At 64.9% G+C, this 57671-nt stretch carries 52 protein-coding genes (2 of these 52 running past the window's edge); 23 read left to right on the forward strand and 29 right to left on the reverse strand.

Annotation, left to right across the window (positions count from 1 at the left end):
- The 5 genes from DFR67_RS20130 to yhjD all read left to right on the forward strand — a co-directional run.
- Window positions 1–948: the 3' portion of an NADP-dependent isocitrate dehydrogenase gene (locus DFR67_RS20130; RefSeq protein WP_110471279.1), read on the forward strand. The gene continues 276 nt to the left of window position 1, outside the view; only the last 948 of its 1224 coding nucleotides appear in the window; the start codon falls outside the window, past its left edge; it ends in the stop codon at window positions 946–948.
- Window positions 949–1146: 198 nt separating this feature from the next.
- Window positions 1147–2355, forward strand: a complete 1209-nt coding sequence (locus DFR67_RS20135; protein WP_425451312.1) for an MFS transporter — start codon at window positions 1147–1149, stop codon at window positions 2353–2355.
- A 114-nt stretch (window positions 2356–2469) separates the two neighbouring features.
- Window positions 2470–3276 carry an exodeoxyribonuclease III gene (locus DFR67_RS20140; RefSeq protein WP_110471281.1) on the forward strand — a complete coding sequence of 269 codons (807 nt, stop codon included), beginning with the start codon at window positions 2470–2472 and terminating at the stop codon, window positions 3274–3276.
- Between the two features lie 32 nt (window positions 3277–3308).
- Window positions 3309–4349, forward strand: coding sequence for a tryptophan--tRNA ligase (gene trpS, locus DFR67_RS20145; RefSeq protein ID WP_110471282.1), 1041 nt, complete (start codon window positions 3309–3311; stop codon window positions 4347–4349).
- A 30-nt stretch (window positions 4350–4379) separates the two neighbouring features.
- Window positions 4380–5480 carry an inner membrane protein YhjD gene (yhjD, locus tag DFR67_RS20150; protein ID WP_110471283.1) on the forward strand — a complete coding sequence of 367 codons (1101 nt, stop codon included), beginning with the start codon at window positions 4380–4382 and terminating at the stop codon, window positions 5478–5480.
- A gap of 15 nt (window positions 5481–5495) precedes the next feature.
- Here yhjD and DFR67_RS20155 read toward each other — a convergent pair whose 3' ends face one another.
- On the reverse strand, window positions 5496–6821 hold the full coding sequence (locus DFR67_RS20155; RefSeq protein ID WP_110471284.1) for a D-alanyl-D-alanine carboxypeptidase family protein: 1326 nt from the start codon (window positions 6819–6821) through the stop codon (window positions 5496–5498).
- Between the two features lie 128 nt (window positions 6822–6949).
- Between DFR67_RS20155 and DFR67_RS20160 the strand changes: the two genes are divergently transcribed.
- Window positions 6950–8092, forward strand: coding sequence for a glycoside hydrolase 5 family protein (locus DFR67_RS20160; RefSeq protein ID WP_110471285.1), 1143 nt, complete (start codon window positions 6950–6952; stop codon window positions 8090–8092).
- Between the two features lie 22 nt (window positions 8093–8114).
- Here the strand turns inward: DFR67_RS20160 and DFR67_RS20165 are convergent, their stop codons facing one another.
- The 11 genes from DFR67_RS20165 to DFR67_RS20215 all read right to left on the reverse strand — a co-directional run bounded on the left by DFR67_RS20165 (window position 8115) and on the right by DFR67_RS20215 (window position 21744).
- Window positions 8115–9809: an ArnT family glycosyltransferase gene (locus DFR67_RS20165; RefSeq protein ID WP_110471389.1), complete on the reverse strand. Its 1695-nt coding sequence runs from the start codon at window positions 9807–9809 to the stop codon at window positions 8115–8117.
- Window positions 9802–11298, reverse strand: a complete 1497-nt coding sequence (locus tag DFR67_RS20170; RefSeq protein ID WP_110471388.1) for a glycosyltransferase — start codon at window positions 11296–11298, stop codon at window positions 9802–9804. The genes DFR67_RS20165 and DFR67_RS20170 overlap by 8 nt, the downstream gene beginning before the upstream one ends.
- A 47-nt stretch (window positions 11299–11345) precedes the next feature.
- Window positions 11346–12833: a hypothetical protein gene (locus DFR67_RS20175; RefSeq protein ID WP_110471286.1), complete on the reverse strand. Its 1488-nt coding sequence runs from the start codon at window positions 12831–12833 to the stop codon at window positions 11346–11348.
- 6 nt (window positions 12834–12839) lie between these two features.
- Entirely contained in the window at window positions 12840–14810 is a 1971-nt protein-coding gene (locus tag DFR67_RS20180; RefSeq protein ID WP_110471287.1) for a cellulose biosynthesis cyclic di-GMP-binding regulatory protein BcsB, read from the reverse strand.
- 113 nt (window positions 14811–14923) lie between these two features.
- Window positions 14924–15931, reverse strand: a complete 1008-nt coding sequence (locus tag DFR67_RS20185; protein WP_110471288.1) for a TauD/TfdA dioxygenase family protein — start codon at window positions 15929–15931, stop codon at window positions 14924–14926.
- A gap of 78 nt (window positions 15932–16009) precedes the next feature.
- On the reverse strand, window positions 16010–17002 hold the full coding sequence (locus tag DFR67_RS20190) for a glycine betaine ABC transporter substrate-binding protein (RefSeq protein ID WP_110471289.1): 993 nt from the start codon (window positions 17000–17002) through the stop codon (window positions 16010–16012).
- Window positions 16999–17769 (reverse strand): ABC transporter permease, encoded by a 771-nt coding sequence (locus tag DFR67_RS20195; RefSeq protein WP_110471290.1) that lies wholly within the window; start codon window positions 17767–17769, stop codon window positions 16999–17001. The genes DFR67_RS20190 and DFR67_RS20195 overlap by 4 nt, the downstream gene beginning before the upstream one ends.
- Window positions 17766–18977, reverse strand: a complete 1212-nt coding sequence (locus tag DFR67_RS20200; RefSeq protein WP_281268353.1) for an ABC transporter ATP-binding protein — start codon at window positions 18975–18977, stop codon at window positions 17766–17768. Before DFR67_RS20200 ends, DFR67_RS20195 begins: the two co-directional genes overlap by 4 nt.
- The gene (locus tag DFR67_RS20205; RefSeq protein WP_110471391.1) at window positions 18974–19621 is read right to left on the reverse strand and encodes an ABC transporter permease; all 648 of its coding nucleotides are present in this window, start codon (window positions 19619–19621) and stop codon (window positions 18974–18976) included. Before DFR67_RS20205 ends, DFR67_RS20200 begins: the two co-directional genes overlap by 4 nt.
- 288 nt (window positions 19622–19909) lie before the next feature.
- Window positions 19910–21283, reverse strand: a complete 1374-nt coding sequence (locus tag DFR67_RS20210) for an aspartate aminotransferase family protein (RefSeq protein WP_110471291.1) — start codon at window positions 21281–21283, stop codon at window positions 19910–19912.
- Window positions 21280–21744: an Lrp/AsnC family transcriptional regulator gene (locus tag DFR67_RS20215; RefSeq protein ID WP_110471292.1), complete on the reverse strand. Its 465-nt coding sequence runs from the start codon at window positions 21742–21744 to the stop codon at window positions 21280–21282. The genes DFR67_RS20210 and DFR67_RS20215 overlap by 4 nt, the downstream gene beginning before the upstream one ends.
- Before the next feature lie 221 nt (window positions 21745–21965).
- On the opposite strand from DFR67_RS20215, the gene DFR67_RS20220 reads away from it, so the two are divergent.
- Window positions 21966–23456: a gamma-aminobutyraldehyde dehydrogenase gene (locus DFR67_RS20220; protein ID WP_110471293.1), complete on the forward strand. Its 1491-nt coding sequence runs from the start codon at window positions 21966–21968 to the stop codon at window positions 23454–23456.
- Window positions 23423–24880, forward strand: a complete 1458-nt coding sequence (locus tag DFR67_RS20225) for an NAD(P)/FAD-dependent oxidoreductase (RefSeq protein ID WP_110471294.1) — start codon at window positions 23423–23425, stop codon at window positions 24878–24880. Before DFR67_RS20220 ends, DFR67_RS20225 begins: the two co-directional genes overlap by 34 nt.
- A gap of 79 nt (window positions 24881–24959) precedes the next feature.
- Here the strand turns inward: DFR67_RS20225 and DFR67_RS20230 are convergent, their stop codons facing one another.
- The 3 genes from DFR67_RS20230 to DFR67_RS20240 form a co-directional block, all read right to left on the reverse strand.
- Window positions 24960–25826, reverse strand: coding sequence for a universal stress protein (locus tag DFR67_RS20230; RefSeq protein WP_110471295.1), 867 nt, complete (start codon window positions 25824–25826; stop codon window positions 24960–24962).
- Between the two features lie 54 nt (window positions 25827–25880).
- Complete coding sequence (locus DFR67_RS20235; RefSeq protein WP_110471296.1) at window positions 25881–27389, reverse strand: APC family permease; 1509 nt, start codon at window positions 27387–27389, stop codon at window positions 25881–25883.
- Between the two features lie 353 nt (window positions 27390–27742).
- Window positions 27743–28282 (reverse strand): DoxX family protein, encoded by a 540-nt coding sequence (locus tag DFR67_RS20240; protein WP_110471297.1) that lies wholly within the window; start codon window positions 28280–28282, stop codon window positions 27743–27745.
- A 98-nt stretch (window positions 28283–28380) separates the two neighbouring features.
- On the opposite strand from DFR67_RS20240, the gene DFR67_RS20245 reads away from it, so the two are divergent.
- Window positions 28381–29301, forward strand: a complete 921-nt coding sequence (locus DFR67_RS20245; protein ID WP_110471298.1) for an HpcH/HpaI aldolase/citrate lyase family protein — start codon at window positions 28381–28383, stop codon at window positions 29299–29301.
- A gap of 164 nt (window positions 29302–29465) precedes the next feature.
- Here the strand turns inward: DFR67_RS20245 and DFR67_RS20255 are convergent, their stop codons facing one another.
- From DFR67_RS20255 to sdhC, 5 genes are all read right to left on the reverse strand, one after another.
- Window positions 29466–30287 carry a hypothetical protein gene (locus DFR67_RS20255; protein ID WP_110471300.1) on the reverse strand — a complete coding sequence of 274 codons (822 nt, stop codon included), beginning with the start codon at window positions 30285–30287 and terminating at the stop codon, window positions 29466–29468.
- Between the two features lie 113 nt (window positions 30288–30400).
- The gene (locus tag DFR67_RS20260) at window positions 30401–31189 is read right to left on the reverse strand and encodes a succinate dehydrogenase iron-sulfur subunit (RefSeq protein ID WP_110471301.1); all 789 of its coding nucleotides are present in this window, start codon (window positions 31187–31189) and stop codon (window positions 30401–30403) included.
- Complete coding sequence (gene sdhA, locus DFR67_RS20265; RefSeq protein ID WP_110471302.1) at window positions 31189–32943, reverse strand: succinate dehydrogenase flavoprotein subunit; 1755 nt, start codon at window positions 32941–32943, stop codon at window positions 31189–31191. Before sdhA ends, DFR67_RS20260 begins: the two co-directional genes overlap by 1 nt.
- 28 nt (window positions 32944–32971) lie before the next feature.
- Window positions 32972–33424, reverse strand: a complete 453-nt coding sequence (locus tag DFR67_RS20270; protein WP_110471303.1) for a succinate dehydrogenase hydrophobic membrane anchor subunit — start codon at window positions 33422–33424, stop codon at window positions 32972–32974.
- 12 nt (window positions 33425–33436) lie between these two features.
- Complete coding sequence (sdhC, locus tag DFR67_RS20275; protein WP_110471392.1) at window positions 33437–33841, reverse strand: succinate dehydrogenase, cytochrome b556 subunit; 405 nt, start codon at window positions 33839–33841, stop codon at window positions 33437–33439.
- 224 nt (window positions 33842–34065) lie between these two features.
- Here sdhC and DFR67_RS20280 point away from each other — a divergent pair, with 224 nt between their 5' ends.
- From DFR67_RS20280 to DFR67_RS20290, 3 genes are read left to right on the forward strand one after another with little or no spacing between them, the layout of a single operon-like run.
- Window positions 34066–34509, forward strand: a complete 444-nt coding sequence (locus tag DFR67_RS20280) for a cytidine deaminase (RefSeq protein ID WP_110471304.1) — start codon at window positions 34066–34068, stop codon at window positions 34507–34509.
- Complete coding sequence (locus tag DFR67_RS20285) at window positions 34502–35809, forward strand: thymidine phosphorylase (protein WP_245938058.1); 1308 nt, start codon at window positions 34502–34504, stop codon at window positions 35807–35809. Before DFR67_RS20280 ends, DFR67_RS20285 begins: the two co-directional genes overlap by 8 nt.
- A complete protein-coding gene (locus tag DFR67_RS20290; protein ID WP_110471306.1) occupies window positions 35806–36921 on the forward strand; it encodes an adenosine deaminase in 1116 nt (371 codons plus the stop codon). Before DFR67_RS20285 ends, DFR67_RS20290 begins: the two co-directional genes overlap by 4 nt.
- Before the next feature lie 66 nt (window positions 36922–36987).
- Here the strand turns inward: DFR67_RS20290 and DFR67_RS20295 are convergent, their stop codons facing one another.
- The 3 genes from DFR67_RS20295 to DFR67_RS20305 form a co-directional block, all read right to left on the reverse strand.
- The gene (locus DFR67_RS20295; RefSeq protein WP_110471307.1) at window positions 36988–38286 is read right to left on the reverse strand and encodes a primosomal protein; all 1299 of its coding nucleotides are present in this window, start codon (window positions 38284–38286) and stop codon (window positions 36988–36990) included.
- A gap of 142 nt (window positions 38287–38428) precedes the next feature.
- Window positions 38429–39505: a C40 family peptidase gene (locus DFR67_RS20300; RefSeq protein ID WP_110471308.1), complete on the reverse strand. Its 1077-nt coding sequence runs from the start codon at window positions 39503–39505 to the stop codon at window positions 38429–38431.
- Window positions 39502–39810 (reverse strand): type VII secretion target, encoded by a 309-nt coding sequence (locus DFR67_RS20305; protein WP_158540000.1) that lies wholly within the window; start codon window positions 39808–39810, stop codon window positions 39502–39504. Before DFR67_RS20305 ends, DFR67_RS20300 begins: the two co-directional genes overlap by 4 nt.
- 50 nt (window positions 39811–39860) lie before the next feature.
- On the opposite strand from DFR67_RS20305, the gene upp reads away from it, so the two are divergent.
- On the forward strand, window positions 39861–40484 hold the full coding sequence (gene upp, locus DFR67_RS20310; protein WP_084838302.1) for a uracil phosphoribosyltransferase: 624 nt from the start codon (window positions 39861–39863) through the stop codon (window positions 40482–40484).
- Here the strand turns inward: upp and DFR67_RS20315 are convergent.
- From DFR67_RS20315 to DFR67_RS20330, 4 genes are read right to left on the reverse strand one after another with little or no spacing between them, the layout of a single operon-like run.
- The gene (locus tag DFR67_RS20315; protein WP_110471310.1) at window positions 40477–41271 is read right to left on the reverse strand and encodes an ABC transporter ATP-binding protein; all 795 of its coding nucleotides are present in this window, start codon (window positions 41269–41271) and stop codon (window positions 40477–40479) included. The two genes, upp and DFR67_RS20315, sit on opposite strands and share 8 nt — an antisense overlap.
- Window positions 41272–41275: 4 nt before the next feature.
- Window positions 41276–41884: a hypothetical protein gene (locus DFR67_RS20320; protein WP_110471311.1), complete on the reverse strand. Its 609-nt coding sequence runs from the start codon at window positions 41882–41884 to the stop codon at window positions 41276–41278.
- Window positions 41885–41893: 9 nt separating this feature from the next.
- Window positions 41894–43522 (reverse strand): phospho-sugar mutase, encoded by a 1629-nt coding sequence (locus DFR67_RS20325; RefSeq protein WP_110471312.1) that lies wholly within the window; start codon window positions 43520–43522, stop codon window positions 41894–41896.
- A gap of 5 nt (window positions 43523–43527) precedes the next feature.
- The gene (locus DFR67_RS20330) at window positions 43528–44352 is read right to left on the reverse strand and encodes a purine-nucleoside phosphorylase (RefSeq protein ID WP_110471313.1); all 825 of its coding nucleotides are present in this window, start codon (window positions 44350–44352) and stop codon (window positions 43528–43530) included.
- 31 nt (window positions 44353–44383) lie between these two features.
- Between DFR67_RS20330 and DFR67_RS20335 the strand changes: the two genes are divergently transcribed.
- From DFR67_RS20335 to DFR67_RS20345, 3 genes are read left to right on the forward strand one after another with little or no spacing between them, the layout of a single operon-like run.
- Entirely contained in the window at window positions 44384–45085 is a 702-nt protein-coding gene (locus tag DFR67_RS20335) for an enoyl-CoA hydratase/isomerase family protein (RefSeq protein WP_110471314.1), read from the forward strand.
- A 42-nt stretch (window positions 45086–45127) separates the two neighbouring features.
- Complete coding sequence (locus tag DFR67_RS20340) at window positions 45128–46333, forward strand: M20 family metallopeptidase (RefSeq protein WP_110471315.1); 1206 nt, start codon at window positions 45128–45130, stop codon at window positions 46331–46333.
- Between the two features lie 13 nt (window positions 46334–46346).
- Complete coding sequence (locus DFR67_RS20345; RefSeq protein WP_110471316.1) at window positions 46347–47543, forward strand: M20 family metallopeptidase; 1197 nt, start codon at window positions 46347–46349, stop codon at window positions 47541–47543.
- Between the two features lies 1 nt (window position 47544).
- Here DFR67_RS20345 and DFR67_RS20350 read toward each other — a convergent pair whose 3' ends face one another.
- Entirely contained in the window at window positions 47545–48033 is a 489-nt protein-coding gene (locus DFR67_RS20350) for a gamma-glutamylcyclotransferase family protein (protein ID WP_110471317.1), read from the reverse strand.
- Between the two features lie 128 nt (window positions 48034–48161).
- Between DFR67_RS20350 and DFR67_RS20355 the strand changes: the two genes are divergently transcribed.
- From DFR67_RS20355 to DFR67_RS20380, 6 genes are all read left to right on the forward strand, one after another.
- Entirely contained in the window at window positions 48162–49583 is a 1422-nt protein-coding gene (locus DFR67_RS20355; protein ID WP_110471318.1) for an NAD(P)H-quinone dehydrogenase, read from the forward strand.
- Window positions 49584–49833: 250 nt separating this feature from the next.
- Entirely contained in the window at window positions 49834–51009 is a 1176-nt protein-coding gene (locus tag DFR67_RS20360; protein WP_110471319.1) for an aminotransferase-like domain-containing protein, read from the forward strand.
- Between the two features lie 112 nt (window positions 51010–51121).
- Entirely contained in the window at window positions 51122–52690 is a 1569-nt protein-coding gene (locus tag DFR67_RS20365) for an HNH endonuclease signature motif containing protein (RefSeq protein WP_158540001.1), read from the forward strand.
- A gap of 139 nt (window positions 52691–52829) precedes the next feature.
- Window positions 52830–53144 carry a hypothetical protein gene (locus tag DFR67_RS20370; protein WP_110471321.1) on the forward strand — a complete coding sequence of 105 codons (315 nt, stop codon included), beginning with the start codon at window positions 52830–52832 and terminating at the stop codon, window positions 53142–53144.
- Window positions 53141–53752 carry a DUF3558 family protein gene (locus tag DFR67_RS20375; protein WP_110471322.1) on the forward strand — a complete coding sequence of 204 codons (612 nt, stop codon included), beginning with the start codon at window positions 53141–53143 and terminating at the stop codon, window positions 53750–53752. Before DFR67_RS20370 ends, DFR67_RS20375 begins: the two co-directional genes overlap by 4 nt.
- Before the next feature lie 169 nt (window positions 53753–53921).
- Window positions 53922–55166, forward strand: a complete 1245-nt coding sequence (locus tag DFR67_RS20380; RefSeq protein WP_110471323.1) for a hypothetical protein — start codon at window positions 53922–53924, stop codon at window positions 55164–55166.
- Between the two features lie 13 nt (window positions 55167–55179).
- Here the strand turns inward: DFR67_RS20380 and glpK are convergent, their stop codons facing one another.
- On the reverse strand, window positions 55180–56667 hold the full coding sequence (gene glpK, locus DFR67_RS20385; protein WP_110471393.1) for a glycerol kinase GlpK: 1488 nt from the start codon (window positions 56665–56667) through the stop codon (window positions 55180–55182).
- A gap of 158 nt (window positions 56668–56825) precedes the next feature.
- Between glpK and glpD the strand changes: the two genes are divergently transcribed.
- Window positions 56826–57671, forward strand: partial view of a glycerol-3-phosphate dehydrogenase gene (gene glpD, locus DFR67_RS20390; RefSeq protein ID WP_110471324.1) — the beginning only. 900 nt of this gene lie beyond the right edge of the window; only the first 846 of its 1746 coding nucleotides appear in the window; it begins with the start codon at window positions 56826–56828; its stop codon lies off the right edge, out of view.

Here is a 57671-nt window from a genome sequence, read left to right on the forward strand (position 1 = left end):
CGTTCTCCCAACGGCACCATTCGGAACATATTGGGAGGCACAATATTCCGTGCCCCGATCATCATCTCGAACGTGCCGCGCCTGGTCCCGGGATGGACCAAGCCGGTCATCGTCGGGCGCCACGCCTTCGGTGACCAGTACCGCGCAACAGATTTCAAGGTGCCCTCGGCCGGCAAGGTCACCATCACGTACACGCCCGACGACGGCTCGGAACCGATCGAGCACGAGATCGTACAGATGCCCGAGGAGGGCGGCGTCGTGATGGGGATGTACAACTTCAACAAGTCCATCGAGGACTTCGCGCGGGCATCGCTGAACTACGGTCTGCAGCGCAACTATCCGGTGTATCTGTCGACCAAGAACACCATCCTCAAGGCCTACGACGGCGCCTTCAAGGACATTTTCCAGCACGTCTTCGACACGGAGTTCAAGACCGAGTTCGATGCTGCGGGACTTCATTACGAGCACCGCCTCATCGACGACATGGTCGCGTCCAGCCTCAAGTGGGAAGGCGGCTACGTCTGGGCCTGCAAGAACTACGACGGGGACGTCCAGTCGGACACCGTCGCGCAGGGGTACGGGTCGCTCGGTTTGATGACCTCGGTCCTGTTGACCCCGGACGGCAGTATCTGCGAGGCCGAGGCGGCCCACGGAACGGTCACCCGGCACTACCGTCAGCATCAGCAGGGCAAACCGACGTCGACGAATCCCATCGCGTCGATCTTTGCGTGGACTCGTGGTCTCGATCACCGCGGCAAACTCGACAACACCCCCGAGGTGCGGGAGTTCGCACAAAAGCTCGAAGACGTGGTCATCGACACCGTGGAGGGCGGGAAGATGACAAAGGATTTGGCGCAACTGGTCGGCGGCGACCAGGTCTATCTCACCACCGAGGAGTTCCTCGGGGCGCTCGACGAGAACCTCGAAGCAGCGATCAGAGCAAGCTGAGACGCGGGCCGGACGGTCCGCGCCGGTCGGGACGCCGAGGGGTCCTGTGGGGCAGTTCACGTACCGTCAGCGGAATGCCGCGACGTCGGCAACGGTTTCAACCTTGGTTACCTCGGCAACGTCGCCGTCCCCCCGAATGTCCCGAGAGGATGATCCATGTCTGCAGTCAGTGTCACCACCCCCGCTCCGACCGGGGGCATGCGTGGCAGCAGACGGACCGTCATCCTCGCCCTGGCGCTCGGTGCCTTCGGGATCGGGACGACGGAGTTCGTCGCGATGGGCCTGCTGCCCTCGATCGCGGAATCGCTGGGAACCAGCGAGCCGACCGCCGGCCACGTGATCTCTGCCTATGCGCTCGGTGTGGTCGTCGGTGCCCCGCTGATCGCGGCGCTGACCGCGCGGATGTCGCGGCGCACCCTTCTGATCGCACTGATGATCGCGTTCACCGTCGGTAACGCGGCCACCGTCTTCGCGCAGTCCTACGGGATGCTGATGTTCGCCCGGTTCATCGCCGGTCTGCCGCACGGCGCCTACTTCGGTGTGGCATCGCTGGTCGCGGCATATCTCGCCGGACCGTCGTCGCGGGCGAAAGCTGTGGGGCAGGTCATGCTCGGCCTGAGTGTCGCGAACGTGGTCGGAGTTCCCGCCGCCACCTGGCTGGGCAGTGCACTCGGCTGGCGCGCGGCATTCGTGGTCGTCGCGGCGATCGGCTTGCTCACCATCGCAGCACTCTGGTGGTACCTGCCGTCGCTGACCGGCATGAAGATCACCAATCCGATGACCGAACTCGGTGCGCTCGTGCGCCCACAGGTCTGGTTCACCCTGTTCATCGGCATCGTCGGATTCGGCGGCATGTTCGCGTTCTACACCTACATCAACACCACGTTGACCAGTGTTTCGGGCGTGTCCGAGTCGCTCATCCCGATCGCGTTGATGCTGTTCGGGCTCGGCATGGTGGCCGGCAACCTCGCAGGCGGCTGGCTTGCCGACCGCGGAGTTGTCCGCGCCATCGCGATCGGCCTCGTGGCGATCATGGCGATGCTGCTGCTCTTCGCGCTGCTCGCCTCGAACGCCTGGGCGGCGCTGGCGCTCACCTTCCTGATCGGGCTGAGCGGGACCGCTCTGACTCCCGCGCTGCAGATTCGGCTGATGGACGTCGCCGACGACGCGCAGACCCTGGCGGCCGCGCTCAACCATTCGGCGTTGAACATCGCGAACGCAGGCGGCGCGTGGCTCGGCGGTCTCGTGATCGCCGCCGGATACGGGTACCGCGCACCGTCCGTGCTCGGTGCCGGCCTCGCGGTGGCGGGACTGCTCGTACTCGCCCTGGCTCTGCTCTATGCCCGGCGGACCAAGAGGAAAGCCGCTCCCGTCGTGGAACCGCTGGTCACGGCAGACGCGCGTTGACGTCGCCGGTCGGCGTGTCGGCCACGCGGTGATCGCAGCCCGGTGATCGGGCCGTCCGTCGCCGCGGTGTCCCGCTCGATCTCGTGTCGGTGCCCGCCCGTAGGCTCGGCGGACGTGACGACAATCGTGACCACGATCAACGCAAACGGCATCCGCGCGGCCGTGAAAGAACGATCTGAGCGCAATCTCGGATTGCTGCCCTGGCTGCGCGATACCGACACCGATCATGTTCTCCTGCAGGAGACCAGGGCCACCGAGGAGCAGACGTTCGACGCGCTGGCACCGGCCCTGGCCGATGGCTGGCACCTGTGCATGAGCGAGGCGGCCATCAAAGGACATTCAGGGGTGGCGATCTTGTCCCGGACCGAACCGGACAAGGTCCGGCGTGGTTTCGGCAGCGACGAGTTCGACACCACCGGGCGCTACCTCGAGGCCGACTTCGGTGATCTGACCGTCGCCAGCCTGTATCTCCCGAAGGGTGCCGCCGACGGCCCGAAGCGGGATGAGAAATTCCGGTTCCTCGACGAGTTCGCCGCACACCTCGGCACCCTCGCGCGCAAACGTCGCGACGTCGTCGTCGGCGGCGACTGGAACATCGCGCCCACCGAACTGGATCTGAAGAACGCCAAGGGCAACGTGAAGAACCCAGGCTTCCTGCCGGAAGAACGTGCCTGGGTGGCAGACCTCCTCGACAGCGGCTGGAACGATGTCGCTCGCGAACTCGCCGGGGACGTCGCCGGTCCGTATTCCTGGTGGAGCTGGCGCGGCAAGGCATTCGACAACGACGCCGGCTGGCGAATCGACTACCAGCTGGCGAACAAGCGGATGGCGGCGAAGGCCACCAAGTCCTACGTGCACCGCGCCGACGCTTACGACCTGCGGTGGTCCGACCATGCGCCGGTCACGGTGGAGTACTCGTAAAACGGGTCGCGGCCGGATGAGAGAATTCACCGGTGAGTGACGTGACAACCGAGACCAGACCACCGCAGCGGCGCAAACGCGTCCTGTCGGGCATTCAGCCGACCAGCGATTCGTTCCATCTGGGGAACTATCTCGGTGCCGTGCAGCAGTGGGTGAAGTTGCAGGACGAGTTCGACGAGGCCTTTTACTTCATCCCGGACCTGCACGCCATCACCACGGCGCATGATCCGAAGGCGCTGCGCGAGCGCTCCAGGCGCAGTGTCGCCCAGCTCCTCGCGCTCGGTGTCGACCCCGGACGGGCGACCATCTACCTGCAGTCACACGTTCCGCAGATCGCGCAACTCACGTGGGTACTCTCGTGCCTCACCGGCTTCGGCGAGGCGAGCCGGATGACGCAGTTCAAGGACAAGTCGGCCAAGGCCGGTGTCGATCACGCGAGCGTCGGGCTTTTCACCTACCCGATCCTGATGGCCGCCGACATCCTCACCTTCCAGGTGGATTCGGTGCCGGTGGGCGAAGACCAACGCCAGCATCTCGAACTGACCCGAAACCTGGCCCAGCGGTTCAACTCTCGATTCGGTAAGACCTTCAGGGTGCCGGAGGCGTTCATCGTCTCCGAGACAGCCAAGATCTACGACCTGCAGAACCCGTCCGCCAAGATGAGCAAGTCCGCAGAGTCGGACTCGGGACTGATCAACCTGCTCGACGACCCGAAGCGGTCGGCCAAGAAGCTGCGCTCCGCCGTCACCGACAACGGCCGCGAGATCTCGTTCGACCGCGCGGAGAAGCCCGGCGTCAGCAATCTGCTGACCATCCAGTCGGCGCTGACAGGTACGGCGGTGGCCGATCTGGTCGCCGGGTACGAAGGCCAAGGGTATGGCCAGCTCAAAGTCGACACCGCGGACGCGCTGACCGAATTCGTCACCCCACTACGCGAGCGTTTCGACGAGTTGCTCAGCGACACCACCGAAATCGATCGGGTGCTGGCCGCAGGTGCCGAGCGGGCCCGGGAGGTTGCCTCCCGAACATTGCAGATGGTTTATGACAAGGTTGGATTCGTAGCACCCAGCTGAGTCGACGTGACCAACCGAACGGGGAAACCGATGTCACCTGCAAACGGTCGCGACTCCGCCTCCGTCACAGCCACGGCGTCGGCAGAGGCGGACGCATCTGCGAAGGACAACAAGGTCGGCCAGCCGTCGTTCCTCGACAAGCAGCGTGCAGCCCGACCCTGGTTGGACCACCTCGTCGAGGCAGGTCAGCGCTACCAGGGCAGCAAAGGTGACTACTTTGCCGCCGGGACAACCTATTTCAGTATCTTCGCGCTGTTCCCACTGCTGATGATCGGATTCGCCGCCGCGGGTTTCGTGTTCGTCAACAACCCCGATCTCCTCGACCGTGCGAAGGACAAGATCGCGGAGTCGGTGGACGGCAGCATGGGGGAGCAGCTGACCGATCTGATGAACCAGGCCATCGACTCCCGCGCGACGATCGGTGTCGTCGGGCTGGTGGTTGCGCTCTACGCGGGTCTGGGCTGGATGGCGAACCTGCGGATGGCGTTGACTGTGCAGTGGGGCGCCGAACCCGAAGCCGACAGCATGGTGAAGACCAAGCTCGCCGATCTCGCGGCGTTGCTCGGCTTGTTTGCCGCCATGGTGGTCACGTTCGCGCTGTCAGCTCTGTCGAGCAGTGGTCTGACGGCAAAGATCCTCGAGTGGTTGCAGCTCGATGATCTGCCCGGGGTGTTCATCGCGATCAGGGCGGTTTCCATCGTCCTCTCGATCGTCGCATCGTGGTTGCTGTTCACGTGGGTCATCGCGAAGCTGCCGCGCATCGCGTTACCACTGCGCAACGCGGCGAAAGCCGGGCTCCTCACAGCCGTGGCCTTCGAAATCTTCAAGTTCGTGGCGAGCTTCTACCTCCAGTCCGTGATCACCGGACCCGCGGGCGCGACCTTCGGGCCGATCCTGGGCATCATGGTCTTCGCGTTCATCACCACGCGAATCATCTTGTTCGCAACAGCGTGGGCAGCGACCGATCCCCGGAACCTGAAGTACGAGCACGCCGCGGTTCCCGATCCGGTGGTCATCGTTCCGCGAGTAGAGGTCCGTGAAGGCCTCGGTCCGCGCGGCGTCGCTGCCGCGATCGGTACGGGCGTCGTCGCTGCGGTGGGCATCTCGGCGGCAACCCGCCGCAGACGCTAGGCGCCCGCGACCAGCTCAGGAGCGTTTGTTCATTCGCAGGGCCGCGTACACGAGACCGACGACGACGAGTGCCCCGAGCAGGCCGATGAACAGTCGAACCGTCCAATCGGTGCTGCTCTCGGATGCGGGTGCGGCGACCCGATTGCCCTCTCGTGGCTCGGCGCCGGCGGATTCGGTCGTCTGCCCCGCCCCGTCGATCAGGGTGCCGATGTTCTGCTCGGCGGGCTGGGCGAATCCGTAGTCGAGCATGGCCTCGGCTTGACGCCAGAACGAACCGGGCCCGTCGTTGAGCCCGTACATCTGCACGATCAGGATCTGACGACTGTCACGTTCGGCGACTCCGACGTAGGTCTTCCGGGCGTCGTCGGTGTATCCGGTTTTTCCCGCGACCATACCGGGGTAGCTGTAGAGCAACTGGTTCATGTTGTAGAGGTCGATACCCGGGTCACCTGAAGGCGTGGTCTCCATGGTCGTCTCGATCGATGAGTCGGTCCCGTCGGCGTCGGTCGTTTGCGCGGGCATGCCCGGATATCCGGGGAACCGGATCTGGTCGTGTCTCGAGATCTCCACGAACTCGGGGAACTGCAGGGCCGCGCCGAAGATCAGCGCCTCGTCATACGGCGAGCTGCTCATGCCGGGCCCGTCCAGACCCGACGCAGAGGCGGCGCGGGTGTCGGTCGCCCCGAGCTCAGCTGCCTTCTCGTTCATCTTCTCGACGGCTGCATCTTGGCCACCGAGTTCGCGGGCGAGCGCATGGGCGCAGTCGTTGCCAGACACCAGCATCAGGCCGGTGAGCAGATCACGAACCGTGTAGGTACCGCCGGGACCGACGCCGGCGGCATCGCCCTCGACCTCGTCGTCTTCCTGCGTGCCGGTGACCGTCGCGTCCAGATCGAGCTCGTCGAGAACCACCAGGGCGAGCAGCACCTTGATGGTGCTGGCCGGGCGATAGCGGCCATGTGGGTCCTTGGCCGCCAGCACTTTTCCAGCTGTCAGGTCGGCGATCAGCCACCCCGCGGCGGTCAATCCGTCGGGCGCGGGTGCCGCCCCCGGCGCGAGGACGACTCCGCAGCCTCCGAGGAGGTCGCCGCCCACGGGTGGATCCACGACCGGCAGGGGCGTCGGAGACGGGACACCTGCTGGTACGACCTCTGACTCATCGACGGGCGGGATCGGGGTGCTCTGGTACGGGCAGTTGTCGGTGACCGTCTCGGGCGCCGGTGCCCCGATCGGTGGCGTCGGCGTGGCCGGTGCGGCTCCGGCGACGGCAGGTCCACTGACCGATATCAGGAGCATCAGCGACGCCACCAGGATTGAAACGCGCTGTAGTGGTCGGATCATCGCATGCGACAGTACCGGTCACCGCCCATCCCGGGCGCGACGGAAGGGTGGAATTCGACTGTTCGGTTCAGTGATTCGCACCGGCGAGTGCGTCTGGGACCCTGCGGCGAGAGGCCTACGATGGGGCGATGATCCGCGGAGCGTATGCCGGTCGACGCCCTGCTGAGCGTCGACGGTTGCCGCACCTGCTCATCACGGCGGTGATCCTGGCGTTGGTTGCCGTCGTGACCGGATGTGGCGACAGCGGCTCGGATGACGCGAACGGCGCATCTCGCGTGTCGACGACTCCCGATGGCTTACTCCTGGACGGCCGCCCCTGGTGGCCGACCGGATTGAACGCATATCAGCTCGGTACCGACTGGACCGTGAACAAGGGCTGCGGGGCACAGGTCGACCTCGACTCCTACTTCGGCTCGTTGCCGGAGGACTCGGTGACCCGGTTCAACCTCTTCGCGTCGATGGTTGTCGACAAGAACACTCATGAAACCGACTATTCGCGGCTGGATTCGATCTTCGATGCCGCCGGACGACATGATCAGCTTCTGGTGCCGGTACTGGCCTCGGGTGAAGGTGCTTGCGAGGACGGGAACTTCAAAGATCACCGGTGGTACGCCTCCGGATGGGACGACGTGTCGCCGGAAGCCGCGCCCATGCCGTATGCCCGCTGGCTCGATACCGCGGTGGCTCGCTGGGGCGCGTCGTCGTCGCTGGCGGGTTGGGAACTGGTGGGTGAACCGGAGGCGAGCAACTGCGGCGACGCCGCCTGCGCCTGGCAGGGCAGGACCTGTCCCGAGGACGCCGCCCGCGTGCTGCGGGCATTTTTCGATGATGCCGGCGCCCGCCTGAAGTCGCTCGATCCCGACACCCCGGTCTGGGCCGGGCTCGCCGGTGGCGGGCAGTGCGGAGCCCAGTTCACCGAGTACGCCGACGTCGTCGCATCAGCCGGTATCGACGTACTCGACTATCACGACTACGACGCGCAGGAACCGTTACCGGGGAACGACCATGACGGGCTTCAGATGCGGCTGACGCAGGCGCGGGCTGTGGGCAAGCCCCTGGTCGTCGCCGAGGTCGGACAACCCGCCGGCGGCTGCATCACTTTGCAAGCGCGCGCGGATACCCTCTCGCGCAAGATCTCTGCCCAGCAGACGGCAGGTACGGCCGGTGCACTCTTCTGGTCGTTCGTGCCCGATCCTCGACTCGGTCAGTGCACCTTGGACATCGGGCCCGGGGACCCGATGTTCGGGGTCATCCGCAAGCTCGCGAACTGAGGCTCCCAGCGAGGGTGATCGGTCAGTCGTCCACCGAGGCGAGCACCCGATAGATGCGCCACGTCGGCTGGTCCTCGCCGGCGTTGGGGACCTCGAGCGCGAGTGACGCTATGTCGGCGCCGGTCTCGTACAGCGTCGGATAGCGGAGATTGAGTGCGTCAGATTCTCCACGCCCGGTGTTCGGAACCGAGAGCAGATACTGCACGTTGCCGGCAGCGGGGTCGTTCAAGATGGTGGTGAAGTCCAGATCGGACGGGACGACGAAAGTCTTGGGCTTCGACGACGCGACCACGACGGCAAATCCGTACACGGTGTCGGTCAAAACCGATCCCTCGGGTAGGTCGAGACCGTCGAGGTATTCGGCGATCTCGCGTTCGGTCGAGAAGGTCGCCGCGATCCGGTGTTCGGTCGCCTTGAGGGCGGTGACATTGTCCGGTTCCGGTGCCAGCACCGCCCCGAGGGCGTATTCCTGCGGAGCGTAGTGCGGTTTGCTCATACCCCACGCCGAACTCGGCACGGTGACGGCGAGCAACAGAGCAGCGGCCACGAGCGCAGGCCACTTCGGGGCGCGACTGATGCGGTGCCGGGGTGCCGGATGCCGCGATGGCGAGAGTGACTGGTCGGGAGCGTATTTCCCGCGGCGCTTGGTGATCGTGCACGCACGGGCCGGCAGGAGCAGGACGGCCACCGTTGCGGCCATCGGTACGGCAAGGATGTAGAAGCGCAGGAAACCGAAGGTCGAGCCGCTGGCGTAGCTGTAGGCCTGAAAGGCGAGCACCGCGCCGAAGATCAGTACCGGGACAGCCAGTGGGATCCAGTCGCGGCGCCACCATCCCGCGACCGCCGCGATCAGCACCAGCGGGATCAAGGTCGGCGCCAGTAGCACGGTCGAGACGAAGGAGAATTCGAGGCCGGGGAGGAACTGATCGGGGGTGTCGGCCCCCGACTGCCGCATGATCGAGGAGTTTCCGTACTGGGAGCTGAACTGGGCGAACGCCTGTCCCGTGATGAGCCAGCTGGTGGCAGCCCACCCGAGGAACGCGAAGAACCCGGGAAGGGCGACTAATCCACCGTCGAGCAGGGCCCGGCGCCAGCGCAGATGCTTGGCGCTGCGGAATGCGGTGATCGACGCCACGAGTATCGCGGCCGTCGCGATGGCGGCGACCGCGTCGTATCGGGTCAGGTAGCCAAGTCCCAGAGCGACTCCCGCCGCAGCGAGATGGTGTACGTCGTCATCGGTTGCCCAGGCGATCAGTCGGCGAACGGCCCAGCATGTGAAGAACACGAAAGGGGCTTCACTCATCCCATTGGAACCATAGAAAACGATCATCGGATTGAAGGCGAACAGCGCCGTGATCACCAGGGTGAACGATCGGGGCAGTCCGCGGTCTGCACCGATACCGAGTACCTGCACCGCTGCGCCCGCCATGAAGAGCGAGGACATGATCACGCCGGAGTACGCGAGTTCGGTCATGGGTTGCCAGAGCTCGCTGAACCCGATCGTCGGTAGTTGGACGAGCGCGGTCAGGGGCGTGAAGATGAAACCGATTGCCGCGACGTGCGGATCGCGACTGAACAGGACTGTCTGCGCTGACGAAACCCGCGACAGCGAGTCGCCGATGATGAAGCCGTGGTGGACGCACAGGTAGTATCCGACGGCCAGATACACCGCGGCCGCGATGACGTAGACGAGCGTGCTGAGGCGTCTGCTAAGCATTGCCGCCCTCCGCGCCGCCCGGCGCGTCGTCGCCGGGGTTGACATCGGTCTTGACCGATAGGCCGTGGAACGTCTTCTCCCAGTAGGACGGATTCCGGATCAGCTGGTAGCACCCCTTCGCCGAGGCGATGCTCATCATCACCCAGTAGATGGGAACGGTCAGCGCCGGGACGAGCAGGTCTGGGCGATCGTCTTCCCGAATGGCGATGAGATTCATGTAGATGGTGGCGCCGTTACCGAAGATCAGCGAGACGAGCGCCGGGAAGTAGATGTACCAGGGGAAGACCTCTCCGATGAATGCCGGCTGGCCGAGGAACCACATCACCGTGATCAGCCAGAAGATCAGGTTGAGGCAGGCGATGACGGGAGTGCCGGCCAACAACAACGTGAATCGGACGAAGCTGACGGTGCCGATGGCCTTCCACAGGGTGACAGGACGTCGCACGTGGACCAGCCACGTCTGCAGATATCCCTTGTACCAGCGTGATCGCTGCCGAATCCAGTTGATGGGGTCGCTGTTGGCCTCCTCCAAGGTCACCGAATCGATCACCGCTGTGCGGTAGCCGGTCTCAGCGATACGGACACCGAGGTCGGCGTCTTCGGTGACGTTGAACGGATCCCAGGCACCGATCTCTCGCAGCACAGAACGTCGTAGGTGGTTGGAGGTGCCACCGAGCGGGATGGGCGCCCGACTACGCATCAAACCGGGCAGCAGATAGCCGAACCACAATCCGTAGTCGTTGGTGAACCAACCGGTCAGCAGGTTCTGCCTGCCGTTGTGGAACGCGAGTTTTGCCTGAACACACGCGATGGAATCGTCGCCGTCGGCGAAAGCGAGTACCGCTCGGCGCAATTGCAGGGGGTCCGGCAGATCTTCCGCGTCATAGATGGTGACGATCTCGCCGGTGGCGAGGTGCAGGCCGTAGTTGCAGGCCTTCGGTTTGGTGCGGGGTTCGGCAGGAGGCACCAGCACGATGGTGATCATGTCGACGCCCTTGCACGCTTCCGCCGCGTTGATCGTCACGTCGTCGTCGGCTTCGAGGAGCAGTAGCACCTGCATCTTCTCCGTCGGGTACTCGATCGCCGCCATCGCCCCGATGAGGTCGGCCACCACCTCAGGTTCGTTGTAGGCAGGTACCAGCACCGTGTACAAGGGGAGGTCGGAGTCCGGAATCGCCCGTGCACGTTCGTCACTGATCGAGATCGGGCCGGACGCCAGCCCGCGGCGGAAGATCAGGAGCCGATCGCCCAGCGATCCGACATAGAACAGCGTGCAGATGCCGATCAGCGTGGTCGCGGTGGCCACAGGTTGCCAGACGGCGAAGCCCACGACGAGGACACAGAGGCCGATCAGCACCGCTTTCTGCCATCCCACCACCGCAGTGGACGCGGAGCGGAGTGGGTCCACGGCCCGCAGGCCCTCGATCGCGTCGTAGAGGGCGGTGGTCTTGAACTCGTCGGACTCGGGATCCATGCCGTCGGTGCTCATCCCGTTGGAGAGCGGCGTGAACGGCTCCCGGGGACCGACGGGCCCTGTCACGATGCCGCCCTGACAGGTTCGAGTTGGGCATCGACCAGCTCCCGGCCGAGGACCGTGAGCAGCCCGGCGTCCTTGAAGTTCGGATTGTTGTCGTCCACGACGGAGTTGCCGCGGATGAGAACGGTGAACAGGGTGTTGAGGTTGGAGATCAGCGAATCCTGGGGCACCGGGAAAGGTGCATCGGCGTCATGGTTGTCCACCGTCAGAAGCGTGATCCGCTGCGCGGCATTCCTGTTGCGCCACGTCCAGGTCAGTTTGGTCCACGTCACCAGCAGCGTGTCGTCGACGACGGTGAACAGCTCCCCGGTCACATCGTTACCGAGATCGATCTTCCGTCCGTTGCTCGTCCGGGTCGCTGTCATGTCATAGATGACGTTGTCGGGGTAAACGGAAAAGGTCACCGGACGAATTGTCGTTACGCTGTCGACGATCACGGTGCGGGGTCGGGAAAGCTTGTCCCAGGCGGGATTTCCCTCTTCGGCGAGCATGCGTTGCCGGATCAGGGTCGATGTGCGCCCGAAGAACCGTTTGACGAAGTCGAACTCCGTGACGGAGGTCGTCTGCCACCCAGCAGGGGTGATGAGAGGTGTACCGAACTCTAGCGCGTTGTCGCGGAGCACGGGCGGCGCGGTCGATCGGGGCAGACTGATCAGCGACAGGGCGACCGCGAACGCGGTCACCATCGAGACGGCCAGCAAGATGGTTTTGGCCGAGAGGGGGTTGATCGGGCGGTCCATGGGGGTCTTCGCTGTTCCGCGTCTCGAATACAGATACATGGTCTCGGCGACGAGGGCGGTCGCGAGCAGCGGTGGAATCTGGGTGTAGGCCATGACCGGAGCCGTCGGGAAGAAGACGTACATCACGAGCAGGATGCTCATGCCAACGACCACTGTGCTCGCTGCGCCGATCAGTCCGCGCCTGCGTGTTCGGCCCACTGCCAGGGCGGTTGCGCCTGCGGCCAGGACGACCATGACCCCGCCGGCCGCATAGCGGGTACCGCCGAGCGTGATGATCGTGATCCGAAACACCAACGGGAAGACGGCGAGCAGGAGGAGCCACACCAGCGCGAATCGGGACACCGGCCGCAGTCCGAACAGCACCACCGCGGCGCTGACGACGAACACCCACATCGCGAGCAGGTCGAGGCGGATGAGGTGGTACTCGTCGGCGTAGCGTCCGACCAGTACCCCCTTGATCAAGAGGGCGAGCACCAAACCCATGAACCCGATGATGAAGTCGGTTTGCCGATCGTGGATGGGCAGCTCTCCCGATCGCCGTCTCGCGATTCCCTGCGCTGCCAACAGAGCGAGCCAGGGGATGGCCAGGATGTAGCCGACGAGGCTTCCAGAGTACGACTCTTCCAGCAGACTCTGGAACGACGTCCAGAACGCCACCAGGGTCAGGACCGCGATCAGCGCCCAGCGAAAGATGATCCGATAGACCGGGTGCAGGGTCGAGAAGAGCGGAAATTCACCAGCCGCCACCGCAGATCAGCTGCCTGGTTCGCGGCGCCGGCTGCGCAGGATGAGGATTCCGACGCCGAGCGCGATGGCCACGAGCACCCCGACCCCGATCCAGCGGATCAATTGGCGATTGCCGTCGTCTTCCGATGTGGACTGTTGCGAGGCGGTGGTATCGGTGATCATCGCAATCGGGTCCCGGTCGGCGACCGCGATCAGCGCGTTGCCGTTCAACGTGACCCAGCGTTCCTCGTCGGCATCGAGCCAACGGAGCAATGAGTCCAGTTGTCCGGCAGCGCCGGTCGACGTGGCCACCAGGACGGTCCGGTCGCCGTCGAAGACGGTCTGCAGCGATCCGAAGGTCACGGCGGGATCGAGCGTGAGAGTGGTCTTCTCGCCGGAGCTGTCGACGCCTTCGACGTCGATCGGGCCCTCTGCGGTGGTACTCACGGGCAGGTCGATGCCTGGCTCGTTCCAGGCGTCGGCCGAGATCAGGATCGCCGGGTTGCTCGACGATACTGCCTCTTCGAGAGGCACCACTGTGGTCGTGATCGGAACAGAGCTCAGTCGCTGTAGGCCGGTGACGATGCTTGTTGCGCGAGCGGTGTCGGCCAGTGATCCCACGGTCATGCCGACCTGGACCGATGGCATCAATGCCTGCGGAATCGATTGGAAGCCCGGGGGAACAGGCGGGTCCGCAGGAGTGCTCTGCACGGGGCTGTCCCCGTCGATGGTGAGTGTGATGGGGGAGCTCTGGCCACATCCACCGGTGTCACCGGCCGCGTCCACCGCGACGTTGAGGTCGGTGAAGCGCTGCAGCAGTCGGTCGGGAATGTCGACCCACTTGTCGATTGTCCCGCCTGCTTCCGCGGGCCAGCGCGACACGACCTGATCGCCGACGGAAACGACCACCTGCCCACCGTAATTCGGCGGCAGCGGGGTGTACGAACCTTTGAGGTTGACCCGGATGTCCCCGGCCGGCCGACCGAGACGTGTCTGATCGATGCCGATCGACACCTGAGGATCGGTCAAAGCCGTTGCACTGACTCCCGGTTCGCCCAGGTCTCGCAACGTGGTGGAATCGGGAGGCAGTTGTGGGCTGATGCGCAGCGGTCCGGCGACCGCCCTCGAACTGACTGCCAGCCGGGAGATGTCGCTGGTCAACAGCAGGGTCTGGTTGCTCAACTCGGCCGCAGGCCCGCTGATCACCAACGCGGGGACGCCGGGACTCTCGAGCAGTGTGACGCCACTGGCCGGTTGTTCGATGATCGTGATCTGACGCTCGAACGGTGCAGAGGGAACCGTGGGAACGTTCTGTCCGGCAGGCAGGGCCTGCACCACCACGTCGACAGGTTGAGCCCCGTAGTACGCGGCGACCGCCGACGACAGTGCGACCGCGGCGTTCGATTCACTCTGGCTCGGCGTTGCCGGTACCGAGACCGTGAGTTTGTCCAGGACCGGCGGCAAGAACTCCGCCACGGAGGTCGGCGCCGTCTCGGTTCCTGAGAAAGCCACCGATGCGTCGAGCAGGCGCAATGGATCTGCCTTGTCGAACACGCAGATCCCGCTGGCAGGCACCAAAAAGGACTGCAATGTGATGGCGACCGAGTTGTCGACGATGGTCGCCCCGCGTAAGGGGATCGTGATGGCTGCCCGTTCGGCCGTCGGGATGCCGACGCGGGAGAGGGTGCGGTCCTGCTGGACGGCCGAGATGCTGCCGCTTTGCAGGTTGGGCGGCAACTCGACGGTCGCTCGCAGCTCCGACGGGGTCAGTCCCGGAGGTACGGGAATGGTGACCGTCGCGGTGCCCTGCTGCCCATAGAAGGACAGGGTGCTGGCGCCGCCGAGTGCGGGTAACCCCAAAGTCGGTGATTGCGAAACTGATCCGCCGTCGCCAGGTGCTGCTGTCGCCGGTGGGATGAGGAATGCCGGAATCACCACAATTGCCGCTGTGGTGATCGCTGTGAATATGCGGAGGGACCGCTGATATGCCGGATTCATTACGGTCATACTAAGCAGCAAAGCAGTTCTTCACGCACTCGGAGCGCGCTTTGCTTGCTCCGGCTACCGAATTGATGCCGAAATGACGGGCTCAGCCGCACATTAGGTCGGTGTCACAAATTGTGTGGAGATGCATATCCGGTGACACTGGCCTCGCTGGCGGGTTCCCATCCGACCAGCGGGCGGGGAGATTCGATAACCGAGTAACTGGTGGCGTCCCCTTCGAGGGATGCCGACCGTCGACCATCGACTCCGACTGGAACGTCTCCGGCCAGTGTCACGCGATTGACCCGGCGGAATTGATTCCCGAAGTCGGCAACGCCGTAGTGCTGGGTCGACCGATTGTCCCAGATGGCCACGTCACCGTCATTCCAATTCCACCGGAACGTATTGTCAGGTCGCTCGATCCGGGCCTGCAACAAACGCAACAGGTCCGCGGTTTCCGACGTCTTGAAACCCGAGAAGGACTGCACGAAATGTCCGAGGGTCAAGGCGCGCTCCCCGGTTTCCGGGTGGACCCGGACCACGGGGTGTTCGGTACGGAACACCGTCTTGGAGAATTCTGCACGATAGGCGGCGTCGGAACTGTCGCCGACCGTCAGGTGCTCGGCGTAGTCGTAGTCGTTGGAGTGAACGGCGCGCAGCTGGTCGGCCAGCGCCCGCAACGGCAGGGGCAGCGCGGCATACGCTGACACCGTGGACGCCCACATCGTGGCGCCGCCGTAGCTCGGGCGAACAGTGGGCCGAAGCACCGAGATCTTGGGGATACGGTCGACGAATGTCACGTCGGTGTGCCACGAGTTCGCCGCACCTTCGAGCGGGAGCAGGTCTTCTCCTCGCGAGAGCACGGTCGGATGGGCTTTGGTCGGAGTGCCGAGCAGAGCCGCGAACGCGTACTGCGCGTCGTCATCGAGGTGCTGCTGACCGGTGAAGATGACCGCCTTGTGGGTGGCGATCACCGAGCGGATGGCCTCCACCGTGGCGGCATCCAGATCAGCGGAGAGGCGCACGCCGTCGACGCGGGCCCCGAGGTGTTCACCGAGCTTGGTCACCGTCAACAGGTCTGTAGGACGCGAGAGCGAAACCGAGGCGGCGGCGGGCGATTCGACAAGAGCGGTCATGACTCCAGTGTGCTTCTGACAGCCGGTCCTCGACACCTTATACTCACGCTGATCGGAAGTAGATCGCGCGGATTCGAACTACCCCTCGGTGATGAATCCCTGCGCGACCATCCAGTCCCTCGCCACGATCGCGGGGTCGCGGCCGTCGACGTCGACCTGCTTGTTGAGTTCGGTGATGACCTCGTTGGTGAGCGCTGCGGTCACCGGTGCGGTGACCGGTGCGATCTCGGGGTGGGCCTCGAAGAAGCTCGCCTTCATCGTGACCGACGGATTGTAGTGCGGGAAGAACTGTTTGTCGTCGGCGATGACGGTGAGTCCGAGTCCTGCGATTCTGCCGTCGGTGGTGAACACTTCGCCGAACTTGCACTGATTTCCGGTCGAGGTCGCCTGATAAATGATTCCCACCTGCAGAATCGGGGTCTGTGCCTGAGCCGGATCAAATCCGTATGCGGCTGCCATCCCCGGAAATCCATCTTGCCGGGCCCGGAATTCGGTGTCGACACACGTGGCCGCCGCAGCCGGGTTGGTTTTGACGAGTTCGGCGTACTCGGAAAGATTTGTCACGCCGGTTTCGTCGATGACTTTTTTGCTGGCGGCCAGCGCATAGGTGTCGTCCATGGGACCTGGTTCCAGCCAGACCATGTCATTTTTCGCCAGATCTTCGTCGCGTACGGCCTCGAATTGTTCGCGGGTGTCGGCGATTGGTTTTTCATGCCCGAGATAATTGATCCAGGCGTTTCCGGTGAATTCGTAGGCGACGTCGACCTGCCCTGCGATCTGCGCGTCGCGGGTACTGCGTGATCCCACGATCCCGGTCATGTCCCTGACATCGGCGCCCGCGGCGACGAGGGTGAACTCGAGGATGTATCCGAGGATCACCTGTTCGGTGTACTCCTTGGATCCCACGGTGATCTTGACTCCCTTGAGGCCTTCGTTCTCCGTGATCGACCCGGGACCGACCTTCAACGGGACTGCGCCACCGGAGGACAGACCGCAGGCGGAGAGGAACACCGCGCAGATGAGTGCGACGACGATCGGGATCGACCGGCGACGTGGCCGACGGTGCGTCATCCGCGCACTCCCTTCGGACCCAGGTAGTACTCGGCCAGTGCGCCGACCCAGTCCACCAGCAGTGCCAGGCACACGGCGAGCACACTGCCGAGGATCAGGGTGACGTTGTCGCGCAGTTTGTATCCGGTGTCGATGAGAACACCGAGACCGCCCGCATTGACGAGGAAACACAGGGTGGCGGTACCGACCGCCAGTACGAGCGAGGTACGCAAACCGGCCAAGATGTACGGCACGGCGAGCGGGAGTTCGACCCGGAACAGAATGGACGACGGCGACATACCCTGGCCCTGACCCGCGTCGATCAACGACTTGTCGACCTGATCGATGCCCAGGATGGTGCTGCTGAACACGGGAAGCAGCGAGTACACCGCGATGGGGAGGACGCCGATCCAGAAGCCGGTCTCGCCGGTCCAGAGAAAGAGCAGCACGAGCAGACCGACGGCGGGCGCCGCCTGCCCGATGTTCGCCGCGCCGATGAACGGTGGACGCAGGAAACGGGCGCGGCCACGGGTGACCAGAATCCCCGCGGGAACCCCTACGAGTACCACGATCGCTGTCACCGTGATGGTGATCAGAAGGTGCTGCCAGACCAGTGTGCTCACGTTGCCGACACTGACATTGATCTTTTGGGTCGCCGTCAAGTCCTGACTGAAGGCCCAGAAGATGACGGCTCCTGCGGCGATGACCACCAGGATGGGCTGAATGATCAGACGGAGCTTGTCCGCCGTGCTGATCGAGGGGGTCGGGGCCTCGACTGCGGTGGTCATGGCTCGACGTCCGTGGAGTCGACGCCGGCCGGGGCGTTCGGCGTATGACGCAGGTGGGTGATGGTGGTGATCAGGGTCTCGAGGGTCACCACACCCTGATAGCGGTTGCCCGCACCGGCGACGACGGCCGATGCGTGATCCTCGGCGAGCATCGCTTCGAGCGCATCCTGCAAAGTGGCCTGGATGCTGATCAATTCGTTGAGCGGTTCGGCCACATCGTCGACGATGTTCGCCTGGCGTAGCCGACCTTCGCGCACCCAGCTCACCGGGCGCTCACGGTGGTCCAGGATGACAGCCCAATCATGTTCTGCAGCGGCGAGTTCTGCGCGCAGCGCGTCCACGCTGTCGCCCAGATGGGCGGTCGGCCGGGACTCGAGGTCGATGTCCTTGACCCTGACGAGTCCGAGCTGGCGAAGGGAGGCGCCGGTCCCGACGAACCCGGCGACCGTGTCATCGGCGGGGTTGGCGAGGATCGCAGCCGGGGTGTCGTACTGCAGGATCTTTGACTGCTGACCCAGCACTGCGATGCGGTCGCCCAGTTTGACGGCCTCACTGAAGTCGTGGGTGACGAACACGATCGTCTTGCCCAGTTCGCTTTGCAGTCGCAGTAATTCGTCCTGCAGTGAACTGCGGGTGATCGGGTCGACGGCGCCGAAGGGCTCGTCCATGAGCAGGACAGGCGGGTCCGCGGCCAGTGCGCGGGCGACCCCCACACGCTGCTGCTGGCCTCCGGACAATTGCCGTGGGTATCGTCCCGCGTACTGGGCGGGATCGAGTCCGACGAGGTCGAGGAGTTCGTCGACGCGGTCGGCGATGCGTTTTTTGTCCCACTTGAGCAATCCCGGCACCAAGCCGATGTTCTGGCGGATCGTCATGTGCGGGAAGAGGCCGGCCTGCTGGATCGAGTAGCCGATCGAACGACGTAGCTCGGTGGGCTTGATGGACAGCGCGTCTTTGTCGCCGATCGTTATCTTGCCCGACGTCGGTTCGCTCAGACGGTTGATCATCCGCATGGTTGTGGTCTTGCCACAGCCAGAGGGACCCACGAATACGACAACGTCACCGGCGGGAATCTGGAGTGAGACATCGTCCACAGCCGGGCTCTTCGCGCCGGGGTACGTCTTCGACACGTGGTCCAGCGTGATCTGCACGCCGGTCGGGTTTTCCGTGCGCAGACTCTTGGAAACTGCGGCTGACTGTTCTGTCACCGGATGCCTTTCGACGTTGTGAGCCGTCCGAGAAGTACGTAGAGAGCGTCGAGAACAAGGGCGAGGATCACGATGAGCAGGGTGCCGCTCAGGGCCATGGGTACCGCGGTCGGACTACCGACCCGAGCCAAGCCGGCAAAGATCAGGTTGCCCAGTCCAGGACCTTTGACGTATGCAGCGATCGCCAGCACGCCCATTGCCATCTGGGTGCTGAGCCGCATCCCGGCGAGAATGGCGGGCCAGACCAGCGGGAGCTCGACCCGCACCAGCGTGATCGCCCTCCCCATGCCGATGCCGCGGGCTGCGTCGATGAGCGCCGGTTCGATGTTGTTCATGCCCACGATGGTGTTGCGGATGATCGGCAGCAGCGAGTACAGCACCAGGGCCGTGACGCTTGGGATCACTCCGAGTCCCACCAGCGGGATGAGCAGTCCCAGCAGCGCGAACGACGGAATGGTCAGGACGGCACTGGAAATCGACGTGGCCAGGTTGGAGGCGATGGCATTGCTGTAGGTGAGCAGGCCGATCGCCACCCCGATGACGGTGGCGATGATGACGCTCTGGATGACCGCACTGACATGCTGATACGAGTCGAAAACCAACTGGGATTGATGCGACGTGATGTAGTCCCACAACGCGTTCAAGCGATGGCCCCGCTTCCCTCGTCCTGCGACCCCCACGGGCGCCACGCCGCTTTGTCGACGTACCGAACAGTCGTATCGACCAAATAAACCACGATCAAACACCGGTGTGGTCAGGAAACGGCTGACTTGTCAGGGCGCGGACGGACAGATCGATGCGTCCGCACCTGTTGAGGGGAGCGCAGACGAGAGTGGCGGGGACTTAAAATCACCACGAGTGAAAATACGGATGGTGGCCTCTCCGCAGAGCGGAAGCGCCACCGTCGGTTCGTCGCTTCGTCGCTTCGTCGGTCAGATCTTGGTGTAGGCCTCGGTCAGCACCGACCGCAAGATCTGCTCGATCTCGTCGAACTCGGCCTGGCCGCAGATCAGCGGAGGAGCGAGCTGGACGACGGGGTCGCCGCGGTCGTCGGCGCGGCAGTAGAGTCCGGCCTCGAACAGGGCCGTGGAGAGGAATCCGCGCAGGACCCGCTCGGACTCGTCGGGGGAGAAGGTCTCTTTGGTGGCCTTGTCCTTCACCAGTTCGATTCCGTAGAAATACCCTTCGCCGCGCACGTCACCGACGATCGGCAGATCGTTCAGTCGCTCCAGGGTGGCCCGGAAGTCCGGTGCGAGTTCCTTGACCCGGTTCGTCAGTCCTTCGCGTTCGAAGATGTCGAGGTTGGCCAGTGCCACCGCTGCCGACACCGGGTGCCCGCCGAAGGTGTACCCATGGGCGAAGGAGGTCGTGTTGTCATTGAACGGCTCGAACAGGCGGTCAGATGCGATCATCGCGCCGATTGGTGAGTAGCCCGATGTCATGCCCTTGGCGCAGGTGATGATGTCAGGAATGTAGTCGAAGTCGTCGCACGCGAACATCGAGCCGATCCGGCCGAACGCACAGATGACCTCATCCGAGACCAGCAGGACGTTGTACTGGTCGCAGATCTCCCGTACCCGCTCGAAGTAGCCGGGCGGCGGCGGAAAGCACCCGCCGGCGTTCTGGACCGGCTCGAGGAAGACGGCAGCGACCGTGTCGGGACCTTCGAATTCGATGGCCTCGGCGATCCGGTCCGCAGCCCAGCGTCCATAGGCCTTGGGGTCGTCGGCGTATTCGGTGGCGCGGTAGATGTTGGTGTTCGGCACGCGGAAGGCGCCCGGCGTCAGCGGCTCGAACGCCTCTTTCAGCGCAGGGATGCCGGTGATGGCGAGGGCGCCCTGGGGAGTGCCGTGATAGGCGATGGACCGCGAGATCACCTTGTGCTTGCCGGGCTTGCCCGTGAGCTTGAAGTACTGCTTGGCGAGCTTCCAGGCACTCTCGACCGCTTCGCCACCGCCGGTGGTGAAGAAGACCCGGTTGAGGTCGCCGGGTGCGTAGGCCGCGAGTCGTTCGGCGAGTTCGATGGCGGGTGGGGTGGCGTAGGACCACAGGGGAAAGAAGGCAAGCTCTTTCGCTTGTTTGGCGGCGGCCTCGGCGAGTTCCTCGCGCCCGTGTCCGGCCTGCACGACGAAGAGCCCCGACAGTCCATCGAGATAGCTGCGACCGCGGTCGTCGAAGATCCTGGCGCCTTCACCGCGGGTGATGACCGGCGGCGTGGTCTGGTCCCCGTGCCGCGAGAAATGTCCCCACAGGTGACGCGTCGCGCGTGCGCCGAGGCTGGTGGTCTCGGATTCGAGAGCGGTCATCGGGTTCCCCAATTGTATTGTTGTTTGACCAATTTCAGATAGACCAGGGTTTCGGTTCCGGTCACTCCGGGCTGCGATCGAACCTTCTTGTTCAGCACCTCGAGCAGATGCTCGTCGTTCTCGCAGACCACCTCGATGACCACGTCGAAGGAGCCGGCCGTGAGCACCACGTAGTCGATCTCGTCCACTTGTGCCAGGGCCTCGGCCAATTCGCCGGTGTCGCCGGTGCAGCGGATCCCGATCATCGCCTGGCGGGCAAAGCCCACCTGCATCGGATCGGTCACCGCGACGATCTGCATGACGCCGGCATCGCTGAGGCGTTGGACCCGGTTGCGCACCGCCGCTTCCGACAGGCCCACGGCCTTGCCCACCGAGGCATAGGAGCGTCGGCCGTCGGCCTGCAGCTCCTCGATGATCTGCTTCGAGATGTCGTCCAGGACTATCGGTTGCTGATCGGTCATGGCCCCGATTCTTGTCGATGCGCAGTCGGGTTCGATCGTTGCACTGCCATCGTTACGGATTCCGCAGTTTTGTGCAACACAAACCGACGTATTCAGTCGTTTGTCGGCGTTTTCAGTCGCGATATGCGTGGTCGCTGCGTACTCTGGCTGTGAGCTCCGGACGATCACACACTGTCCGCTCGACCCCCCCGCCCGCTGGACAAGGCCCACGAGGACACATCATGAGCAACAACTCGACATTTGCCGCCGGTTGGGTAGGCGGTGGCGAACTCATCGGCACCGGGCCCGACCATCAGGTCATCAACCCGGCCACCGGCGACGTCGTCTCGACCACGGCGCTCGCGAGCGCGGACGACGTCGATACCGCGGTGACCACGGCCCGCTCCGCGTTGGGCGATTGGGCAGGCGCGACGCCGGCCGAGCGGAGCGCGGTGCTCGCGAAACTCGCGGCGGGGATGTCCGCCGCCGAGGACCTGCTCGCCGAGGAAGAGGTGAGTCACACCGGGAAGCCGATCCGGCTGGCGAACGAGTTCGATGTGCCGGGATGCATCGACAACACCGCGTTCTTCGCGGGCCTGGCGCGCAATCTCGACGGTAAGGCGAGCGCTGAGTACTCCGGCGACCACACATCCTCGATCAGGCGTGAGCCGGTGGGGGTCGTCGGGTCGATCACGCCCTGGAACTATCCGCTGCAGATGGCGGTGTGGAAGGTCATGCCGGCGTTGGCCGCGGGCTGCAGCGTGGTGCTCAAACCCGCCGAACTGACACCGTTCACGACGCTCACTCTGGCGCGACTGGCCACCGAAGCCGGTCTGCCGGACGGAGTGTTCAACGTGCTGACCGGTACCGGCGCGGAGGTCGGCGCCGCGATCGCGGGGCACCCGGGCGTCGACGTCGTGACGTTCACCGGATCGACGTGGGTCGGGCGGCAGGTGATGTCCCAGGCCGCCGTCAACGGAACTCGCGTTCAGCTCGAACTGGGAGGCAAGGCGCCGTTCCTGGTGTTCGACGATGCCGATCTGGAAGCGGCGATCCACGGCGCGGTGGCCGGCGCACTGATCAACTCCGGTCAGGACTGCACGGCGGCGACAAGAGCGATCGTGGCCAGGCCGCTGTACGACGACTTCGTCGCCGGTGTCGGTGAGTTGATGGGCAAGGTTGTTGTCGGAGATCCCCTCGACCCGGCCACCGACATGGGCCCGCTCATCTCGTTCTCGCACCGCGACAAGGTGTCGGCGATGGTCGACCGTGCGCGCGCAGAGGGTATCCGGGTGGTGACCGGAGGTTCGGCGCCTGATGCCCGGGGAGCGTACTACCCGCCCACTCTGCTGGCCGACGTGCCCGAGGACGCCGAGGTGTACCGCGACGAGATCTTCGGTCCGGTGCTCACCGTCAGCGCTTTCGATGATGACGACGACGGCCTGCGGCGGGCGAACGACACCGTCTATGGTCTGGCTGCCTCGGCTTGGACCCGGGATCTGTATCGGGCGCAGCGGGCGAGCCGGGAGATCCACGCCGGTTGCGTGTGGATCAACGATCACATCCCGATCATCAGCGAGATGCCGCACGGCGGTGTCGGCGCCTCAGGTTTCGGCAAGGACATGTCCACCTACTCGCTCGACGAATACCTCACCATCAAACACGTGATGAGTGACATCACAGGAGTTGCTCACAAGCCATGGCACCGAACAATTTTCACGCTGCCCCGTTGAACGGCACCGCTGCATGGGCGGAGACGCCCACAGCCCGCGGTATGGCGATGGTCGCGAGCGCCACGCCCGCACCGTACTGGCTCGACCGGCCGGAGCGTCCCGCGCCCAGACCACGGCTGGTGGGACAGGCGAGTGCCGACCTCGTCGTCGTCGGCGGCGGTTTCACCGGTTTGTGGACGGCGGTGCAGGCGGCCGAAGCGAATCCGGAACGTTCGGTGATGTTGCTGGAGGGGGACCGCATCGCCGAAGGTGCCTCTGGCAGGAACGGTGGGTTCTGTTCTGCGAGTCTGACTCACGGACTGTCGAACGGCATCGACCGGTACGCCGACGAACTCCCCGAATTGCTCCGGATGGGTGCTGCCACCCTCGAGGAGATCCAGTCGGCGATCAACCGACTCGGAATCGCCGCGGACGTCGAGCACACCGGGGAACTCGATCTGGCGAGCTTCGACTGGCAGGTGCCCGGCCTCGAAGAGGCTGCCGCGGACGGCAAGCGCTTCGATCAGCCGCTCCGATTCATGGACGCGGCCGAGGTCGCCGAGCATCTTACGAGCCCCATGGCCCACGGCGCCGTGTACGACCCCGACGTGATGATGATCGACCCGGCGAAGCTCGCCTGGGGTCTCGCCGCGGCAGCCGAACGACTCGGGGTACGGGTCCACGAGCACAGCGAGGTGACGGCGATCGCGTCCGCCGGCGACCGGGTTCACCTGACAACCGGTTACGGCAGCGTCGATACCGCAAAGGTGGTTCTCGCGACCGCGGCGTCCAAACCCCTGCGCCGGAAACTCCGGTACCTGATGGTCCCTGTTTGGGACTACGCGCTCATGACCGAGCCACTGACCGAGGAGCAGCTGGCCTCCGTCGGCTGGTCAGGGCGACAGGGCCTCGCCGACTCCGGCAATCGCTTCCACTACTTCCGTCTGACCGCCGACAATCGCATCTTGTTCGGCGGGTGGGATGCCGTCTACCACTACGGCGGGGACACCGATCCGCGCCGGGCGCAGCGTCCGAGTGAATTCGGGTTGCTCGCGGAACACCTGCTGCAGGTGTTCCCGCAACTCGAGGGGATCAAAGCCTCGCACACGTGGGGCGGGATCATCGACACCTGCTCGCGGTTCAACAACTTCTGGGACGTGAGCATGGGCGGGAAGGTGGTGTCGGTGCTGGGATTCACCGGCCTCGGCGTCGGCGCGTCTCACTTCGGCGCCCGCACGGCGCTTGATCTCGTCGACGGCCTCGACACCGAGCGCACCCGGCTGAAGATGGTCCGGTCCAAACCGATTCCGTTCCCGCCCGAGCCACTGACGTGGTTCGGCATCACCGTCACCCGCCACCAATTCGCCCGAGCAGACCGCAACAGGGGCAAGCGCGGCCTGTGGCTCAAGGCGATGGATGCCGCGGGCATCGGTTTCGACTCCTGACACCCCCGATCGTGGTGGGTTCTGGCGACCATTTCCGCAGGTCACGTTCGCCAGAATCCACCACGATCGGGTAGCTGGGTCAGGGTGTGAAGCCCTTGGGCACCACGATGATCGGGGCATCGGTGTTCTTGAGGATGCGCGCAGAGGTGGAACCGAGAAATGCTCGGCGTGGGGGAGCGAGCCGGCCTGACCCGATCACCACGACATCTCCCGGCCCCCAGCGCAGCTCCTCGAGTGCTTCCTCGAGGGTGTTGCCGTCGGCGACCAGCGATTCGATACCCGATGTCCCACCGCAGCTCTGCGCGGCGACGGCGAGATTGGCCTCGGCTGCGGCGATATGACGACTCCTGACCTCGGCGGATTCCTCGTCGTCGCCGGAGAGATCATCATGCGAGACCAGCGACAGCAGACGCAGATTGAGCTTGCCCTCGCCGGCGAGGGCAAGCGCGAACGGAAGGGGCGTGTCCTTCGACTCGGCGGTCGGTACCGCGACGGTCAACGTGGTGATGGTCGGGATGTCGACGCGGCTGTAGCCACGGGGCGCCAACGCGACCGGGACGGGCGAGGCATGGGTGAGCGCCGAGGAGATGGTGCCCAGCGTGTGCTTGCCGAGGATGCCGTCACTGGTGCCGCCCACCACGATCATGGCCGCTTTGCCGGCCACTGCGAAGTCGATCAGACACTGCGGGAACGAGTCGGCGACCGGCGTGTGCAGCGCGACCTCGATGCCGTCCGGGATGTCGGCGGCGACCTCGTCGAGCCACTGCTTGGCCTTGTTCACCAACGCGGCCTCGTATCCGGCCCGACCCGGAGACCCGTCGGGCTCGACTGCCCGCACGACGCACACGAGGTCGAGTGCGGCGCCCGTGGCCCGGGCGATGGCGATGGCCAGGTTGACCCCGTCGTCCCCGGTGTCGGTGTAGAGGTAGCCCACTGTCAGCCTCATGAGTCGGTACTCGCTTTCGTTGCAGGCGTGCGGGTTCGGCGTAGATCCAGTGTGTCAGTAGACATCAGGGACCTTGACCTCTGTGTCGGCGTTGAGGGTCTTGCCCTTCCAGAAGTCCTTGGGACCAAATGCGAAGCACAGCAACATCAGCGGGATGCCGAGAACGAGCATGCCGACACCCATGATGAACACGCCGCCGACACCGGCGATCGAGGTGGAACCGTAATCGGTCGCGTACATGTCGATGGCGCTCTGGAAGAACGCCCAGGTCATCGCCAGTGCCCCGATCAGCGGGAAGATCCCGCGGAAGAACAGGTTGCGGGCCGAGGTGAACAACGTCTTGCGGAAGTACCAGACGCAGGCGTACGCGGTGATGCCGTAGTAGAACGCCACGGCCAGCCCGAGAGAGGAGATGGAGTCGCCGAGGGTGTCTTCGCTGACCAGCGAGAGAACGAGGTAGAACATCAGCGCCGATGCGCCCATGACGGCGGTGCCGAACGCCGGGGTCATGTACCGCGGGTGGACCTTGGCGAACCGCTTCGGGATGGCTCCGTACACCGCCATCGACAGGGTGCCTCGTGCGGTCGGCAGAATCGTCGATTGCGTCGACGAGAGCGCCGAGACCGAGACCGTCAGCAACAGCAGCGAGGCCATGATCGAACCGGCCACGGGGTCGCCGAGGATGGTCAGGACATCGTTGGTGTTGTCCGGATTGTTCAGACCGATGCCTGTCTCGCCGAACCCTGCGAACGACTGGATGGCGTAGGCGACGAGTACGTAGGTGCACACCAGGATGACCGTTGTGATGACGGCGGCACGGCCGGGAGTCTTGGCGGAATCCTTTGTTTCTTCACCGACCGCCAGACAGGCGTCCCAGCCCCAGTAGATGAAGATGCAGAGGATCACGGCCTCGGCGATCGACGATGCGGTGAGTCCGCTCGGCCAGATCCAGCTCAGACTCGGTGTGATGGCCTGCGGGCCTGCCTTGTCGAATCCGACCTTGAACAGTGCGATCAGGCTGGCGACGATCAGCACACCGAACTGCACGACGATCAGTACGTTCTGCATGCGCTCGCTGATGAGGATGCCGCGGATGCTGACCCAGGTCATCATCACGATCAAGATGCAACCGAGCCCGACCTTGACCCACAGGTTCTCGGCCCAGGAATCGAGACCCAGGAAGCGCAAGAGGTAGACACCGGCGATCTCGGCCACGTTGGCGAGCACGATGATGGCGGATACGGCGAGTCCCCAGCCGCCGATCCAGCCGATCCACGGCCCGAACGCCTTGGTGCTCCACGTGAACGTGGTACCGCAGTCAGGGGTGTCTTCGCCGAGTTCGCGATAGGCGAAGGCGATGAGGAGCATCGGGATGAACGCGAGGATGAACATCGCCGGCGCCTTTTCGTGCACGGCGGCAACGACGAATCCCAAGGTCGCGGCGAGGCTGTAGGCGGGGGCAACGGCCGAGAGGCCGATGACGACGTTGCCGACGAGGCCGAGAGAGCCTGAGCGCAGACCTTTGTCGGGAACTTCAAAAACTGGCGGATCCGAAATGGCCATGGGTGTCTCCGGACGGTGAGGGGATCGAACTAGCTCACCGTACGTTTTCGCCAGTGTAGGCGCTCAATAACGACGGATTTGTTTCCAATTCAGTAACACAACGACTGAATCAGTCGTGGACACGCCGCTGTGCGCCGTGGTCGGCCGGCGGCTGTCCTACGCGTCATCGAACTGTTGAGATCGCGCAAACACAAGAATCGCACCGCCGGGACGACGCTGCCCGGCGATTCCCGGACTCGCGGCGAGATGTCACCAACTGTTCCATGATCGAGAGCTCCGCTCCGCTTTCCGGATGCCTTCGAAAAGCGGAGCGAAGCTCTGACAGCGGGGTCACTGCCCAGTGGTGTGCGTGCCTACTCGGCCGGCGCTGCTGCGGCGGCGGCAGCCACGGCCTTCTGTCGGCGCGCGACGACGAAGCCGGCTCCCGCACCGGCGGCGGCGAGCGCACCCACCGCGACCTTGCTGCCGGTGAAGCGGTGACCGAGGGCCGCGTCCACGGAGTACTTGCCCGGCCCGGTCAGGGCCAGCGCGGCGGATGCGAGTCCGAGCATTGCGGGGTACTCGTAACCACCCGAGGTGGCGAAGAATCCGGCGGGCTTGTGGACCGATGCGGCACCCACCATGGCGCCGAGTGCGCCTGCGGCGGCGAACGGAGTGCCGGCGCCCGCGACCAGAAGTGCGCCGCCGGCCTCACTGATGCCGGCGATGGCTGCGGACGGCTTGGCGGGCTTGAAGCCCATGCCGTCGAAGGCGCCTGCGGTGGCGTCGAGGCCGTGGCCGCCGAACCAGCCGAAGAGTTTCTGGGTGCCGTGAGCGAACAGGGTTCCGCCGACTCCCACGCGAAGTGCGAGAAGTCCGATGTCGAGGGTGGAGCGGCTACGTGTGTTGGTCATCTGGTGTGTTCTCCTAACGAGTCGAGGTAAACAGTACTCCGGTCCGTTTAGAGATGCACTTTGGCCTTCCGCTCGGCGATAGAGGATCATGCTCTGTTGTGAATCCTTCGCAGAATTCAGTCAGTGCACTCGACCCTGATGACATCGGCTCTCGTATCGATCCGGTGCTCGCCCGGAGTTGGCTGCTCGTCAACGGCCTGCAATACGACCGTTTCCAGGGTGCTGCGAATTCGCGTGCAGACATCGTCGTCCTCGACATCGAAGACGCGGTGGCACCCAAGGACAAGCTCGTCGCCCGCGACAACGTCGTCCGCTGGATCGCTGCGGGAAACCGTGACTGGGTGCGTGTCAACGGCTTCGGGACGCAGTGGTGGGCCGACGATCTGGCCGCGTTGGGCCAGGTCAAGCCCGGTGGTGTGATGCTGGCGATGGTCGAATCGGTCGATCACGTCACCGAGACCGCCAAGCGACTGCCCGGGGTGCCGATCGTGGCCCTCGTCGAAACTGCGCGCGGCCTCGAGCGGATCAGCGAGATCGCCTCCGCGAAGGGTACTTTCCGGCTGGCCTTCGGTATCGGCGACTTCCGCAGGGACACCGGCTTCGGTGACCAGCCGGCGACGCTCGCCTACGCGCGCTCGCGGTTCACGATCGCCGCCAAGGCGGCGCACCTGCCCAGCGCGATCGACGGTCCGACGGTGGGCTCGTCCGCGCTCAAGCTGAGCGAGGCCACCGCCGTGAGTGCCGAGTTCGGGATGACGGGCAAGATCTGCCTCACCCCTGACCAGTGTGCGGCCGTGAACGAGGGTCTGTCTCCCTCGCACGAAGAGATCGCCTGGGCGCTGGAGTTCTTTGCCGAGTACGAACGTGACGGCGGCCAGATCCGCAACGGGTCCGATCTGCCGAGGATCGCTCGCGGCACCAAGATCCTCGACCTCGCCCGCGCCTACGGCATCGAGTTCAACGAAGAATACGACGATCCGGACCACATGCCCGCGCCGTCGGACACCTACCACTACTGAAGCCTCTATCGTCTCCGGTCGCGAACTGCGCCGCGCCCGCTGATCTGCTCCGGTTTCACCGGACCTGCTCCACTTCCAGAGCCCCAGAAGTGGAGCATCTGTCTACAACTGGAGCAGGTTGTGGGTGGGCCGGCGTCGACCCCACACCCATCGGGGGCGAGTGCTCAACCCGCTTCGCAGGACACGCCGCCATAGGGGAGCGGGTTCACCACCAGCACCCGGTTCGCGCCGTCGACGAGCCAGGCCGCGCCCCGGTTGTCCAGAGAGGTCGAATGGACTGTCGCGGCAGCCGGCCCGCGCAGGAGTCCGCACCGCTCGACTCCGTACACCGGGGACCGTCCTGTCAGGAACTCCTCGGGGTCGGGGCCCGGCCACGGAATCGTTGCAGCCGGGTCCTTTGCGGCCTCGAGTTCGAAGACGGTGACCTCGTCGGGGACAAGGTCTTCGGCTGGTCGACCGTCTGTGAGACCCCGCGCGGTGTCGACGAGGTCGGCGAGTCGGGCGCGTACCGCCTTCTCATCGGCGCTGAGCCCTTCGGTGAAGCGCGAGCCGTAGGCGTAGACGCTCAGGGTCGCGGGAGCGGTGTCGGCGTGCAGGGTGAACGTGGTGTTGCCCTGGTCGGTGACCTGCGGATCACCGGCGTCGGTCGAGCGGGAGATGAGCCCGCCCGCTTCTGTCGCGGCGGCGAACCTGGCCACCTCGGCGGGTTCGACCTGCGACACGGAGTAACTGCCGGGGAGGTCGTAGTTCTCGGGCGGGTTCCGCAGCAGGATGCGACCGTCACCATAGATCGCGATTGCCGGCGATTGGAGAGAGAACATGATGGTGGGGCTGTACCCCGGTCCAGAGCTCACCGCGAACACGATCTGATCGGCGGGAAGTGGAGCGGGTTCGGCGGTCGGTGCGCCAGGCGAGCTCGTGCTGCATCCGGTCAGAACGGCCGCGAGCACCAGCCCGCACGCCGCGTAGATGTTGCCGGTACCCATGTGCCAGAGGCTAGCGCGGATCGGACCCGCGGTGGGTCACCGGACCCCAGAGCGCACAATGGCCGTCGCCCGGTGAGGGTGACGGCCATTGTGCTCGATCCGAGGGGTACTGCTCAGCGCGCAAACATCAACGCGCGCTTGACTTCTTGGATCGCCTGCGTGACCTGGATCCCACGGGGGCAGGCGTCGGTGCAGTTGAAGGTGGTGCGGCAGCGCCAGACACCGTCGACATCGTTGAGGATGTCGAGCCGTTCTGCGGCACCCTCGTCACGGCTGTCGAAGATGAAACGGTGGGCGTTCACGATCGCGGCCGGACCGAAGTAACTACCTTCGTTCCAGTACACCGGGCAGCTGGTGGTGCAGCATGCGCAGAGGATGCACTTGGTCGTGTCGTCGAAACGTGCACGGTCGGTCTGGCTCTGGATCCGCTCACGGGTCGGCTCGTTGCCGCTGGTCATCAGGAACGGCTTGACGGCGCGGTAGGCGTCGAAGAACGGCTCCATGTTGACGACGAGATCCTTTTCCACCGGCAGACCCTTGATCGGTTCGATGGTGATGGTGATCTCTTTGGACTTGTCCTTGGGAAGGAGGTCCTTCATCAGCAGCTTGCAGGCGAGCCGGTTGACGCCGTTGATACGCATGGCATCTGAGCCGCAGACGCCGTGTGCGCACGAGCGACGGAAGGTCAGCGTGCCGTCGAGGTAGCCCTTGACATACGACAGGAGGTTCAGCAGTCGGTCTGTCTGTAGCGCCGGCACGCGGAAACTCTCGAAGCCCTGTGCATCAGGATCTTCCGGGTTGAACCGGCTGATCTTGAGCGTGACCATGGTCGCCTCGTCAGGGACCGGAGGCAAGGGTGGGTCGTCGTGCCGGGCGTCGGCGATATCAGTGGTGGCAGTCATCAGTACTTCCGTTCCATCGGCTCGTAGCGCGTCTGGACCACTGGCTTGTAGTCCAATTCGATGTCGGACAGAAGGTGCTCGCCCTTCTTGTAGGCCATCGTGTGCCGCATGTAGTTGGTGTCGTCGCGGTCCGGGTAGTCCTCGCGAGCGTGTCCGCCACGCGATTCCTTGCGGTTGAGTGCGCCGACGACGGTGACCTCGGCCATCTCGAGCAGGAAGCCCAGCTCGATGGCCTCCAGGAGGTCGCTGTTGAAGCGTTTGCCCTTGTCGTGCACCCGGATGGAGCTGTACCGCTCCTTGAATCCGTGGATGTCGGTCAGGGCCTGCTTGAGAGTTTCCTCGGTGCGGAACACCGAGGCGTTCGCGTCCATCGACGCCTGTAGCTCGGTCCGGATGTCGGCAACCCGCTCGTGTCCGTGCTCGGACAGGACCAGCTCGAGCCATTCGTCGACCATCTTGGTTGGCGTCTCCGGGAGCTCGGTGAACTCGTTGGCCAACGCGTACTCGGCGGCGGCGATACCTGCCCGGCGACCGAACACGTTGATGTCGAGCAGCGAGTTGGTGCCGAGACGGTTGGCACCGTGCACCGACACACACGCGCACTCTCCCGCGGCGTACAACCCGTGGACGACCTCGTCGTTGTTGGCCAGGACCTCACCGTTGATCTTGGTGGGGATACCGCCCATGACGTAGTGACAGGTCGGGAACACCGGGACGTACTCGGTCACCGGGTCGACGCCGAGGTAGGTCCGCGCGAACTCGGTGATGTCGGGGAGCTTCTCGTTGAGGACTTCCTCACCGAGGTGGGTCACATCGATGTACACGTAGTCCTTGTTCGGACCCGCGCCGCGGCCCTCGAGCACCTCGAGCACCATGGACCGGGCGACGATGTCGCGGGGCGCGAGGTCCTTGATGGTCGGGGCGTAGCGCTCCATGAACCGTTCGCCGTCCGCGTTGCGAAGGATTCCGCCTTCACCGCGCACAGCCTCGGATATCAGGATCCCGAGGCCGGCCAGGCCTGTCGGGTGGAACTGGTGGAACTCCATGTCCTCGAGGGGGAGGCCCTTGCGGAACACGATTCCCATGCCGTCACCGGTGAGGGTGTGGGCGTTGGAGGTGGTCTTGTACATGCGTCCGGAGCCGCCGGTCGCGAACACGATCGACTTGGCGTGGAAGACGTGGATCTCGCCGGTGGCCAACTCGTACGCGACCACGCCGGTGGCGACCTTCTCGCCTTCGGAGTTCTCGGTCAGGCAGATGTCGAGTGCATAGAACTCGTTGAAGAACTCGACGTCGTGCTTGACGCAGTTCTGGTACAGCGTCTGCAGGATCATGTGGCCGGTGCGGTCTGCGGCGTAGCAGGCGCGACGGACCGGGCTCTTGCCGTGGTCCCGGGTGTGACCACCGAAACGACGTTGATCGATCTTGCCCTCGGGGGTGCGGTTGAAGGGCAACCCCATCTTCTCGAGGTCGAGCACGGCGTCGATGGCCTCTTTGGCCATGATCTCCACGGCGTCCTGGTCGGCGAGGTAGTCGCCGCCCTTGACGGTGTCGAAGGTGTGCCACTCCCAGTTGTCTTCTTCGACGTTCGCGAGTGCGGCACACATGCCACCCTGCGCCGCACCGGTGTGGCTACGGGTGGGGTAGAGCTTGGTCAGCACCGCGGTACGGGTCCGGGGTCCGGCCTCGATGGCCGCTCGCATCCCGGCGCCGCCTGCGCCGATGATCACCACGTCGTAACGATGTTCCTGCATGGGTTCTTGCTCCGTTTCCAGGGCCTGGTTAGACGCTGTTGATGTCGAAGGTGAGCAGGGCGTAGGTGCCGGTGAGCAGCACCAGGATCATCGACAGTGCCAGCAGAACGTTCAGCCAAAAACGGGTCGAGTCCTTGCGGGAGTAGTCGGCGATCACGGTGCGCACACCGTTGCCGCCGTGCAGCTGGGCGAGCCACAGCATGGAGATGTCCCAGACCTGCCAGAACGGGTCTTTCCACCGTGCCGCCACAAAGGACGCGTCGATGCGGTGCACACCGTCGTCCCAGGCCAGCATGATGAACATGTGGCCGATGGTCAGGATGATCAGGGCCAGGCCCGAGAAGCGCATGAAGAGCCAGGCGTTCTTCTCGAAGTTCCCGCCCTTGGGACGTCGCGGGGACCGGGGGTTGTCGAGGCTTGCCGGACGGTCGTGGTCGGTGCCCACGACCTTCGCGAGGATGGGGCTGTTCGGAGTGGTCATCTGCGGCGCCTCCTAAAGGTGTTCCACGATAAGTTGCAGCAGGCGTATCGCTGCCGCGCCGAAGAGGATCGCGAACAGGGTCAGGATGATCCACAACATCTGACGCTGGTACTTGGCACCCTTCGACCAGAAGTCGACGAGGATGATCCGGACGCCGTTCAGTGCGTGGTACAGAACACACGCGACCAGGCCGATCTCCATCAGACCGATGATCGGGTTCTTGTACGTCTCGATGATCTCCGAGTACTTGTCCGGATCGATCCGGATCACGGCCGTGTCGAGCACGTGTACAAAGAGGAAGAAGAAAATCGAGACACCGGTGATCCGGTGCAGTACCCAGGACCACATGCCTGGGTCACCCCGATACAGGGAACGTTTGCGCACCGGCGCGGGCGCGGTCTCTGTAGGAATGCTCATCGAGAAATTGGCCTCCAACATCGTTGATGGATGCGTCGAGCGCGGTTCCGGCTGCTCGATCGTGGACCCACGAAACAAACCATAAACCCAAGCTGAACCAGCGTGGAATCCTGCCCGAGTCGAACTGAGCTGCAAGGCATCTCGATTTAGGGTTGCCTTACCATTGTAACGATGCGGGGTGCGGTTCGCATGCAGGCTCCCGCAGGTACCGGTAAGGTCGTTCCATGCCCCCGGATATCGACTGGAAACTGTTGCGCAGCAAAGCTTTAGAGGCGATGCGCGGCGCCTATGCACCCTACTCTCACTTCCCGGTCGGCGCGGCCGCATTAGTCGACGATGGGCGTTTTGTGACAGGTTGCAATGTGGAAAATGTCTCATATGGTTTAGGGCTCTGTGCGGAGTGCTCGCTGGCCGGCAACCTGCACGTCTCCGGTGGTGGGCGCCTGCTGGCGCTCTCGTGCACCGACAGTCGCGGTGAGATCCTGATGCCGTGCGGACGCTGTCGGCAGATCCTTCTCGAGCACGGCGGCACCGAGATGCTGATCGATCATGCGGGCGGTCCGAGGCCGTTGGGGCAGTTGCTACCCGACTCGTTCGGACCTACCGACCTCGAGGCCGGCAGGACGTCGGCCGGCGGATCGGCAGAGGGGGACGAGCAGCGTGGATGACACCTTCGACACCGTCTCGGTGATCGCGACCAAGCGCGACGGCGGCGCCCTCAGCGATGCCCAGATCGACTGGGTGATCGAGGGGTTCACCGCAGGCGAGGTCCACGACGAACAGATGTCGGCCCTTGCCATGGCGATCCTGTTGCGGGGTATGGACCGCCGGGAGATCTCACGGTGGACCGCCGCGATGACCAACTCGGGGCAGCGGATGGACTTCCGCAGCCTGCGGCGCGGTGGCAAACCGCTGGTGACCGTAGACAAACATTCGACAGGTGGCGTGGGCGACAAGATCACCCTTCCTCTCGCTCCGCTGGTCGCCTCGTACGGAATTGCGGTGCCGCAGTTGTCCGGACGTGGTCTGGGTCACACAGGAGGCACTCTGGACAAACTAGAGGCCATACCGGGCTGGCGCAGCGACCTGACCTACGACGAAATCGTCGGACTACTGGAGTCCGTGGGCGCGGTGGTCTGCGCGGCCGGGGCGTCGCTGGCACCCGCGGACAAGAAGTTGTACGCGCTGCGTGACGTCACGGGAACGGTCGAATCCATCCCCTTGATCGCGAGTTCGATCATGAGCAAGAAGATCGCCGAGGGCACCCAGGCACTGGTGCTCGACGTGAAGGTGGGTTCCGGTGCCTTCATGAAGTCCGAGGCGGACGCCCGTGAACTGGCGCAGGTGATGGTCGAACTGGGCAACGAGGCGGGCGTCCGGACGTCCGCGCTCCTGACGTCCATGTCGGAGCCGCTGGGGATGACCGCGGGCAACGCACTGGAAGTCGCTGAGTCACTGGAGGTACTTTCCGGCGGCGGTCCACCTGATGTGGTGGAACTGACGCTGGCCTTGGCGACGGAGATGCTGGCCGCTGCCGGGGTGACCGGCGTCGACGTGGCCGAGAATCTCCGCAACGGAAAGGCGATGGATGTCTGGGAGGCGATGGTCCGTGGGCAGGGGGGCGATCCGAAGGCGGCACTGCCGCAGGCCGAGCATTCGGAGACGATCTCTGCCGAAGAATCCGGGGTGATCGAGTCGATCGACGCGATGGCGGTGGGCCGGGCGGCCTGGCGTCTCGGTGCGGGGCGCGCGCGGCAGGGGGAGACGGTTCAGGCCGAGGCGGGCGTCCGGCTGCACGTGCGTTCTGGCGACCGGGTGCAGTCAGGGGACCCCGTGTTCACGATGTACACCGCGACGCCCGAGAGATTCGGCTCGGGACGAGCTGCACTCGCGGGCTCGACCGTGATCGGGTCGACACCTCCGCAGACCCTGTCACGGGTGATCGATCGCGTTACGGTCGAGACATGACAACGTCGCCGCTGGATCTGCCGTCCATCGCACTCGCCCCCAAAGTGCTGCTGCACGACCACCTCGACGGTGGGCTACGTCCTGCGACCGTGCTCGAACTGGCGCGCGAGATCGGGTATGACGAGTTACCTGCCGACGACGTTGCCGCCGTGGGCGCCTGGTTCCGAGAGGCAGCAGACAGCGGTTCCCTTGTCCGCTACCTGGAGACGTTCACACACACGGTCGCCGTCATGCAGACGGCCTCCTCCCTCGAGCGGGTGGCTCGGGAGTGCGCCGAAGACCTCGCCGACGACGGGGTCGTCTACGCAGAGGTGCGCTTTGCCCCCGAGCAGCATCTCGAGAACGGACTGACCCTGGACGAAGTGGTCGAGGCAGTCCTGCGGGGCTTCGAGGACGGCGCAGCGCAGGCTGCCGACCGGGGCCGGCGGATCCAGGTGCGCACTCTGGTGACAGCGATGCGCCATGCGGCCCGCTCCCGTGAGATCGCTGAGCTGGCGGTGCGGTTCCGGCACCGCGGGGTCGTCGGATTCGACATCGCGGGGGCCGAAGCCGGGTATCCACCCAGCCGGCATCTCGACGCCTTCGAGTACATGCGGGCCAACAATGCGCCGTTCACCATCCACGCGGGGGAGGCTTTCGGGCTGCCGTCGATCCACGAGGCGATCAGCTTCTGTGGCACGGATCGGCTCGGCCACGGCGTCCGCGTCATCGAAGACATCACGCTGCCTGTCGGTGCGGATCCCGCCGCGGCCGCGTTCCCGGACGCGCGGCTCGGAGACGTGGCAAATTACGTTCGGGACAAGCGGATCCCGTTGGAACTGTGCCCGAGTTCGAACGTGCAGACCGGGGCGGTCGCGAGTCTGGCCGAGCACCCGTTCAACGTGCTCGCCCGGCTCCGCTTCCGTGTCACGGTCAACACCGACAACCGGCTGATGGGCGACACGACCATGAGTCGCGAGTGCAAGGTTCTCGTCGACCAGTTCGGCTACGGGTGGTCTGACCTCGAGCGGTTCACGGTCAACGCGATGAAGTCGGCCTTCATCCACTTCGACGAGCGACTCGCGATCATCGACGACGTCATCAAGCCGGGGTACGCGGTCCTCATCGGCTGACGGACAACTCCGCCGAGCGGGCCGAGCCGGCCGTCGAACGGGCCTGAACTGGCGTCGAGTGGGCCTTTACTCGCGCTTCTTGTCGAGCCGGGTCTCGAACTCGTGCTCGAGTGCGCGCCACGCCTCGGACTCGTTGTCGAACGGCGCGCTCGGAGCCATCCGCTTCGGGTCGGGGTTGAGCGCGTAATTGACGAACCACCCCAGTGGGGTGGTGGACCCGAGTGCCTCGGCGACCGAATCGTCGTCGGCGAAATCAGCGGCATCGGTGAACAATTCGACGGCGAGCTCGAGCTGACGGCGATCGATTCGGCGGGGGCCGTCGGCGATGTCGTCGGTCAGACCGGGCAGCACGTAGACGTTGTCGTCGTACACATCGATGTCGAGCGAACCGTCGGTCGCCGCGATCTGGATTTCTTCGAACGTGCTGACCGCAGACAGGTCGTGCTCGTTGTCGTCGGCCAGAAAACGTTCTAGGGCACGCTTCGACGTGAAGGCGAAGATCTTGCCATCTTTGCCGAGGAACACTGGATCGTCGTCCAAATAGCAACGCAGTGAGAAGAACTCACCGGCGCTGGTGATGATCTGGATCGGGTCGATACCGACCGCGCTCCAGAAGTCGTCCTCATCGATCTCGTCGTCGTCCTCGTCGAGATCGTCGCCTTCTTCGTCTTCGCTGTCGTCGTCCTGTGCATCGTCGTCACCGGCGGTCTCGTCACCGTCGACGAGTTCGACGTCGTCGTCTGGCTCGTCCTCGTCCTCGGCGCTGGCTGCAGCGAGCAGCTCGGCTTCGGCGACGGAAACAGCCTCCGAGTCGACATCGGGACTGCTGATGACGTCGTCGATGGCGTCGATGACGTCATCCCAGCGTTTGTCGATGAGAGTTCCGATGCGCTCCCACAGTTCGGCGCCATCTTTGCCGACGAAGTTGCGCGTACCGGTGGTGACGGCACCGAGGATCGGGTTCCCGTTGAAGAACTTGGTGATTGCGGTCAGCTCGCAGACCTCGCCGATGATCCTGACGATCTCCAGGACGTCTTCGAGCTTGGCGATCACCTCAGGGGTCGGATCCTCGGACGCCAGCTCGGGGACCGAGATCAGGTCATAAGACTTGTCCTCGGCCGGCTCGAGCTCGTCTGCCTTGAGACCGACCACGGTGTTCCAGGCAGGGTGCTCGACGAGGTCGTTGTCGGTGCCCGAACGGATGAACGCGACGAGCTCTGCGACGGAGCTGAACCCGTACAGATCTTCGTCGAGACCGAGGAAGGCCTCCCACTCGTCGTCGCCCTCGCGCCAGCGCGGAGCCCACAGGGTGAACGTGTTGCCCTCGGTGATTCCGAGTTCGATTGGGACGATGTCTCCGGCCATGGGGACAGAGCCTAGTCACCGACCCTGAGCGTCGGCCACCTCGCCTCGCCCGAAGTACGCAAGGTTTGCCGAGATTTGTCGATCTGGTCGCGACTCGGCGACTTCACTGCGAGGTCAGCGCGGCGCGGATCGGGCGGGCAGATCAGTTCGGCCGGTAGAAGCCTTCGAAGGTCTGGTCCAGATTCGAGGTCCGTACCGGGTTGACCTGAACGGGATCTCCCGCCTCGACCATCTGACCGTTGCCGACGTACATGGCGACGTGTCCCGACCACACGGCGAGGTCGCCCGGCTGCAGATCGGCGCGGGCCACCTGAACTCCGGCCGTGTCCTGTTCCTGCGCCAGCCTGGGCAGTTCGACCCCGGCCTCCCGGTAAGCCCACTGCGTGAGCCCGCTGCAGTCGAGACCCTGCCCGGGCGACGTACCTCCCCAGACGTAGGGCACGCCCTGCTGACTGAGCGCGGCCCGGACTGCCTTGGCCGCGCGCTCATTGGGTGCGTAGGCGACCGAACCGTCCGGCAGGGTGATCGCGACCCCGGTGCCACCCGGGTCGGTCGCCGACAATCCGGCGGGCACGGTGCTCGCCGGGTCGCCACCGGCGTCGGGTGCGGGGCTGCCTGCGGCGGATTCGACCGGACCGAACGCGGCGTTGCCCAGATTGCCCAACTCGGTACCGACACGGGCGAGCTGGGCGTCGACGGAACCCGATTCTGCCGGCGCGGTGGTGCGGCCGATTTCCAGTAGCCGGTCGGTGTCCGTTCGGAGCTCGGTACGGGTGCGTTCGACCACATCGATGCCGCGCTGCAGGTGTGTCATGGCCACAGGGAGGATGGCCGCCAGGCCCGCCGGTGTGTAGAGGGCCGGACCCATCGCAGCGGCGACAGCAACGAACGAGTCCACAATCGCCTGCAGCTCGCCGGCCGCCCGGCGTATCTTTTCACTGGCCGAGTCGATGACATCGGCGATCGCGGCGCTGTTGTCGGAGAAGTCGGCGGCGTCGACGGCAGCTCGGTCCATCACCGAGGTCGCACGGGCCGCGCCCACCCCCGACCAGGCGGAGTCCACATCCCTGTTGATGCGGGACTGCCGATTGCGGGCATCGTCGAGAACGGTTGCAGTGGCGCGCAACTGGGGGCCCGGGGCGCCTGCGGGCAACTCGCCGGTACCCAACGCGGCGAGCAGGGCCCGTAGCGGGATGATGAGCAACTCGATGGGGATCATCGCGCAGTCGCCGCGATCTGGGCGGAGTTGGTGTCATCGGCTCCGGTGTAGGTGTCGACGGCTCGGGTAAGGCCTTGGCCGAGTGCCTGCATCCTCGTGGCGAGATCGTCGATTTCTCGGCACTGCCGGTCGATGACCATCACCGCAGCGGCGGTGAACTCGGCCCCGATGAGGCCGAACGCGGGCGCAAGGACCGCTGCATCGACACGCCCAGCGAGGGCATGGGCGGCGATGTCTGCTGCGACCGAACGGGTGCCGGTTGCAGCGGTGGTCAGGGCGGCGGGATCAACGGAGACCGAACTCATGTGCATACGACGCTGTGGTCGGGGTGTCGGTTCCCTCGTATGGTGAGTCCATGCAGATCCGAGCAGTTGATCATCCGTTGGCCGCCGCCAGGCTGACCACCCTCCGCGACGAGACCACCGGCAACGCCGCCTTTCGCGGCGCACTCTCCGATCTCACCCAGATGCTGATCTACGAGGCGCTGATCGGTGCACCGGTGACCGAGGTGCCGATCACGACTCCCGTGGTCGCGACGACCGGAGTGAAGCTGGCGTCGCCGCCCCTGCTCGTCCCCGTGCTGCGGGCCGGATTGGGCATGGTCGAGCAGGCACACGCGATGGTCCCGGAGGCGAACGTCGGGTTCGTGGGGATCGCGCGCAACGAAGAGACCCGGGAGCCGGTGCCCTACCTGGAGTCGCTGCCGGACGATCTGACCGGTCAGCCGGTGTTCGTCCTCGACCCGATGCTGGCAACCGGAGGTTCGATGCTGCACACGATCGAGCTGTTGGTCTCGCGCAAGGCCACCGACATCACTGCGGTGTGTGTCGTGGCCGCGCCCGAAGGTGTTGCGGCGCTAGAGAATTCCGGATATCCCGTACGACTGGTCACCGCAGCCATCGACGATGGTCTCAACGAGGTCGCCTACATCACGCCCGGTCTCGGCGATGCGGGCGACCGTCAGTTCGGTCCTAGGTAGAGCGCGCGGCCCAGCGGCCGCCGTCGCGGCGCACCTGGACCGGGTGATCGAAGCACTTGGTGATGGTGGCCGAGGTCAGCGCCTCGTCGACGTGACCTTGGACCACCGTTTCGCCGTCACGGAGCAGCAACGCATGACTGGTGCTCGTCGGTAGATCCTCGAGATGGTGGGTGACCAGCACGCTGGCCAGATCGGGTACTTCGCGGCGCAACTGGTCGACGCTGGTCAGCAGTTGCTCACGCGCGGCCAGATCCAGGCCGGTGGCGGGCTCGTCGAGAAGGATCAGCGACGGCTTGGCCATCAGCGCCCTCGCTATCAGGGTCCGTCCGCGTTCGCCTTGGCTCATGTTGGTCCACAACGACTTCCGCCGTGCCGTCATGCCCAGTAGTTCGAGGAGCTCGTCGGCGTGCCGATGTTCGTCGCCGGAGTAGTCGCGTCGGTGATCCAATTCGGGGGTGTTCGTCAGACCGGTGAGCACCACGTCGTGGGCCGACAGGGGCAGGTCGAGGCGATGTCTGGGATCGACGTGGCCGATGTGGGTGCGCAGCTCGCGCATGTCGACGCGGCCCAGCCGGCGGCCCAGGACGTCGACGGTGCCGCGCGTCGGGTGTCCGAACGCGCCGAGGATGTGCAACAGGGTCGACTTCCCGGCGCCGTTGGGGCCGAGCAGTGCCCAGTGTTCGCCCGCCTCGACGGTGAAGCTGATGTCACGCAACAGGTATCGTCCGCCCCGCACCACATCGATGTGGGCGGCATGAAGTACCTCTCGTGGTGCGAGTGTGTTCAAGGTGTCAGTTGGTCCAGTAGTAGATCATCGGTTCGGCAGCCAGCACGGCGCCGCCGTCGCTGATGGTGAGAGAGGAACCGTCCACCAGATACGTGGTGCTGTTGTTCACCGCGGTGAATCGGTTGCCCGACCGCGTCGGGTACTGGATCTCGATGGCGCCGCCGTCGGCGAGACCTTTGTAATAGTAACGGCCGGTTTGGTTGCCGACCTGGCAGACAACCACTTTGGACCGGTCGGTCTGCCCGATCATCACCGCGGGATCGCCGGCGGCATTGCAGCGTGGTCCGCTGAGAAACCCTTGACCATCTGCGCCGGGGACGTTCGGGTTGGGCAGATTCGGGGTCGTGATCGGTGTCGTGGCGGTCGGGGTGAGCGAGCTGGTCGGGGCTCCGGTGGAGGGCGTCAGGGTGATCGTCTTGGTGGATGTCTGCTGCGTCGGAGTGGCGGTCGTGCTCGTGTTCGATCCCGTCGCGTTGTCCTCGTCAGATGGGATCAGGAGAAAGCCCAGCAGGACGGCGATCGCCAGGACCACCGCGCCCGCGACGATCGCGCCGATGACCACCGGAGACGCCCACGGCGACTTCGGCGGTGTCGGGGGGTAGTTGCCGGTCACGGGCTCACCCTACCGGCGCACCGACGCCGCGAACTCGGCCACCTGCGCACCGAGTGCGTCGAGTTGCGCCCGTGCCAGGGCCTTGGCGGCGCCGAGTTCGGTGCCGGGCGCGAGCGCCACTTCCAGATAGAACTTCAATTTCGGCTCCGTCCCGGAGGGGCGTGCGATGACGCGAACCTGGTCGTGGTCGGTCGAACCTGTGAATTGCACGGCATCGGTCGCCCGTGGTCCCGTCCGGGCAGAGAGGTCCTCCATCGTGACCGCGGTGCCCGCGAGGGATGGCGGCGGGTCGGTGCGCAGGGCTGTCATCACGTGGTCGATGTCGCTCAAATGATCGACACGGATCGCGTACTGGCCGGTCGCGTGCACGCCGAACTCGGTGAACAGATCATCGAGGCGATCACCGAGACCCAGGCCGTTCGCGACGAGTCGCTCGGCGAGAACGCACACCGCGACGGCAGCGCTGATCCCGTCTTTGTCCCGCACCGCGTCCGGGTCCACGCAGTGACCGATCGCTTCCTCGTATGCGTAGACCAGCCCTTCGCCGGCGCGGACCAGCCACTTGAAGCCGGTCAGCGTGGTCACGTGGCGTGCCCCGGAGGCTGCTGCGATCTTGCCGAGCATGGTCCCCGACACGATCGTGCTGGCAACCAGGGCGTTCTCGTCCTTGTGCGCGGCGATGATGTCCGCGCCGAGCAACGCGCCGGTCTCGTCTCCGGTCAGCATGCGCCACGCACCGTCGACATATGCGCCGACAGCGCATCTGTCTGCGTCAGGGTCGAGCGCGATGGCGAGGTCGGCATCGGCGTCGCGGGCGAGGTCGAGGAGCAGGTCGGAAGCACCTGGTTCCTCCGGATTCGGGAATTTCGCGGTGGGGAAGTCGGGGTCGGGGCTGTGCTGCAGTCCGACGACGGTCACATCATGAAAACCGCACTCGCGCAGTGCCTGTACGGCGATGTCGCCGCCCACGCCGTGCATGGCCGTCAGCGCGACGCGGATGCGGCGCCGCTCCCCGCTCCCGAATATGGTCACCAGACGTGACAGGTACCGCTCGACGTTCGCGTGCGCCCGGGTGTCGGCAACGACCGGCACGCGGGGGACCTCTCTGGCGGGTCCCACCCGGGCGATGAGTTGCTCTATCTCGGCGTCGGCCGGTGGGATCAATTGAGCTCCCTGCTCCAGATACACCTTGTAGCCGTTGTCGGCGGGCGGGTTGTGTGACGCCGTGATCTGGATGCCCGCGACAGCGTCCAGGTCGCGGACAGCGAACGCGACCAGCGGTGTCGGGCCGGGCTCTGGTAGCGCGATCACGTCGAATCCTTGGGCCGCAAGAACTTCCGTGGTCGCTGCGAAGAAGTCTTCGGATCCGTGCCTGGCGTCGCGGCCCACCACGACAGAACCGCCGCGGTGACCGTGATCGACCAGCCATTGCCCGACGGCCGCGGTGGCTCGTGTGACGACCGCGACGTTCATGCCCGCCGGCCCGGCCCTCACCGGCCCGCGCAACCCGGCGGTACCGAAATGCAAGGTGTCCGAGAAACGTTCAGCCAGCGCTTCGGGGTCGAGCGCGCGCAACTCGGCTTGCGTCCGGGGGTCGGGGTCGGCGTCGATCCACGCGTTCACCTGCTCGTCGGTCATCGGAGTCAGATCTGTTCGATGACCTGGGCGAGCAGGTGGCCCATCCGGGTCGCCGAGGAGCGACCCACCTCGAGCACTTCCTCGTGATCGAGCGGTTCGCCGGTGATGCCCGCCGCAAGATTGGTCACCAGTGAAATGCCCAGCACATCAAGCTTTTCCGCTCGCGCGGCAATCGTCTCGTGGACCGTCGACATCCCGACGAGGTCTGCCCCGAGGACGCGCAGCATCTTGATCTCCGCCGGCGTCTCGTAGTGCGGACCGGGTAGGCCCGCGTAGACGCCTTCGGCCAATGACGGGTCGACGTTCTGTGCGATCTGTCGTAGACGCGGTGAGTAGGCGTCGACCAGGTCGACGAACTGTGCACCGGCCAAGGGGGACCGCGCGGTGAGGTTGAGATGGTCGCTGATCAGCACCGGTTGCCCGACGGTCATGTCCTCGCGTAGGCCACCCGCGGCATTGGTCAACACCAGTGTGCCGACCTGGCAGGCGGCCGCGGTGCGGACCGCGTGCACCACGCTCGCGAGCGGATGCCCCTCGTAGGCATGGGTTCTGCCCAGCAGGACCAGGACCGACCGGCCGCCGATTCGCAGGGAATGAACCGTTCCGGAGTGCCCCTCGGCGCTCGGGGGCGTGAAACCGGGCAACTCGGCCATCGGGATGCTGGCGGCGGGGTTGCCCAACGCGGCAGCGGCCGGGGCCCATCCTGATCCGAGAACCACCGCGACGTCGTGGCTCGCTGCTCCCGTCGCCGCGGCGATTGCCTCGGCTGCCTCTCGGGCCGCGCGTCGGGGGTCGGTCGTGGGGTCTGCGTTAGAACCTCGCTCTGACATGGTCACAACCTTAAGACGATATGGTCGCTCCATGCCGTACGTGAGGACCGATGACGCTGTACACACCCTGTATCTCGGTGCAGAGGGCGCCGAGCTCGATGAGACGAACCCGGAGAACAGGTTCGGGATGGACTGGCTCGACCAGGTGAACGCCCAGCTCGATCAGGTCGTCGAGGCCGCTCCCGGCGCGCTCGTGATCACCGCGACCGGAAAATTCTTCTCGAACGGGCTCGACGTCGATTACATCGGCGCAAACGGGGACAAGCTGCCTGCCTACCTCGACCGTGTGCACGCACTCTACGTGCGGGTCCTGACATTGCCGATGCCCACGGTCGCGGCCGTCAACGGACATGCCTTCGGTGCCGGGGCGATGCTGGCACTGTGTGCAGATCACCGGATCATGCGCACCGAGCGTGGGTTCTGGTCGCTTCCCGAAATCCTGCTCGGGATGCCTTTCACGACCGGTATGGCGTCCCTGCTGCGGACACGGCTGCCCGATCCGACCGTGACCGAGGCGATGACCACCGGCAAACGCTACGGCGGTGCCGACGCCGTCGACGCCGGGATCGTGGAGCAAGCTGTCGACATCGAGCAGCTCGTGCCCGCAGCCGTGGACATCGCCGCAGGTCGAGCGGCTGTAGCAGGTCCGACGCTCGCGCTGATCAAAAAGGGTCTGCGCGCGCCGCTGCTGGCCGACCTCGAGCGGCCGACACCGCCGTCGCTGCTCGGATGACTTGAACCGAACACGCGTTGGGCCGAGTGAGAGAATGACCTGATGACCCAAACCAGGCAGCGAGGCGAGCGTGCGGTGCGTGCGGTCGCCGGTGACCTGGTCGAGTTGTCGCACTCGCTGCACTCGGAACCGGAATTGGCGTTCGAAGAGCATCGCAGCGCGGCCAAGGTGTCTGAACTGCTAGCCGGGTACGGATTCGAGGTGACACCGGGGGTGGCAGATCTGCCCACCGCCTTCACCGCGGTATACGGCTCCGGCGACTTGGTGGTCGGCCTGTGCGCCGAATACGACGCACTGCCCGGGATGGGCCACGCCTGCGGTCACAACATGATCGCTGCGATGACGGTCGGTGCCGCCCGCGGACTTGCCGAGATCGCCGACGACCTGGGCATCACGGTGCTGGTACTGGGTACGCCCGCAGAGGAGACCGGCGGCGGCAAGATCGTGATGGCCGACGCCGGGGTGTTTGATCGGGTGGCCATGTCGATGATGGTCCATCCCGGCCGCGCGGACGAGATCGCCGCCAGTTCACTGGCTCTCGCGGACCTGGCAATTCGCTATACCGGGCTCGAATCACACGCCGCCGCAGCACCGGAGCGTGGCCGCAACGCAGCAGACGCCTTGACGGTCGCGCAGGTGTCGTTGGGTTTGCTGCGGCAGCACCTGAGGTCCGGACAGCAGCTGCACGGCATTGTGAGCGACGGCGGTCGTGCCCCGAATATCGTTGCAGGACACACTGAGTTGCTGTATTACCTCAGGGCACGCGACCAACTGTCGCTCGATGACCTGCGCGAGCGTGCGGAGGGGTGCTTTGCTGCCGGCGCGATGGCGACCGGCTGTTCCTACGAAGTCGCGACGGTGTCACCGACCTACCTCGAACTGCAGCAGGATGCTCGACTGCTGTCGGCCTACCGCGAAGCGATCGTCGATTCGGGCCGGCCGATGGTACCGACCGGACTCGAAGGGGTCCGGCCCCTCGGGAGTACCGACATGGGCAATGTCAGTCACCTGATGCCCGTGATCCATCCGCTGATCGGGATCGACAGCGGTGGGGCCGGGACGCACGAGATCGAATTCGCGGCCGCCGCGGCGTCGGAGTCGGCAGATCGGGCTGTGGTCGACGGGGCGGTGGCGCTCGCCGCGACCGCGGTGCATGCAGCACTCGACCCGGAGTTGCGGGACGAATTGCTGCAGGCGCACGAACAACGAACGGGTGGACAACCGCAGACGGCGGGTCAGAGACGATGAGTGTGTACAGAAAATGAGTGGGCAAGCAGTGGAATCGGAACGCTTTCTGAAAGAGCTGGACAACTGGGTCGGCGAGAACAGTGCACAGCTGGTGGCCTGGCGACGCGATTTTCACGTCCATCCCGAGCTGTCCCGGGGTGAACTCCGGACCACCCAGGTGGTGGTCGAGGAACTGCGGAAGGCCGGATTGTCGCCGCGGGTACTCCCGCAGGGCGTCGGCGTCGTGTGCGACATCGGGCCGGCAGGGCCGCTGGTGGGCCTGCGGGCGGACATGGATGCGTTGCCTATCGCCGAGATGACGGGGCTGTCGTTCTCGTCCACTGTGGAAGGCGTCTCGCACGCCTGCGGGCACGACGGTCACACCGCGATCCTGCTCGGTGTCGCCAAGGCGCTCGCGTCGATGGGGGATCTGCCCATCGGCGTGCGGCTGGTGTTCCAGGCGGCCGAGGAGGTGATGCCCGGTGGGGCGCTGGACGCCGTGACCGCAGGCGTGACCAGGGGTGTCTCGCAGTTCTACGCGCTGCACTGCGATCCGAAACTCGAGGTCGGGAAGGTCGGGCTGCGCGCCGGTCCGATCACCTCTGCGGCTGATCACGTCGAGGTGGTACTGCATTCGCCGGGTGGGCACACCTCGCGGCCACACCTGACCGCGGACCTCGTCTACGCGATGGGCACGGTGATCACCGGCCTGCCGGGTGTGCTGTCCCGCCGGATCGATCCGCGCACCAGCACCGTGATGGTGTGGGGCGCGGCGAACGCGGGCGACGCACCCAACGCCATCCCGCAGGAAGGACGTCTACGCGGCACCGTGCGCACGGGCGATCACGCGACCTGGGCGCTACTCGAGCCGCTGGTGCGCGAGATCATCGCGGGATTGCTGGCACCGTTGAGCGTGCGCTACGACCTCGTCTACAAGCGCGGTGTGCCGCCGGTGGTCAATGACGCGGTGTCGACCGAACTCCTCAGTCAGGCAATTGCTTCGGTGGGTCCGAATGCTCTGGCCGACACCCCGCAGTCCGGTGGGGGTGAGGACTTCTCGTGGTATCTCGAGAATGTCCCGGGAGCCATGGCACGCCTGGGTGTTTGGAGTGGACACGGCCCGCAGGTGGATCTGCACCAACCCAACTTCGACCTCGACGAGCGAGCTCTGGCCGTGGGGGTGAGGACACTCGCGGGTGTCGTGTTGCAGGCGGGCCTGCACGCCCGATAGGTCAGGATTCCGCGGAGGGTGATTCCGGGCCGGGTCCGACGTTCCGGGACTCGCGGACCCGAAGTTGATGAACGTAGTCGTCAGGCGCGCCGGCGATCTCTGCTGCCTCGGCCATGACGCCGAGGTAGCGGGCAGAGGGCAGACCACCCTCGAAGGCGTCGAGAACGTACAGCCATGCCAGGACCGGACCGTTCGCAGTGTGGATGCGGGCCCGGATCTTGCGGTGGATCTCGAGCTCGGATCCTTCCCAGCGGTCCAGGCTGCCCTCATCGTCCTCGGTGACGTCGTAGAGCACGACGAAGACCCGGGCGTCGGGATCGTCGCGGTCTTCGGTGACCGTGGCCAGCGCACCTTCCCAGCCGATGTCCCCGCCACCGAAGGTCAGACGCCAGCCGTACAGCCACCCGGTTCCCGCCATCGGCGAGTGGGGAGCTCGCTCGAGCATCTGTTCGGGATGCATGTTGGACCCGTAGGCGGCATAAATCGGCACGGGAGGAGCCTAGATGGTCTGCTCCCCATCGGGAAAGTGGGAAGGGCGATCGACTAGATTCGACACGTGGCGACACCCCCGCCGACAGCCCATCAGGCCCATCCGACACCCCAGGGAGTTGACCTGAAATGACAAAGATCGTGATCATCGGCGGAGGACCGGCCGGATACGAAGCGGCCCTTGCCGCAGCGAGCTACGGCGCCGACATCACCGTGGTCGACAGCGACGGCATGGGCGGTGCCTGCGTGCTGTGGGACTGCGTCCCGTCGAAGACCTTCATTGCGTCGGCCGGGATTCGCACCGAGGTGCGCAGGGCTGTTGACCTGGGGATCAACCTCAAATACGACGGCGCGCTGGTGTCACTGCCGCAGATCCACGAGCGTGTCCGGGACCTTGCTTTTGCGCAGTCCTCAGACATCCGGTCCCGGCTCCTCACGGAGGGTGTCCGGATCATCCACGGGCGCGGACGGCTGACCGAACCCGAGGCCGGTTTCGCGGCTAGGCACCGCGTGGTGGCGACCCCGTTCGAGTTGGACGGCGCGGACGGCCCGGAGGAGATTCTCGAGGCGGATGTGGTGTTGGTCGCCACCGGCGCGTCGCCGCGTGTCGTCCCCGGTGCGGAGCCGGACGGCGAGCGGATTCTCAACTGGCGCCAGATGTACGACCTCAACGATTTCCCTGAGCATCTCGTTGTCGTCGGCTCCGGCGTCACGGGTGCCGAGTTCGTGCACGCCTACACCGAGCTCGGCGTGCAGGTGACGATGGTGTCGAGCCGTGACCGGGTGCTGCCCGGCGAGGACGAGGATGCGGCCCTGGTGCTCGAGGACGTGCTGGCCGAGCGCGGCGTCAAGCTCGTCAAGCATGCCCGTGCCGACAGGGTGGAGCGCACCGCCGACGGTGTGATCGTGCATCTCGCCGACGGACGAACAGTGGAGGGCTCGCACTGCCTGATGACGGTGGGTTCTGTCCCGAACACCAGTGGACTCGGATTGGAAGCCGTCGGCATCGAGCTGGCACGTGGTGGCTACCTACAGGTGGATCGGGTGTCGAGGACGGCGGTCCCCGGGATCTATGCGGCAGGAGACTGCACGGGTCTGCTGCCGTTGGCGTCGGTCGCGGCCATGCAGGGACGTATCGCGATGTATCACTCGCTGGGTGAGGGTGTCACCCCGATCAAGCTCAAGACTGTCGCGTCGGCGATCTTCACCCGTCCGGAGATCGCGACCGTCGGGGTGACGCAGGCCGCCATCGATTCCGGCGAGTACCCGGCCAGGACGGTGATGTTGCCGTTGGCGACCAACCCACGAGCCAAGATGAGCGGTTTGCGGAGGGGTTTCGTCAAGATCTTCTGCCGGCCCGCCACCGGTGTGGTCATCGGTGGGGTCGTGGTCGCGCCCAATGCGTCTGAGCTGATACTGCCGATCGCGTTGTCGGTGCAGAACAAGTTGATGGTGAGCGATCTGGCGCAGACGTTCTCGGTGTACCCGTCCTTGTCCGGTTCGGTGACCGAAGCGGCGCGGCAGCTGGTTCGGCACGACGATCTGGACTGAACCTCACCCGCCTACGAATTCGCGCCACTTGCCGGCGTTCGCGCCGGGTGCAACCGGGGCGTTCGCGCGCAGCTGGCGCGTATGTCTTGGTTCTCTCCCGACTCCCAAATGGTGGGATAGTCATTTCACACTTCGAACAGCTGGGGTTAGCCTGCTTGTAGTAGCGGCGTACACCTGAGCCGTTGTTCGGTGACCACACTCATCACCTCCTGTCGTAATATCCGTCGTCTTCTTCTGGAGTGTGGTTGTGATGACCCTTGACCTTGCATATGCACCGTCCGATGCGTTGGCCAACGTCCGCGGCTCGGCCATCCGCGATTTGCTCAAGCTGACCGAGCAGCCGAATGTTCTGAGCCTTGCCGGAGGTCTACCGGCCACGGAATTGATTCCGGCGCAGCGGATATCCGAAACGGCGGCGCGTGTGAGCGCTGATCCCGCCGCGTTGCAGTACACGGTGAGCGCGGGCGTGATGTCTTGTCGTGAGGTTGTTGCCGACTACGTCGGAGTGCGCGACGTCGGGCAGGTGTTGTTGACGCACGGATCGCAACAGGCACTGTTCTTGTTGGCGCACGCTTTGCTGAATCCCGGTGATCTGGTGGTGGTCGATGATCCCGTGTACGTCGGGGCGTTGCAGGTGTTCCAGTCGGTGCGCGCTCGGATTCGAGCTCTGCCGATCACCGCGCACGGTCTCGATGTCGACCTGCTGCGACGATGGCTCGAAGCTGGTGAACGCCCGCGGATCATCCACACGGTCAGCAACTTTCACAACCCCGCGGGTGTGTCTGCCTCCCGGTCGACGCGGATTGAGTTGGCACGTCTGGCAGATGAGTACGGCTTCCTCATCATCGAGGACGATCCGTATGGGCGGCTTCGATTTGCCGGTCGAAGTATCGAACCCATCGCTGCGCACAGTGATCGTGTGGTGTTACTGGGCTCTGCCTCCAAAGTGTTGGCGCCTGCGCTGCGGGTGGGATGGATGAGTGGCCCGCCCGACGTGATCGGGTTGGTTGAGCGCCTGCGGCAAGGTGTCGATCTGTGTGGCTCCACCTTCAGCCAGCTGGTGGTCGCGGAACTGCTGGCCGATCACACGTGGTTCGCTGAGCACATCGATGTCATACGGCAGGAATATGGTTCGCGGGCAGCGGCTTTGACGTCAGCACTGAGGGAAACTCTCGGAGGACGCGTGACATTCACCGACCCGGAAGGTGGAATGTTCTGTTGGGTGCGTATGCCCGGTGTCGACACCTCGGCGCTGTTGCTGGAGGCGGTGGCGGCTGGGGTGGCGTTCGTTCCCGGCGCGGCCTTCGGAGTAGAAGCGGATTTCGGCGACTGCCTCCGGTTGAGCTTCGCGACGTTGACGCCTGACGAGCTCGCCGAAGGGGTTCGGCGGCTGGCGGTCGCCGTCGCGGTGTTGGACCGGGGGTAGATCAACGGAGGGCATCTCGGCACGAAAGTATTCGAACAAACATTCGACATATTCGAAAAGTGTTGGTATGATAGGAAAAAGCGTTCGATCGAGGGTCTGGGGGGGACTTCGGATGGCTGACTCTTCGTCTACTGATTCACCGGTTGTCCCGGTCCTGGTCGGTAAGTATCTCGAGCTGGAGGTGCTGCTGGCGGAGATTGCTGATGCCGGCTCGTCTGATCTTGATGACGTAGAGGTCAATGAGCTTGTGCGGGTGCATGAACGAATGTCCCGGAAGTTGGAGTTCGTTGGGCTTGATCGGCTGTTGGAGGTCTCGGATCGGTCGTCGTTCGTCAAGGCGGGGTATCCGTCGTTGTTCGGGTTCGCGCGCAAGGAGTTGCGGCTGAGCAAGGGCGCGACCGGTGAGCGGACGAGGGCGATGGAAGCGGTCGCGAAGTTCCATACCTTGCAGGGTGAGCAGCTGCCGCCGAAGTGCCCAGCGACGGCCCGCGCGTGGGCGGAGGGTGCGATCGGGTTTGCCCATGTCGGGGTGATTTTGGATGTGCGCAAGGAGATCCCATCGAAAGCCGGTCCGGATGTGTTCGATGTGGTCGACCAGTGGATGTCTGACGATGCCAGGGACAAAGACCCGACCGAGCTCAAAGAGTCGGGCCGCGACATCCTCGCGCGGGTCGATCCAGATGGGTCATTGACCGATGATGCCGATCGCGCCCGCAAACGCACGTTCACCAAAGGGTCGCAAGGTGTGGACTTCATGGCCACCGTCACCGGTCGGCTTGATCCGCAGACGTACGCGATGCTCGAGACGGTGATGGATGTGTGGGCGGCGCCGGGGATGAACAATCCGGCCGACCCGGACAGCCCCTCGGGTGCGATAGACGACCCCGGCCAGGACGGGCAGTTGATCGAGGCCGCCGCCCAGCGCGACACCCGCAGCCTCGGGCAGCGGCGCCACGACGCACTCAAAGCGATCCTGAAGACCATTCTCGAATGCAACCTGCTCGGCAAATCCCATCGAGGGTTGCCGGTGCAGATCATCGTCAACCTCACCAAGGCGCAACTCGAGGAGGCGGCGGGGGTCGCGACCACGGCGTCCGGGGTCGACATCCCCGTCAAGGATCTGCTGGATCTGGCGGCGCGATCGGACAAGTCGTTGGCGGTGTTCGAGAACCATTCGGCGGCGGTGCTGTACTTCGCGCGGGCCAAACGGGTCGCGCAACTCGAGCAGAGGTTGGCGATCATCGCCCGCGATCGGGGATGTAGCTTTTCGGGCTGCCGAATGCCCGCGACGTGGGCCGAGTTCCATCACGTGCTGGCGTGGATCGACGGTGGCCTGACCGATATCGACTCCCTGACCCCGGCCTGCGTGCCGCATCACCGGATGATCGGGCCCGGCAAATGGGCGACAGTGATGATCACCGACGGCCCGGACACAGGCCGGGTGGCGTGGATACCACCGGTCTACGTCGATCCGGAGCAAAAACCCCGGGTCAACCGGGCCCACCACGTCAACGAAACCATCGAAGCGGCCTGGATCGAGATCCTCGCCCAACGCCAAGCGGCACTCGAAGAACGCGAAGAACAACTCCAACTCGCACCACCGCCCACCTCGCCTGACGACAGCGGCAGCGATGCTGGCAGCGATGGTGGCAAGGACTCCGACCCGCCTGAGCAGGGCTGATAAGCCCACCAGCACTGAGCACGGCATCAGAACGTTTCTGGTGTCGCGCTCAGTGCTGTCTGTTGGAACCGATCGCGATCCGCTAACGTCCTATCTCTGGCGTGGGGTGCATCGCAGGGGTTCGAGCGAAGGGGGAGTCGTGACTGATGAAGTGAAGTTCACCAACGAGCAGTGGGACGCACTGGCTGAGGCGGCTGAGGTGTTTGCGCAGACGTTAGACGACGAGCGAGGTTTGCTCACGCACGTGTTAGGCACGAATTGGGCGGGGGAGTGCGCCGAAGGTGTCGGAGTTACGGAGAATCTAAAAGACCTACTTCGGGGTGCCGATGCTTCTTTCGCGACGGCTATTCGAGATGAAGCGCAATATTTGCGAGCATTTGCGGCCCAATGCGTCAACTCCAAAAATGCGCTGAACGGTTCCGACATGGGAAGCGCGATTCAATTCAAAAAATGATTGCTAAATCTGGCTTATTGGTGCTGATTCTGCTCAGTGTTGTTGCATGTCAAACCGCGAACACTAACACTAAGGCGGTACCTGCTCCCGGGTATTCTCAGGCCCAGGCGTCGTCGACTTTGGGCACTCCGATTCCGCTCCCGTTTGAGAATAGGTTCCCCAATAGATGGAACGACTCCAACAACGGGACACCGTTCGAGCCATGCGTTGCATACACGGATCGTGAGTTAAAACGGTTCGACGTGGATCCCTCTGTTGTAGAGGATGTCGCGCAAGTCGACGGTCAGGGCACGCGTGGATGTCGTTGGTTTATGCGTGACGAGTTCGATCTGGGGCAGGTGGTAACCAATGCCTCTTCGTTGTCCGAGTACCGCACGGCGTCCCCTGAACTGAGGTGGCTACCCGATCTCGTTGTTGATGGTCGGATCGTCGGAAGTTTCGTCATAGATGACGGCACAGATAGCACCTGCTCAACGTACGTGCAATCTTTCGGAGCGGGTGTTGTAACCAACGTGGTTGCCTCTTCCTCGCAGAAGGGCAGGGCTATGAACGCTTGTGCCCTTGTTGAGGATTTCACTCGCGCCTACATCGAGAAGATTCCCGGATGAATGGCATGACTGGTCTCGTCGTGCGACCGATCTTGTTCCAGACTGCAGCGCAGCGACGCGCCCGGAAAGCACTCAAGTTTGGAACGGGGGACATTTGGCGCCGAGAGATATAAGTCAGACTGACTGGATCAGCCATGCGATCGACGAGATGCGCAGAATATGCGCGACAATGGAACCCGGTTCTGCAGAAGAAGACGCTGAGGCGATTCGGCTGATCGCGTCGCGGATCACCCTTGCTGCGGATATGTACTACGCGAAGCTGGCTGCGCTGTATCCAGAGGGCGATTTCCATGGGGAGTCGGTCACCGGATCGCGCCACGCCACCATCGCGGGTATTCGGCACATGGACGACTCGGCGTCTGTCGGGATCAAGATCGCTGATCAAATCAGTGCCATCTCGGCCATCCTCTCATCCACCCAGGGCAGCGTTGCTGACCTGGACGCCGAGTTCGGCACCAGCCAGAGCGCAGCGGAACGCTTTCGGCAACAGCAGCAACTCGCCAAGACCATGACGGACGTCTACAGCAACCCGGTCATCGGAGCGAACAGCTCGATGCCGGAGTACTCAGCAGCACCATTGCCACAACTGGGCGGAGACTTCCAACCGGTGAACACCTCAACAGCAGGCGGTGTCGGAGGTGGTAGCTCAGGAGACAACTCGGGGCTCATCGGCGGTATGTCGGGCGGCGCCGGTCCGGGCGGCCCAGGTGGACCCGGAGGGCCCGGCGGCCCGGGCGCCGGTCAAGTTTCGTATGGGGGCGACCCGGCGGCAGACGTCCCGTTGGCGTTGGGCAACTCTGCGCAGACAACGGCCGCTGACGCCGGCGGACCTGGGGCAGGGCCGCTGAACGGTGCATTCGGCAGTCCGATTCCAGCAGGCGGCCAAAGCCAAGGGGCGGGCACAACGAACGCGGCCATGAACTCCGCCCGCGGCCAGTCGGGGAGTGGACTTGGTGGCCGAGGCGGAGCCGGCGGCGGCTCAGGCGGTGCGGGAGGCGGGAGGGCCAGCGGCGCAGGTGGGCTCGGCGGGTCCGCTTCAGAGCCGAGTCCGCTTGCCAGACGACCCATAACACCGCTGGCGTCACCGTCGGCCGGAACCGGCGCAGCGCCGGGATCCGGCCCGGCAACATCCACGCGTGGCGGCTCCCCGATGGTCCCACCCGGCGGAGCCGGACGAGGCGGTCGCGACGCCAACGGGGAACATCGTGCGGCGTCCTACCTACACACCAGAGAGAACGCGGAAGAGATGATCGGGCCCCTGCCGCTCGTCGGCCCGCCGGTCCTCGGCGATTGGGCCCGCCCCGTCGACACCAGCGCCGCGGATGTGACGCCGATGAACCCCGACGCGCTGACCGACAACGACAAGACCGACAACAACAAGACCGACAACAGCGACGACTCCAACCGAACGTGACGCGCCGGATGGCTCACGCCAGGTTGAAGCTGCGCTCGACGGCGGTGTTCCATTCGGCGAACCGGGCGTCGCGGTCGTCGGCGTCCATCACCGGATCCCACTGCTTGTCCTGCGCCCAGTTGTCGCGAATCTCTTGTTCGCCTTCCCAGTAGCCGACGGCGAGACCGGCCGCATACGCAGCACCTAACGCTGTGGTCTCGTTGACGACGGGTCGCACCACGGGTACTCCAAGGATGTCCGACTGGAACTGCATCAGCATCTCGTTGACCACCATGCCGCCGTCGACCTTCAGCGTCGACAATTCCACGCCCGAGTCGGCCTGCATTGCCTCGATGACTTCGCGCGTCTGAAAGGCGGTGGCCTCCAGCGCAGCCCGCGCGATGTGCCCTTTGGTCACGAATCTGGTCAGTCCGACGATCACTCCACGGGCGTCCGGGCGCCACCGGGGTGCGAACAGACCCGAGAACGCCGGCACGAAATACACGCCACCGTTGTCGTCGACCAGTTTGGCGGTCTCCTCGATGTCGCTGGAGGAGTTGATCAGTCCGAGGTTGTCGCGCAACCACTGAATGAGTGAACCGGTGACGGCAATAGACCCTTCCAGTGCGTAGATCGGTTTCTTGTCGCCGAGCTTGTAGCAGACGGTGCTGAGCAGTCCGTGGCTGCTGTGGACCACCTCTTCGCCCGTGTTGAGCAGGAGGAAATTACCTGTGCCATAGGTGTTCTTGGCTTCCCCCGGTTCGAGACACGCCTGCCCGAAGGTTGCGGCCTGCTGGTCACCGAGAATTCCGGCGATCGGTACGTCCGCGAGGCGCCCGCGCTCTCGGACCTTTCCGTACACTTGCGACGAACTGCAGATTTCGGGAAGCAGACTCGTGGGAATCTGCATCTCCCGGCAGATCTCCTCGTCCCACTCGAGCGTTTCCAGGTCCATCAACATCGTGCGCGAGGCGTTGGTGACATCGGTCAGGTGCCGCCCGCCATCGGGGCCGCCAGTCATGTTCCAGACCATCCAGCTGTCCATCGTCCCGAAACACAGTTCACCGGCTTCGGCGCGATCGCGGGCACCGTCCACATTGTCGAGTAGCCACCGGATCTTTGGGCCCGCGAAGTACGTCGACAGTGGCAAGCCGGTGCGCTCCTGATAACGCCCGGCGCCCTGGTCTCCGGCCAACTCCTCGCACAGGGCGGCAGTTCTGGTGTCCTGCCAGACGATGGCGTTGTGGATCGGTTCGCCGGTGGATCTGTCCCACACCAGCGTCGTCTCCCGTTGGTTCGTGATGCCTACCGCCTTGATGTCGGCGGTCTGCAGATCCTCCGACGCCAGCGCGGCCGCCACGACACGGCGGGTGTTTCGCCAGATTTCGACACCGTCGTGCTCCACCCACCCCGCTTTGGGGAAGATCTGCTCGTGTTCCACCTGTTCGGAGCTGACGACATTGCCGGAATGATCGAAGATCATGCAACGCGTCGACGTGGTTCCCTGATCGATGGCGGCGATGTAGCCGGTGCTGTTGGTCACGCAATCGAGTTTCCCACGACCCCGCCGGCAATCAGGCGAAACCGGGCACGCCGGGTGCGCTCGCCCTGACTGACTAGTTACCAGCGGGTAACGTGGGTGACGGCACGGCACATCACCTGTGACCAGAGGAGATTGCGATGAGTGCGTCTGCATTCGATCCGGACCGACCCGCTGACCTCGGGCCCCGTTATCGGGACAACGCCTGGCAGCGGTTGTCGACAGAGCAGTTCGACGTCGTCGTGGTCGGTGGTGGCATCGTGGGCGTGGGTACCGCTCTCGACGCCGCAACCCGAGGCCTGCGCGTTGCGCTGGTCGAAGCCCGCGACATCGCGTCGGGCACGTCCAGTCGGTCGTCGAAGATGTTCCACGGCGGTCTCCGCTACCTCGAGCAACTCGAGTTCGGGCTGGTCCGCGAGGCCCTGCACGAGCGAGAGCTGTCGCTGAGCACGCTGGCTCCGCACCTGGTCAAGCCGCTGCCCTTTCTCTACCCGCTGACCCACCGGGTGTGGGAGAGGCCCTACGTCGCTGCAGGCCTGTTCCTCTATGACTCGCTGGGCGGCGCCAAATCGGTTCCCGGACAACGACATGTGACGCGCTCGGGCGCCCTGCGAATAGCTCCCGCTCTCAAACGGAACTCTCTCTCCGGCGGAATCACCTACTACGACACCGTCGTCGACGATGCTCGCCACACCCTCACAGTCGCCCGCACCGCATCTCACTACGGTGCGGTGATCCGAACGTCGACACAGGTCACCGGATTTCTCCGCGAGGCCGATCGTGTCAGCGGTGTCCGTGTCCGCGACACGGAGACCGGTGACACGGCGGAGGTTCGCGGCCACTGCGTCATCAATGCCTCGGGCGTCTGGACCGATGAGATCCAGGCACTGTCCAAGCAGCGCGGTCGCTTCCGGGTCCGGGCGTCCAAGGGCGTGCACATCGTGGTGCCGCGCGACCGCATCATGAGTGAATCGGCGATCATCCTG

The sequence above is a fragment of the Williamsia limnetica genome, assembly GCF_003217475.1.
GTDB classification, from domain to species: domain Bacteria; phylum Actinomycetota; class Actinomycetes; order Mycobacteriales; family Mycobacteriaceae; genus Williamsia; species Williamsia limnetica.

What these genes read in the sequence shown, in the direction of transcription:
- upp (WP_084838302.1), top strand. Translation starts at nt 39,861, where the DNA reads ATGCAGATCCGAGCAGTTGATCATCCGTTGGCCGCCGCCAGGCTGACC.
- DFR67_RS20235 (WP_110471296.1), bottom strand. Translation starts at nt 27,389, where the DNA reads ATGGCCATTTCGGATCCGCCAGTTTTTGAAGTTCCCGACAAAGGTCTG.
- DFR67_RS20345 (WP_110471316.1), top strand. Translation starts at nt 46,347, where the DNA reads ATGAGTGGGCAAGCAGTGGAATCGGAACGCTTTCTGAAAGAGCTGGAC.
- DFR67_RS20190 (WP_110471289.1), bottom strand. Translation starts at nt 17,002, where the DNA reads ATGACGCACCGTCGGCCACGTCGCCGGTCGATCCCGATCGTCGTCGCA.
- DFR67_RS20170 (WP_110471388.1), bottom strand. Translation starts at nt 11,298, where the DNA reads ATGAGCACCGACGGCATGGATCCCGAGTCCGACGAGTTCAAGACCACC.
- DFR67_RS20165 (WP_110471389.1), bottom strand. Translation starts at nt 9,809, where the DNA reads ATGCTTAGCAGACGCCTCAGCACGCTCGTCTACGTCATCGCGGCCGCG.
- DFR67_RS20355 (WP_110471318.1), top strand. Translation starts at nt 48,162, where the DNA reads ATGACAAAGATCGTGATCATCGGCGGAGGACCGGCCGGATACGAAGCG.
- DFR67_RS20380 (WP_110471323.1), top strand. Translation starts at nt 53,922, where the DNA reads ATGGAACCCGGTTCTGCAGAAGAAGACGCTGAGGCGATTCGGCTGATC.
- sdhC (WP_110471392.1), bottom strand. Translation starts at nt 33,841, where the DNA reads ATGAGCATTCCTACAGAGACCGCGCCCGCGCCGGTGCGCAAACGTTCC.
- DFR67_RS20230 (WP_110471295.1), bottom strand. Translation starts at nt 25,826, where the DNA reads ATGAGGCTGACAGTGGGCTACCTCTACACCGACACCGGGGACGACGGG.
- DFR67_RS20365 (WP_158540001.1), top strand. Translation starts at nt 51,122, where the DNA reads ATGGCTGACTCTTCGTCTACTGATTCACCGGTTGTCCCGGTCCTGGTC.
- DFR67_RS20260 (WP_110471301.1), bottom strand. Translation starts at nt 31,189, where the DNA reads ATGACTGCCACCACTGATATCGCCGACGCCCGGCACGACGACCCACCC.
- DFR67_RS20340 (WP_110471315.1), top strand. Translation starts at nt 45,128, where the DNA reads ATGACCCAAACCAGGCAGCGAGGCGAGCGTGCGGTGCGTGCGGTCGCC.
- DFR67_RS20290 (WP_110471306.1), top strand. Translation starts at nt 35,806, where the DNA reads ATGACAACGTCGCCGCTGGATCTGCCGTCCATCGCACTCGCCCCCAAA.
- DFR67_RS20220 (WP_110471293.1), top strand. Translation starts at nt 21,966, where the DNA reads ATGAGCAACAACTCGACATTTGCCGCCGGTTGGGTAGGCGGTGGCGAA.
- DFR67_RS20185 (WP_110471288.1), bottom strand. Translation starts at nt 15,931, where the DNA reads ATGACCGCTCTTGTCGAATCGCCCGCCGCCGCCTCGGTTTCGCTCTCG.
- DFR67_RS20215 (WP_110471292.1), bottom strand. Translation starts at nt 21,744, where the DNA reads ATGACCGATCAGCAACCGATAGTCCTGGACGACATCTCGAAGCAGATC.
- DFR67_RS20325 (WP_110471312.1), bottom strand. Translation starts at nt 43,522, where the DNA reads ATGACCGACGAGCAGGTGAACGCGTGGATCGACGCCGACCCCGACCCC.
- yhjD (WP_110471283.1), top strand. Translation starts at nt 4,380, where the DNA reads ATGTCACCTGCAAACGGTCGCGACTCCGCCTCCGTCACAGCCACGGCG.
- DFR67_RS20360 (WP_110471319.1), top strand. Translation starts at nt 49,834, where the DNA reads ATGACCCTTGACCTTGCATATGCACCGTCCGATGCGTTGGCCAACGTC.
- DFR67_RS20210 (WP_110471291.1), bottom strand. Translation starts at nt 21,283, where the DNA reads ATGACCGCTCTCGAATCCGAGACCACCAGCCTCGGCGCACGCGCGACG.
- DFR67_RS20330 (WP_110471313.1), bottom strand. Translation starts at nt 44,352, where the DNA reads ATGTCAGAGCGAGGTTCTAACGCAGACCCCACGACCGACCCCCGACGC.
- DFR67_RS20375 (WP_110471322.1), top strand. Translation starts at nt 53,141, where the DNA reads ATGATTGCTAAATCTGGCTTATTGGTGCTGATTCTGCTCAGTGTTGTT.
- DFR67_RS20135 (WP_425451312.1), top strand. Translation starts at nt 1,147, where the DNA reads ATGCGTGGCAGCAGACGGACCGTCATCCTCGCCCTGGCGCTCGGTGCC.
- DFR67_RS20195 (WP_110471290.1), bottom strand. Translation starts at nt 17,769, where the DNA reads ATGACCACCGCAGTCGAGGCCCCGACCCCCTCGATCAGCACGGCGGAC.
- DFR67_RS20280 (WP_110471304.1), top strand. Translation starts at nt 34,066, where the DNA reads ATGCCCCCGGATATCGACTGGAAACTGTTGCGCAGCAAAGCTTTAGAG.
- DFR67_RS20180 (WP_110471287.1), bottom strand. Translation starts at nt 14,810, where the DNA reads ATGAATCCGGCATATCAGCGGTCCCTCCGCATATTCACAGCGATCACC.
- DFR67_RS20225 (WP_110471294.1), top strand. Translation starts at nt 23,423, where the DNA reads ATGGCACCGAACAATTTTCACGCTGCCCCGTTGAACGGCACCGCTGCA.
- DFR67_RS20155 (WP_110471284.1), bottom strand. Translation starts at nt 6,821, where the DNA reads ATGATCCGACCACTACAGCGCGTTTCAATCCTGGTGGCGTCGCTGATG.
- DFR67_RS20160 (WP_110471285.1), top strand. Translation starts at nt 6,950, where the DNA reads ATGATCCGCGGAGCGTATGCCGGTCGACGCCCTGCTGAGCGTCGACGG.
- DFR67_RS20335 (WP_110471314.1), top strand. Translation starts at nt 44,384, where the DNA reads ATGCCGTACGTGAGGACCGATGACGCTGTACACACCCTGTATCTCGGT.
- DFR67_RS20295 (WP_110471307.1), bottom strand. Translation starts at nt 38,286, where the DNA reads ATGGCCGGAGACATCGTCCCAATCGAACTCGGAATCACCGAGGGCAAC.
- DFR67_RS20255 (WP_110471300.1), bottom strand. Translation starts at nt 30,287, where the DNA reads ATGGGTACCGGCAACATCTACGCGGCGTGCGGGCTGGTGCTCGCGGCC.
- DFR67_RS20240 (WP_110471297.1), bottom strand. Translation starts at nt 28,282, where the DNA reads ATGACCAACACACGTAGCCGCTCCACCCTCGACATCGGACTTCTCGCA.
- DFR67_RS20305 (WP_158540000.1), bottom strand. Translation starts at nt 39,810, where the DNA reads ATGAGTTCGGTCTCCGTTGATCCCGCCGCCCTGACCACCGCTGCAACC.
- DFR67_RS20300 (WP_110471308.1), bottom strand. Translation starts at nt 39,505, where the DNA reads ATGATCCCCATCGAGTTGCTCATCATCCCGCTACGGGCCCTGCTCGCC.
- DFR67_RS20270 (WP_110471303.1), bottom strand. Translation starts at nt 33,424, where the DNA reads ATGACCACTCCGAACAGCCCCATCCTCGCGAAGGTCGTGGGCACCGAC.
- sdhA (WP_110471302.1), bottom strand. Translation starts at nt 32,943, where the DNA reads ATGCAGGAACATCGTTACGACGTGGTGATCATCGGCGCAGGCGGCGCC.